The 48,728-nt window shown below is 45.2% G+C and carries 52 protein-coding genes; 26 read left to right on the top strand and 26 right to left on the bottom strand.

Features of this window, described 5'->3' with window-relative positions:
* Positions 1-460 precede the first annotated feature (460 nt).
* Positions 461-1,147, top strand: a complete 687-nt coding sequence (locus AC1YY3_RS07520) for a hypothetical protein (protein ID WP_481823211.1) — start codon at positions 461-463, stop codon at positions 1,145-1,147.
* Here the strand turns inward: AC1YY3_RS07520 and AC1YY3_RS07515 are convergent.
* Positions 1,136-1,822, bottom strand: coding sequence for a YggS family pyridoxal phosphate-dependent enzyme (locus AC1YY3_RS07515; RefSeq protein WP_481823212.1), 687 nt, complete (start codon positions 1,820-1,822; stop codon positions 1,136-1,138). The genes AC1YY3_RS07520 and AC1YY3_RS07515 overlap by 12 nt on opposite strands.
* A gap of 121 nt (positions 1,823-1,943) precedes the next feature.
* On the opposite strand from AC1YY3_RS07515, the gene AC1YY3_RS07510 reads away from it, so the two are divergent.
* Positions 1,944-2,981 (top strand): type IV pilus twitching motility protein PilT, encoded by a 1,038-nt coding sequence (locus AC1YY3_RS07510; protein WP_481823213.1) that lies wholly within the window; start codon positions 1,944-1,946, stop codon positions 2,979-2,981.
* Positions 2,982-2,996: 15 nt separating this feature from the next.
* Positions 2,997-4,112: a PilT/PilU family type 4a pilus ATPase gene (locus AC1YY3_RS07505; protein ID WP_481823214.1), complete on the top strand. Its 1,116-nt coding sequence runs from the start codon at positions 2,997-2,999 to the stop codon at positions 4,110-4,112.
* Between the two features lie 225 nt (positions 4,113-4,337).
* On the opposite strand, the gene AC1YY3_RS07500 is transcribed toward AC1YY3_RS07505, so the two are convergent.
* From AC1YY3_RS07500 to AC1YY3_RS07490, 3 genes are all read right to left on the bottom strand, one after another.
* Positions 4,338-4,832, bottom strand: a complete 495-nt coding sequence (locus AC1YY3_RS07500; RefSeq protein ID WP_481823215.1) for a phage tail protein — start codon at positions 4,830-4,832, stop codon at positions 4,338-4,340.
* Between the two features lie 184 nt (positions 4,833-5,016).
* Positions 5,017-5,490 (bottom strand): peroxiredoxin, encoded by a 474-nt coding sequence (locus AC1YY3_RS07495; RefSeq protein WP_481823216.1) that lies wholly within the window; start codon positions 5,488-5,490, stop codon positions 5,017-5,019.
* Positions 5,491-5,497: 7 nt separating this feature from the next.
* The gene (locus AC1YY3_RS07490) at positions 5,498-6,022 is read right to left on the bottom strand and encodes a glycine cleavage system transcriptional repressor (protein ID WP_481823217.1); all 525 of its coding nucleotides are present in this window, start codon (positions 6,020-6,022) and stop codon (positions 5,498-5,500) included.
* 126 nt (positions 6,023-6,148) lie between these two features.
* Here AC1YY3_RS07490 and AC1YY3_RS07485 point away from each other — a divergent pair, with 126 nt between their 5' ends.
* Entirely contained in the window at positions 6,149-7,045 is an 897-nt protein-coding gene (locus AC1YY3_RS07485; protein ID WP_481823218.1) for a 5'-nucleotidase, read from the top strand.
* A 112-nt stretch (positions 7,046-7,157) separates the two neighbouring features.
* On the opposite strand, the gene AC1YY3_RS07480 is transcribed toward AC1YY3_RS07485, so the two are convergent.
* Positions 7,158-10,607 carry a PPi-type phosphoenolpyruvate carboxykinase family protein gene (locus AC1YY3_RS07480; RefSeq protein ID WP_481823219.1) on the bottom strand — a complete coding sequence of 1,150 codons (3,450 nt, stop codon included), beginning with the start codon at positions 10,605-10,607 and terminating at the stop codon, positions 7,158-7,160.
* Between the two features lie 235 nt (positions 10,608-10,842).
* On the opposite strand from AC1YY3_RS07480, the gene AC1YY3_RS07475 reads away from it, so the two are divergent.
* The 5 genes from AC1YY3_RS07475 (at position 10,843) to AC1YY3_RS07455 (ending at position 14,326) form a co-directional block, all read left to right on the top strand.
* Positions 10,843-12,057, top strand: coding sequence for an argininosuccinate synthase (locus AC1YY3_RS07475; RefSeq protein ID WP_481823220.1), 1,215 nt, complete (start codon positions 10,843-10,845; stop codon positions 12,055-12,057).
* A 184-nt stretch (positions 12,058-12,241) separates the two neighbouring features.
* Positions 12,242-12,859 (top strand): hypothetical protein, encoded by a 618-nt coding sequence (locus AC1YY3_RS07470; RefSeq protein WP_481823221.1) that lies wholly within the window; start codon positions 12,242-12,244, stop codon positions 12,857-12,859.
* 314 nt (positions 12,860-13,173) lie between these two features.
* Entirely contained in the window at positions 13,174-13,617 is a 444-nt protein-coding gene (locus tag AC1YY3_RS07465) for a hypothetical protein (RefSeq protein ID WP_481823222.1), read from the top strand.
* A gap of 159 nt (positions 13,618-13,776) precedes the next feature.
* Complete coding sequence (locus AC1YY3_RS07460) at positions 13,777-14,046, top strand: BrnT family toxin (RefSeq protein ID WP_481823223.1); 270 nt, start codon at positions 13,777-13,779, stop codon at positions 14,044-14,046.
* A complete protein-coding gene (locus AC1YY3_RS07455; RefSeq protein WP_481823224.1) occupies positions 14,006-14,326 on the top strand; it encodes a BrnA antitoxin family protein in 321 nt (106 codons plus the stop codon). Before AC1YY3_RS07460 ends, AC1YY3_RS07455 begins: the two co-directional genes overlap by 41 nt.
* 123 nt (positions 14,327-14,449) lie before the next feature.
* Here AC1YY3_RS07455 and AC1YY3_RS07450 read toward each other — a convergent pair whose 3' ends face one another.
* Both AC1YY3_RS07450 and cysG read right to left on the bottom strand, forming a co-directional pair.
* Positions 14,450-14,788, bottom strand: coding sequence for a c-type cytochrome (locus tag AC1YY3_RS07450; RefSeq protein ID WP_481823225.1), 339 nt, complete (start codon positions 14,786-14,788; stop codon positions 14,450-14,452).
* 306 nt (positions 14,789-15,094) lie between these two features.
* Positions 15,095-16,483 carry a siroheme synthase CysG gene (gene cysG, locus AC1YY3_RS07445; protein WP_481823226.1) on the bottom strand — a complete coding sequence of 463 codons (1,389 nt, stop codon included), beginning with the start codon at positions 16,481-16,483 and terminating at the stop codon, positions 15,095-15,097.
* 73 nt (positions 16,484-16,556) lie between these two features.
* Between cysG and AC1YY3_RS07440 the strand changes: the two genes are divergently transcribed.
* On the top strand, positions 16,557-16,802 hold the full coding sequence (locus tag AC1YY3_RS07440) for a sulfurtransferase TusA family protein (protein WP_481823227.1): 246 nt from the start codon (positions 16,557-16,559) through the stop codon (positions 16,800-16,802).
* A 164-nt stretch (positions 16,803-16,966) separates the two neighbouring features.
* Here AC1YY3_RS07440 and AC1YY3_RS07435 read toward each other — a convergent pair whose 3' ends face one another.
* A complete protein-coding gene (locus AC1YY3_RS07435) occupies positions 16,967-17,653 on the bottom strand; it encodes a histidinol-phosphatase (RefSeq protein ID WP_481823228.1) in 687 nt (228 codons plus the stop codon).
* A gap of 158 nt (positions 17,654-17,811) precedes the next feature.
* Between AC1YY3_RS07435 and AC1YY3_RS07430 the strand changes: the two genes are divergently transcribed.
* Positions 17,812-18,360, top strand: coding sequence for an RNA pyrophosphohydrolase (locus AC1YY3_RS07430; RefSeq protein ID WP_481823229.1), 549 nt, complete (start codon positions 17,812-17,814; stop codon positions 18,358-18,360).
* On the opposite strand, the gene cpdA is transcribed toward AC1YY3_RS07430, so the two are convergent.
* From cpdA to AC1YY3_RS07400, 6 genes are all read right to left on the bottom strand, one after another.
* A complete protein-coding gene (gene cpdA, locus AC1YY3_RS07425; RefSeq protein WP_481823230.1) occupies positions 18,354-19,157 on the bottom strand; it encodes a 3',5'-cyclic-AMP phosphodiesterase in 804 nt (267 codons plus the stop codon). The two genes, AC1YY3_RS07430 and cpdA, sit on opposite strands and share 7 nt — an antisense overlap.
* Before the next feature lie 9 nt (positions 19,158-19,166).
* Positions 19,167-20,483, bottom strand: a complete 1,317-nt coding sequence (gene argA, locus AC1YY3_RS07420) for an amino-acid N-acetyltransferase (RefSeq protein ID WP_481823231.1) — start codon at positions 20,481-20,483, stop codon at positions 19,167-19,169.
* A gap of 322 nt (positions 20,484-20,805) precedes the next feature.
* Positions 20,806-22,497, bottom strand: coding sequence for a dihydroxy-acid dehydratase (ilvD, locus tag AC1YY3_RS07415; RefSeq protein WP_481823232.1), 1,692 nt, complete (start codon positions 22,495-22,497; stop codon positions 20,806-20,808).
* 59 nt (positions 22,498-22,556) lie between these two features.
* On the bottom strand, positions 22,557-23,234 hold the full coding sequence (locus AC1YY3_RS07410) for a TIGR04211 family SH3 domain-containing protein (protein ID WP_481823233.1): 678 nt from the start codon (positions 23,232-23,234) through the stop codon (positions 22,557-22,559).
* A 43-nt stretch (positions 23,235-23,277) separates the two neighbouring features.
* Positions 23,278-24,180, bottom strand: a complete 903-nt coding sequence (gene argF / locus AC1YY3_RS07405) for an ornithine carbamoyltransferase (protein WP_481823234.1) — start codon at positions 24,178-24,180, stop codon at positions 23,278-23,280.
* Positions 24,170-25,372, bottom strand: coding sequence for an acetylornithine/succinylornithine family transaminase (locus AC1YY3_RS07400; RefSeq protein WP_481823235.1), 1,203 nt, complete (start codon positions 25,370-25,372; stop codon positions 24,170-24,172). The genes argF and AC1YY3_RS07400 overlap by 11 nt, the downstream gene beginning before the upstream one ends.
* A gap of 183 nt (positions 25,373-25,555) precedes the next feature.
* On the opposite strand from AC1YY3_RS07400, the gene grxD reads away from it, so the two are divergent.
* Complete coding sequence (gene grxD / locus AC1YY3_RS07395; protein WP_481823236.1) at positions 25,556-25,879, top strand: Grx4 family monothiol glutaredoxin; 324 nt, start codon at positions 25,556-25,558, stop codon at positions 25,877-25,879.
* 28 nt (positions 25,880-25,907) lie between these two features.
* Here the strand turns inward: grxD and rnt are convergent, their stop codons facing one another.
* Positions 25,908-26,531, bottom strand: coding sequence for a ribonuclease T (gene rnt / locus AC1YY3_RS07390; protein WP_481823237.1), 624 nt, complete (start codon positions 26,529-26,531; stop codon positions 25,908-25,910).
* A 126-nt stretch (positions 26,532-26,657) separates the two neighbouring features.
* Between rnt and AC1YY3_RS07385 the strand changes: the two genes are divergently transcribed.
* Positions 26,658-27,452: an MlaA family lipoprotein gene (locus AC1YY3_RS07385; protein ID WP_481823238.1), complete on the top strand. Its 795-nt coding sequence runs from the start codon at positions 26,658-26,660 to the stop codon at positions 27,450-27,452.
* A gap of 103 nt (positions 27,453-27,555) precedes the next feature.
* Here the strand turns inward: AC1YY3_RS07385 and AC1YY3_RS07380 are convergent, their stop codons facing one another.
* Complete coding sequence (locus tag AC1YY3_RS07380) at positions 27,556-27,876, bottom strand: hypothetical protein (protein WP_481823239.1); 321 nt, start codon at positions 27,874-27,876, stop codon at positions 27,556-27,558.
* Positions 27,877-27,988: 112 nt separating this feature from the next.
* The gene (gene pyrC / locus AC1YY3_RS07375) at positions 27,989-29,020 is read right to left on the bottom strand and encodes a dihydroorotase (RefSeq protein WP_481823240.1); all 1,032 of its coding nucleotides are present in this window, start codon (positions 29,018-29,020) and stop codon (positions 27,989-27,991) included.
* 55 nt (positions 29,021-29,075) lie between these two features.
* Between pyrC and AC1YY3_RS07370 the strand changes: the two genes are divergently transcribed.
* The 3 genes from AC1YY3_RS07370 to aspS all read left to right on the top strand — a co-directional run bounded on the left by AC1YY3_RS07370 (position 29,076) and on the right by aspS (position 31,523).
* Positions 29,076-29,327: a hypothetical protein gene (locus AC1YY3_RS07370; RefSeq protein ID WP_481823241.1), complete on the top strand. Its 252-nt coding sequence runs from the start codon at positions 29,076-29,078 to the stop codon at positions 29,325-29,327.
* A gap of 89 nt (positions 29,328-29,416) precedes the next feature.
* Positions 29,417-29,671 (top strand): FmdB family zinc ribbon protein, encoded by a 255-nt coding sequence (locus AC1YY3_RS07365; protein WP_481823242.1) that lies wholly within the window; start codon positions 29,417-29,419, stop codon positions 29,669-29,671.
* Between the two features lie 73 nt (positions 29,672-29,744).
* Positions 29,745-31,523 carry an aspartate--tRNA ligase gene (aspS, locus tag AC1YY3_RS07360; RefSeq protein ID WP_481823243.1) on the top strand — a complete coding sequence of 593 codons (1,779 nt, stop codon included), beginning with the start codon at positions 29,745-29,747 and terminating at the stop codon, positions 31,521-31,523.
* An 84-nt stretch (positions 31,524-31,607) separates the two neighbouring features.
* Here the strand turns inward: aspS and AC1YY3_RS07355 are convergent, their stop codons facing one another.
* Complete coding sequence (locus AC1YY3_RS07355) at positions 31,608-32,132, bottom strand: SRPBCC family protein (protein ID WP_481823244.1); 525 nt, start codon at positions 32,130-32,132, stop codon at positions 31,608-31,610.
* A 255-nt stretch (positions 32,133-32,387) separates the two neighbouring features.
* Here AC1YY3_RS07355 and AC1YY3_RS07350 point away from each other — a divergent pair, with 255 nt between their 5' ends.
* Positions 32,388-32,579, top strand: a complete 192-nt coding sequence (locus AC1YY3_RS07350; RefSeq protein ID WP_481823245.1) for a hypothetical protein — start codon at positions 32,388-32,390, stop codon at positions 32,577-32,579.
* Positions 32,580-32,666: 87 nt separating this feature from the next.
* Positions 32,667-33,419 (top strand): SIMPL domain-containing protein, encoded by a 753-nt coding sequence (locus AC1YY3_RS07345; protein ID WP_481823246.1) that lies wholly within the window; start codon positions 32,667-32,669, stop codon positions 33,417-33,419.
* A gap of 181 nt (positions 33,420-33,600) precedes the next feature.
* Here the strand turns inward: AC1YY3_RS07345 and AC1YY3_RS07340 are convergent, their stop codons facing one another.
* The 4 genes from AC1YY3_RS07340 to AC1YY3_RS07325 form a co-directional block, all read right to left on the bottom strand.
* Complete coding sequence (locus AC1YY3_RS07340; protein ID WP_481823247.1) at positions 33,601-35,523, bottom strand: protein-disulfide reductase DsbD family protein; 1,923 nt, start codon at positions 35,521-35,523, stop codon at positions 33,601-33,603.
* 245 nt (positions 35,524-35,768) lie between these two features.
* On the bottom strand, positions 35,769-37,025 hold the full coding sequence (locus tag AC1YY3_RS07335) for a DUF3570 domain-containing protein (protein WP_481823248.1): 1,257 nt from the start codon (positions 37,023-37,025) through the stop codon (positions 35,769-35,771).
* A gap of 39 nt (positions 37,026-37,064) precedes the next feature.
* Positions 37,065-37,280, bottom strand: a complete 216-nt coding sequence (locus AC1YY3_RS07330; protein WP_481823249.1) for a DUF4266 domain-containing protein — start codon at positions 37,278-37,280, stop codon at positions 37,065-37,067.
* 9 nt (positions 37,281-37,289) lie between these two features.
* Positions 37,290-37,790, bottom strand: coding sequence for a TlpA family protein disulfide reductase (locus AC1YY3_RS07325; protein WP_482194393.1), 501 nt, complete (start codon positions 37,788-37,790; stop codon positions 37,290-37,292).
* A 367-nt stretch (positions 37,791-38,157) separates the two neighbouring features.
* Here AC1YY3_RS07325 and AC1YY3_RS07320 point away from each other — a divergent pair, with 367 nt between their 5' ends.
* Together AC1YY3_RS07320 and AC1YY3_RS07315 are read left to right on the top strand one after the other, a co-directional pair.
* Complete coding sequence (locus tag AC1YY3_RS07320) at positions 38,158-39,207, top strand: hypothetical protein (RefSeq protein WP_482194392.1); 1,050 nt, start codon at positions 38,158-38,160, stop codon at positions 39,205-39,207.
* Between the two features lie 186 nt (positions 39,208-39,393).
* Positions 39,394-40,278: a HEAT repeat domain-containing protein gene (locus AC1YY3_RS07315; protein WP_482194391.1), complete on the top strand. Its 885-nt coding sequence runs from the start codon at positions 39,394-39,396 to the stop codon at positions 40,276-40,278.
* Positions 40,279-40,352: 74 nt separating this feature from the next.
* On the opposite strand, the gene AC1YY3_RS07310 is transcribed toward AC1YY3_RS07315, so the two are convergent.
* Entirely contained in the window at positions 40,353-40,751 is a 399-nt protein-coding gene (locus tag AC1YY3_RS07310; RefSeq protein WP_481823291.1) for a beta/gamma crystallin domain-containing protein, read from the bottom strand.
* Between the two features lie 283 nt (positions 40,752-41,034).
* Between AC1YY3_RS07310 and pmbA the strand changes: the two genes are divergently transcribed.
* Complete coding sequence (pmbA, locus tag AC1YY3_RS07305; protein WP_481823253.1) at positions 41,035-42,363, top strand: metalloprotease PmbA; 1,329 nt, start codon at positions 41,035-41,037, stop codon at positions 42,361-42,363.
* A 139-nt stretch (positions 42,364-42,502) separates the two neighbouring features.
* On the opposite strand, the gene AC1YY3_RS07300 is transcribed toward pmbA, so the two are convergent.
* Positions 42,503-43,528 carry a quinone-dependent dihydroorotate dehydrogenase gene (locus tag AC1YY3_RS07300; protein WP_481823254.1) on the bottom strand — a complete coding sequence of 342 codons (1,026 nt, stop codon included), beginning with the start codon at positions 43,526-43,528 and terminating at the stop codon, positions 42,503-42,505.
* Positions 43,529-43,593: 65 nt separating this feature from the next.
* A complete protein-coding gene (locus tag AC1YY3_RS07295; RefSeq protein WP_481823255.1) occupies positions 43,594-44,691 on the bottom strand; it encodes an NAD(P)/FAD-dependent oxidoreductase in 1,098 nt (365 codons plus the stop codon).
* A gap of 308 nt (positions 44,692-44,999) precedes the next feature.
* On the opposite strand from AC1YY3_RS07295, the gene AC1YY3_RS07290 reads away from it, so the two are divergent.
* The 5 genes from AC1YY3_RS07290 (at position 45,000) to AC1YY3_RS07270 (ending at position 48,175) form a co-directional block, all read left to right on the top strand.
* Complete coding sequence (locus AC1YY3_RS07290) at positions 45,000-45,869, top strand: porin family protein (protein ID WP_482194390.1); 870 nt, start codon at positions 45,000-45,002, stop codon at positions 45,867-45,869.
* A gap of 150 nt (positions 45,870-46,019) precedes the next feature.
* Positions 46,020-46,265, top strand: coding sequence for a type II toxin-antitoxin system Phd/YefM family antitoxin (locus AC1YY3_RS07285; RefSeq protein ID WP_481823257.1), 246 nt, complete (start codon positions 46,020-46,022; stop codon positions 46,263-46,265).
* A complete protein-coding gene (locus AC1YY3_RS07280) occupies positions 46,262-46,648 on the top strand; it encodes a PIN domain-containing protein (RefSeq protein ID WP_481823258.1) in 387 nt (128 codons plus the stop codon). The genes AC1YY3_RS07285 and AC1YY3_RS07280 overlap by 4 nt, the downstream gene beginning before the upstream one ends.
* 1 nt (position 46,649) lies before the next feature.
* Positions 46,650-47,603, top strand: coding sequence for a prolyl aminopeptidase (pip, locus tag AC1YY3_RS07275; protein ID WP_481823259.1), 954 nt, complete (start codon positions 46,650-46,652; stop codon positions 47,601-47,603).
* Positions 47,600-48,175 (top strand): UbiX family flavin prenyltransferase, encoded by a 576-nt coding sequence (locus AC1YY3_RS07270; RefSeq protein ID WP_481823260.1) that lies wholly within the window; start codon positions 47,600-47,602, stop codon positions 48,173-48,175. The genes pip and AC1YY3_RS07270 overlap by 4 nt, the downstream gene beginning before the upstream one ends.
* An 8-nt stretch (positions 48,176-48,183) precedes the next feature.
* On the opposite strand, the gene AC1YY3_RS07265 is transcribed toward AC1YY3_RS07270, so the two are convergent.
* Positions 48,184-48,495, bottom strand: a complete 312-nt coding sequence (locus AC1YY3_RS07265; RefSeq protein ID WP_481823261.1) for a hypothetical protein — start codon at positions 48,493-48,495, stop codon at positions 48,184-48,186.
* Positions 48,496-48,728: the final 233 nt, after the last annotated feature.

Genomic DNA, 48,728 nt, shown 5'->3' with positions numbered 1-48,728 from the left:
TCCAATTCCTCCAAGGCTTCGTGGTGTTTGACAAGGGCATCGCTTAAACTGGTTTGGGCTAGGTTCTTCCAGGACATAGGCTATTGCTCGAACTTGAATAAAGGCTTATTTTACCCATTTTGGGGCTTGAGGTCGTGCAAAGGTCTCATGAAATATAATGTAATTATTTGGCCGTGTACTTTAGATGTGTGGAATAAATAATCTTTATTGTGAATTAGTTGCACCAAATAAAACATTTTTTGATGAGTTTTGCACACACTCGCATTAAGACATTCAGCTAGGACATTGATTTAAGCCGAATAACTACGCCGCTAGGGGTGTGACAATTTGTCGCACCCACATGACGTAGAGAGAATGTTAGACTAAGCCTAGAATTGCAGTCTTCATTGGTACATCAGTTAGCACCCTTCCCCTCTAATGCGGGCTATTGTTTAGTCCGCATCTTTTTAACGAGGTCATCATGAAAAACGGCTACACAGCTATGAATACCCCACCAGACACTCGTATCGAAATTGACAAGCGCATTGCTTATCATCAAGCAGGACATGCCGCAGCTATTTACCTGGGCAATAAGCAAAAACAATTGCCCGCCGTGCATTTTCAAATCATTATCAAGCCACTGGAATGGGAAGGGCAAGCAAGGGGTCGATTCGCGTGTCCGCACGGCAAATACACGGCAAAAGTTGAAGGCGGGCGTTTAATTCAAAGCTTGCCGATGTCGTTTGCGGAAGCCACGCAGTATTTTTCCTGGCCTGAGCAAGAGCAGTGTTTGTGCGCTTTTGAAGCGGATGTTATCAATTTTCTGGCAGGGTCGTTGGCTGAGGCAAAATTTGTCGCATCACGCGATAATGAGGTTTTCAATCCCAATTTAGTTTATCTGGGGGCGCTAAAGTTTTATGGTGATGGCTCAGATCTGGAAGTCATTACTGAATACTTGGAGTGCTTTATGCTGCATAAGACAGAGCGTGACCGAAAATTAGCAGAATTGTTTTTGGCGGCTTTCAGTTTCGTCAACAAACGCTCGAATTGGAATGCGATTACTGCACTGGCTGAATTTATTTTGGATACGCCCAGGGAGGATTCTAAAGACATCATCCAATGCGAGGACGTGATTTCTCTGTTGGAGGCATCCCGTTTAGCGGCTTAACTCTTCACGGCTACCAAATAGTGCCGTGCCTATTCTGACGATTGTAGCACCTTCAGTTATTGCAGCTTTTAGATCATCTGTCATACCATAAGAGAAGGTATCTAACTCTGGTCGATTGAGATTAACAACGGCTTGAGCAAGTATTTTATAAGGTAAACGTTGCTGTTCGTAATCGTCTTGTGGTGCAGGAATCGCCATAACACCTCGCAGCTTTAATCGGGGTAGTGCGGCTACTGCCGAACATAACGCCGGTAATTCTTCTAAGCTAATCCCTGATTTACTCTGTTCGCCACTGACATTAACTTGCAGACAGATATTCAAAGGTGGCAAGTTATCTGGTCTTTGCTCGCTTAAGCGTTTGGCAATCCGCAAGCTATCAACACTGTGTACCCAGCTAAAATACTGGGCGATCAACTTGGTTTTGTTGGATTGGATCGGTCCGATGAAATGCCAAGTGATATCGTAAGCACCGAGTTTTTGCTGTTTTAGCAAGGCTTCCTGGCAATAATTCTCCCCAAAATGGCGAAGTCCAGCTTGATACGCCGTTGCAATGTCGCTTGCAGGTTTGGTTTTGCTTACCGCCAGCAATAGAACATTTTTTGGGTTGCGCTTGCACTCATGGCAATATTCTTCTATCTGACTACGAATAGCCGTTATGCTTTGGGCGATGGTCATGATGATGGTTGTTTTAGTATCTTCTAGCGATTATATAAGCAATCTGGCTTTAAAAAAGCGCAGAGTTGAACTATTGTTAGTGGATGATTTGTCCCTTTCTTTTTTGTTCCAGGAGTAAACATTGGATATTGCCGAATTACTAGCTTTTTCAGTCAAAAATAACGCCTCGGATTTGCATCTATCGGCAGGGTTGCCGCCGATGATACGGGTTGATGGTGATATTAGGCGAATCAACATCCCCGCGCTAGAGCATAAGGAGGTCCACGCGCTGATTTATGACATTATGAACGACAAACAACGTCGGGATTACGAAGAATTTCTGGAAACCGACTTTTCCTTTGAATTGCCGGGGGTGGCGCGGTTTCGGGTGAATGCGTTTAATCAAGAGCGCGGCGCGGCGGGGGTGTTCAGAACAATTCCGTCCAAAGTTTTATCGTTGGAAGACTTAAAAGCGCCTAAGTTTTTTGCCGAACTGACCACGAAATCACGCGGTCTTATCTTGGTGACCGGCCCCACGGGTTCCGGTAAATCCACCACCTTGGCAGCGATGATTAATCACATCAATCAGAATGATTATGCCCATATCCTGACCGTTGAAGACCCTATCGAGTTTGTCCACGACAGCCAAAAGTGTCTGATTAACCAGCGCGAAGTGCATCGAGACACCCACGGCTTTAATGAGGCCTTACGTTCAGCTTTACGGGAAGATCCCGACATTATTATGGTGGGCGAAATGCGTGATTTGGAAACTATTCGTTTGGCATTGACGGCGGCGGAAACCGGTCACTTGGTGTTCGGTACTTTGCACACCACCTCGGCGGCAAAAACTATCGACCGTATAATCGACGTATTTCCTGCCGCAGAAAAAGATATGATAAGGTCTATGCTTTCTGAATCTTTACAGGCAGTTATCTCACAAACCTTGCTCAAGAAAACCGGCGGCGGTCGTATTGCCGCCCATGAAATCATGGTGGGAACCTCGGCCATTAAAAACTTAATTCGTGAAGCCAAGGTGGCGCAGATGTATTCCGCGATTCAAACCGGACGTAAGGAAGGGATGCAAACATTGGATCAAAACCTGAAAGACCTCGTCGATCAAGGTTTGATCCATTCCAAGATGGCGATGAGCAAAGCCGTCAATAAAGATATGTTCCGTTAGGATTAAGATAAGATTATGGATTTTAAAGCATTATTGGAATTAATGGTAAAACGGCGGGCATCCGATTTGTTCATTACAGCGGGTAGACCACCGACCATGAAAGTCGATGGTGCATTGGTTGAAGTCTCCAAGACTATGCTGACCGCCGAGCAATCCCTCATAGTTGTGTTAAGCCTTATGGATCAGCGGCAAAAAAACGAGTTTGAAAACACTAAAGAATGTCAATTTGCCATCGGTTATCCGGGTTTGGGTCGGTTCAGAATTAGCGCGTTTACCCAGCGCGATGCGGCTGGTATGGTATTGCGGCGGATTGAGAACCAAATCCCTGATTCCGACGACCTACATTTGCCGCTCATTCTTAAAGACTTGATTATGGAAAAGCGCGGCTTGATTATTTTTGTTGGGGCAACTGGCACGGGTAAATCAACCTCTTTGGCTTCGCTTATAAAGCATAGAAATCAAAACAGTAGCGGACATATTATTACTATCGAAGATCCGATAGAATTTCAACATCCACATTTGGGTTGTATTGTTACCCAACGCGAGGTGGGGATTGATACCGAATCCTATGAAATTGCCTTAAAAAATACGTTGCGGCAAGCACCTGACGTTATTCTGATCGGCGAAATCAGGACGCGAGAAACCATGCAAAATGCAATCACTTTCGCTGAAACGGGGCATTTGTGTTTATCGACCTTACATGCTAACAATGCGAACCAGGCACTGGACAGGATTCTGCATTTCTTTCCAGACGAGATGCACGACCAGTTATGTATGGACTTGTCGCTGAATCTGCGTGGTATCGTCGCACAACAATTGATTAAACGCGCCGATGGCAAAGGTCGTTATCCTGCTATTGAAGTATTAATCAACACCCCACTTGCCAAGGATTATATCCGCAAAGGCGAAGTCAATAAGCTTAAGGAGTTGATGAAAAGTTCCCGTGAACAAGGTATGCAAACCTTCGATCAAGCCCTATTCGATTTGTATACGGCAGGTAAGATCAGCTATGAAGATGCCTTGAATTCAGCCGATTCCAGAAACGAAGTCCGCTTGATGATTAAACTGGGCGCTACCCAGGCAGGCGGGTTTGATAATGACGATATGCTTTTAACTGAGACGGAAAACTGAACCTTTGCGGCTCAGTTTGTAAAATCCAATTCTCGTAGTATCTGATCAACAATTGCCCAGATATTCTGCTACTACATTCCTGCTAATTGCGGGCTGGAAAAACACCTTGAAGTGCAATGCAAGTCGTCATGCCAAGATAAGGTTGACGATTATCAAAGGCTTGGTTTGATCCTGCGGTGCCAATGACTGTTGTTGCGGTCGATGAGATTGAAGAATCCGCCAAGGTTACATTGGCAACACCAGGTTTATAGGATTTTTAGCACCAGATTTTGCAAGAATACTAGCTTGTGGTTTAGCCGATGTAGCTGCTGCATTAGTACCTCTTAAGGAAGACACAATTGTGGTAGCAGCCCCATGAGTATGTGTTGGTAAGTTGGCTGATGTTAGCGTAACAGATTGCTGGCCGCCTTTTTCTCCTAAAGCTACTGATGTAAGACCAGTGCCGACACCCGCCCCAACGACCGACCTACCGCGTAAATCAGGCAATGCAAAAGTTGTTTGACCGTTACCACCATAAGTGGTGCCTAATAAAGCAAATAGGGCTTGGTTTGTATTAATGGGCAATATTTGGCCTGATGTTTCGGCAAAACCTATCGGGCAAAAATTGAAAGCAAATGTGCAAATCTCCCCTAGAAATGGTTGACTACCACAGGCAGCAACTGGAAGGGAAGTGCTGGCTAAGACTAACGGTAAAATCGCTTTTTTTAATAAGTTGTGCATAAGGAAGTCTCTTACTCCAATGTTGATTAAAGGTTAAATACAAGCGTAATAGGTTCTGTAGAATGTTCAAGTTAAATTACCGCTGATGGATATGCGCTAAAATAAAAGCTTTTGTTATTCAATAAGTAAAACTATATATCCAACTGAGATTAAAAGCACAGCGCATTAAAAAATATCGTCAATTTTAAGCACTGATAACGTCACCTAACGCCAACAAAACCTGCTCGCAATGTCCCTTGACGCTTAGTTTGCGCCACTCCTTTACTAATACACCTTGAGGATCAATCAAAAATGTACTGCGTTCAATACCTCTAACCTGTTTGCCGTACATGTTTTTCATTTTGATGACATCAAATAACTGGCAGAGAGCTTCGTCCGCATCGGAAAGCAGGTCAAACGGGAACTCTTGTTTGCATTTGAAGTTTTCGTGAGATTTGAGTGAATCCCTGGATACGCCGATTACAACCGCATTTAAAGTCGTAAATTGTGCGATGTTATCTCGAAAATCCTGACCTTCCAGCGTACAGCCTGGGGTGCTGTCTTTGGGGTAAAAATACAATACAACTGTTTTACCGTGATAATCGCTTAATTTAATGGTCTTATCGCCAGTTGCTTTTGCTTCAAAATCCGGCACAACATTGCCGATGGTTACAGTCATGGTGTCCCTATCTCTTTATCGGTTCAAGAATGGCATCAATATTCAGATGATCGCAAAAATCCAGAAATTCTTCACGCAGCGATAAGAGATGCAATTGCGGGGGCACCAAAATCACTAATTTGGTTGAGAACACGGGCGTTTGAGCATAAGGAGCTAGATAAGAACTGCCCGTTATTTCTTCTATTTCAATGTCACGACCCAACAGAAATGATGTGATGGACTCTATAATACTTTCCTTATCTAGGGAAATAGTTTCCAGGGTATAAGGCACAGAGTCCTTGCCTTTCTCCCTAGCTTCAGTACGTAGCGTGTGAATTTTTATCTCCATGCGCTTTTGGATTAAATCCAAAGCACTTTCCACTTTGGCGATCTGATTCCAATTCCCTTGAATTAACAAGTAGCTGGCAGTAGACTGACCAAGACGTGACGATCTGATTTCCACCACACTGCATTTGCAATCGCGGACAACGGGCAAGATTTCCGCAATAAAATGGGTGTGGATTTTTCCTACAGCAGTAATGGTTAGTTGCATGATTTTTCGAATTGTTGTTTTGCGGATTTTATCATCAAACGGGAAAAACTTGATTAACAAAGATTATTTCGTAATGCCAGCACACTTCACCTTCCTAGTTTTCAGCAATAGATGTATCCTGAGAGTATGAAAAAGCAAAAGTTGGTCGTTGCCATATCTTCAAGAGCTTTATTTGATCTGGATGAATCCCATGCGGTTTTTGAAACCCAAGGCAAAGAGGCGTTTTGTAAATATCAAATAGACCATGAAGACGAGATTTTAGCGCCAGGTTACGGATTTTCCTTGGTAAAAAAATTCCTGGCTATCAATGACAGCAGCCCTAACGAGCCATTGCTGGAAATTATCCTGCTGTCCCAAAACAGCGCCGATACAGGGCTTAGGATATTCAATTCCATCGCCCATCATAAGCTGAATATCACCCGTGCCGCCTTTACCAGCGGCGTTTCGCCTTATGCGTACATGCCCGCGTTTGGCGCACACTTGTTTTTGTCGGCGAATGCCGATGATGTCGTCAAAACCCTGGATGCTGGGTTTGCGGCGGCGACGATAATGAGCGGGTCTTCCACATCCAATCAAAGCCAACAACTGCGTATCGCGTTTGATGGTGATGCGGTGTTGTTTTCGGATGCTTCCGAACGGATTTATCAGGAACAAGGTTTGGCAAAATTTGCCGAGAATGAACGGAATGAAGCGAAAAATCCTTTGCCAGGGGGGCCATTCAAGGATTTCTTAGCACGCTTGCATCATATCCAGATGCAGTTTGATCCCGATTGTTCGCCGATTAGAACGGCTTTGGTCACAGCGCGTGCAGCCCCTGCTCACGAGCGCGTGGTCAGGACGCTCAGGGCGTGGGGCATTCGTATTGATGAGGCGTTGTTTTTGGGTGGAATGTCCAAAGGCGCGTTTTTAAAGGCGTTTGGTGCGGATATATTCTTTGATGACCAAAAAGGCCACTGCGAGTCGGCGGCTGTGCATGTGGCTGCGGCGCATGTGCCGCATGGAATTACGAATATAAAAAAATGAAGCCAGGGTGTATTCCATGCACCAAAAAACGACATATACTGTTTGCTGAACGTATTAATTGGCTTCAAACATCGATGATTGGGTGAGTGAAACACATCCAATTGCCAGTTGCTTATTTATGCACCCAATCCGCGCCCAAAGTCCCTTGCAGGCTATCGAGATAATCTGGGCTGGAAACCTTAGCCAACATCCGTTCGGTTTTCGCCAGTTTTTGGGTCAATTCTGCATAACTGGCTGAATCATATCGGTCTTTGTCGGTTAGACAATGTTCGATGTGATCTTTATGACGCTGCCAAAGTTGGCTATCACGCTGTTGTTTGATTTTTAATCTTTCCTGATACCAGTCGCTTTGCAACAAATAATCACGGGTGAACAGGCTGCGGATTGCTGAATCGGCTATAGTTTTGCCTTCGTATTCGCCATGCGCCATGATGTGCAGCAAGGCTTTCAGGGGAGGGCAGGCATCGTCAATAGAGCCATCTTCAAAATACTGCTGTGCGACCCGTTGTTGCGCTTCGTAGACGTTGTTGATGCCATCGACATAGCTGTCCATATCCTGCGTTTCCGGTTTGAGCATGGCTTCGTCGAATACGGCCGTCGGGTAATTGAACACCTTGCCGAACACGGTATGGACAAAGCGTTCCGTAATTCGGTAGCCTAATCGACTGGCATAAATCGTCTTGCCTTGGTATTCAAAATCGTCGAGTTTTTCTAATTGTCCTTGTGCAATTAGATAGTTAGGGCAGCGTTGTTCAACGGGCAATCGCGACCAGATTTCCGGTATCAACAGGCTGATGTCATGATCGATGCGGCGGTTTGAGCCGATGAATCCGGCGGCAGTAGAAAAGCCGCCGTAGCCGCATAATATAAATGATACCAATGCCGTGTTGAGGTCGGCGGTTGCAGATACGGCATTGAATGGGCCTTTGGTGAGCGCACCTTCTGAGCCTGCGCCCGTCGTGGAAGGCGATTTGCCGGTCAAGCTGCAAATAAAATCCATGAACAACTCAGGCAATTCCTGATAATGAATGGGGTTGTAGATAGCCAGTGGGCGGATACCTGCGGCGAGGTCGATAGGATTGTTGCGGCGACCTGTCAACACCGAATTGACCGGAAAGTACACGGCTTGGTCGTAGCGCAAGCCACGGGCAAGACGGGTGGACAGTTCCGCGACATAACGCATCTTGGGATCTAGAATGTCGGGTCGAACCTGCAAATAACGGACATTCTGGCTGGGTTTGCCATCAACCAGGCGTGGATGGGCGGATGAAACAAAATATTGTCCATTCTTTGCCCGTGCCGCTTCCCGGATCACCTGTTGCATCGGCTCACTGAATTCCTCAAAGTGGACAACATCTTCCAGAAGTTCTTTGGCATCTTGGGTGTCAAGCGGTTGAAAATTAGAGATAAAATTGCCTTTGCCAGAAAAATCCAGTTCAGTTTGCAAATCCGACCCACGATGGATGGCATCGTCAGGACGCTGGAAAAAACTCTCTTCACAGTTATTGACCAGCTTAACGCTGAGATTTTTGTAATCGGGATTCAATCCGGTTAGATAGCGCACTGGCACAACGGTAGATGCACTAATGTCATCTTCCATTTGCAGCTTTTCCGAGGCGACAAAATCTTGCCGCAATTTGAATACCCGCCATGCGCCGTTTTCGTCAAAACCAACTCGTAGATAGCTTGCTCTCAGCTTTCTGCCATGAAATTTCAGTTCGTTGCCCGGTTTGCCATTGACCAGATCAACTGAAAAATGTTGCCGCCAATTTAAGCCCCAGTCTTTTTTATAAAAGCGTTTAACCATTAAGGTCAAGCCCAGAATATGCTGGGGAATTTCCTCCAGCCATTGGTTGTAAGCGTCAGAATAATCGGTGGCGGAAGGGGTCAGTAGTTTAATGACCGAGCCCAGTGTGCGTTTGCTGCTCAGTAAACTGCGCTGGTCGCTGCCGTGCAATTTGGGGTCACGAAAACGGTTGGAATAATCATGGTCGAAAATCTTGCCCACAAAATCCATATCCTTATTGAAATCTTCGACGAAGAAATCGCCGGAAATGACTGCGCCAGCAATGGATTTGGAGATTTCAGACTTGCCGCCGCCCGAAACCGTGCTGGGCTTATGGCAAAACGTACCCTCAGGATAAGTACCGATCAGCCGCCAGCTAGGTGCGTGTGGATGACGTTCCATGTGTACCCGAAAGCCATTCGGGTAGATATAGGTGTGATTAATCAGTAATTTAAGCGATTGCTGGTGGTTATCTTGTAACCAGCATATTTGTTGATCCTGGATGTTGATTTGGGCATCGGCAGGGACGAACACGATGTCGGGATGGCATCTATCCACGCCATAACCGGCATCTTTCCGCTCCATCAAGCCGTCCAGCAATTGGCTGGCCTGTTCAAACGTCGGTTTGGGTGCTAGATCAGATGCGCTAGGGATATGGATTTCACCCAACACAACGCGTGGGAAAGCCAACGCACCGCCTGAATGTTCTTCTTCGCAATCGCCAAAAAGATTGCTGGCGTAGCTGATTTGGGACTTGATTTCTTTTTTGCTGTAGCCGAAATAATTGTCGGCAATGATGGTTACGATAATGCCCTGCATGTCGCGGCAGACCAGCTTGAAAGGCTTGCCGTCGTTGTACAGTTCATTTTCATTCTGCCAGCACATGCCGTCTTTGCGTTGACGGGGCGTGGCATCATCAAAATGCGGCAATCCCAAGGCTTTTTTGTTGCACAACACTAGGTGTGGGGCAAGGATGATGCAGCCGGTATTCCCCGTCCAATGGTCAATATCCAGGGCGGAGTCGTTGTCTGGCAGAAATGGATCGCCAGCATTACCGAAAATGGATTCGACAAAATCTAGGTTGGCAACCAAACCGCCGGGTGCAAAAAACCGGATTTCCATCGTTTGTGCAGGGTTGTCAGGGGAAACTGCCGGACGTACGATAGGTCGTTGCAACAATGATACCCACAGCTTTGCGGGATTACTTTGCTTGCTCGTAAACGGTAAGCACAGCAATTCATCAGGCGGCGACAAAGCCATTGCCAAAATCGCGGCATAAGCGACTACAGGCACTTCAGATTTATCAGCAGGAACGGGCAGACCACCCGCCGCGATATGAAACACGCCTTTAGTCGTGCGCTTATCGTTCTGTGGATTATGCAGAACGCCTTGTTGGATGCGGTAAGAATCAATATACGCCGAGTGGAATTCATCGCCGTGATAAGGCAGGGAGAGTTCCCGTGCCAGCCCTTTTTGTTCTAGCACAAAGGTTTCACCAGGAATACGAATAGTTTCGTTAATGCCGTTACTCAGCAAATAACGGTTAAGAAAATCTTCAATACGTTGGTCGGCAGGGCAACGATATTGGGCGAGCAAGCGGCGTTGTTGGGAGTATTTTTTTAATAAACCATTAGCAATATCAAGATATTGTCTGTCATCATCCATTTCGCAGGTCGGTTGACCCAACGCCGCGAGTTGCAGGTTGATGTGATGGTATTTTTGTTGCCGCCGATCTTTTTTCTGGCTTATTTCTGGCGGCATCGTTCTTACGTTCATTTATTGCTGACTCCAAAGCTAGATTGGTTATTGTAATTATTGTTATGACTATAATTCAAAAATAGCCGTCAAAGCTAAGAAAATTTTATTGGTAGTTGCATTTTAGAGTACAAAATGAAGTAAAAATTAGTGATTAATTAACGATAAATCCAGCATCAACAATGCTTGGCTTACTGATGAAAGCAATCTTTTCCAGTATAATCCCCACTATTTTAACGTAGAACGGTTAGGCAGCATGTCGAAAATTAATAAAGTGGTCTTGGCTTATTCTGGAGGTTTGGATACCTCCGTTATCCTCAAATGGTTGCAGGATGTGTATCAGTGTGAGGTTGTGACGTTTACAGCCGACTTGGGACAAGGCGAAGAAGTCGAACCCGCCCGCGCAAAAGCTAAGGCAATGGGCATCAAGGAAATTTACATCGACGATTTGCGGGAAGAGTTTGCCCGTGATTTCGTTTTCCCCATGTTCCGTGCCAATACGGTTTACGAAGGCGAATACCTGCTCGGCACCTCGATTGCACGTCCCCTAATCGCCAAACGCTTGATTGAAATCGCCAATGAAACCGGTGCGGAAGCCATTTCGCACGGTGCAACGGGCAAAGGTAACGACCAAGTGCGTTTCGAGTTGGGTGCTTATGCCTTACGTCCCGACATCCACATCATCGCGCCCTGGCGGGAATGGGATTTGACTTCACGCGAAACCCTGATGGCGTACGCCGAAAAGCACGGCATTCCGGTGGAAATGAAAAAAGGCAAGTCGTCGCCTTATTCCATGGATGCGAATTTGCTGCACATCAGCTATGAAGGCAGGGTGTTGGAAGATCCTTGGACAGAACCCGAAGAAGATATGTGGCGTTGGACAGTTTCACCTGAAGCCGCACCGGATAAAGCGACTTACCTCGAATTAACTTACGTACAAGGCGATATTGTTGCCATCGACGATGTGGCTCATAGCCCAGCAGAACTCATTGAAAAGCTGAATAAAATCGCTGGAAGCAATGGTATAGGCCGACTGGATATTGTTGAAAATCGCTATGTCGGCATGAAATCACGCGGTTGTTATGAAACCCCGGCGGGAACGATCATGATGAAAGCGCATCGTGCCATCGAATCATTAACGTTAGATAGGGAGGTCGCGCATTTGAAGGATGAACTCATGCCGCGTTACGCTTCGCTGATCTACAACGGCTATTGGTGGAGTCCTGAACGGCTTATGTTGCAAACCATGATTGATGCCTCACAAGCCAACGTCAACGGCAAAGTGCGCGTTAAGTTGTATAAGGGCAATGTCGTTGTCGTAGGTCGTGCATCTGCAACAGATAGCTTGTTCGACACCAACATTGCCACCTTTGAAGACGATGGCGGCGCGTACAACCAAAAAGATGCTGAAGGTTTTATCAAGTTGAATGCCTTGCGGATGCGGATAGCGTCGGCAAAGCGTTCAAAATAAGTGGACGGGTGAAATCTCTAACTTGATTGATAGGGCGGAGTGGCAAACCTAGGTTTGCCACTCCAAAAACAGCTAAATAGTGGAAACAAGCTAGAATTATCCTTGTATAATCACAATCCCGATAGTAACGACACAAATGTTTTAAAGCGGTGATGTCCAAACAATAACAGTCCCTTCAGATTTTATGAAGCGGACAAAAATAACAGGCGACATGCAAGAGAAACGCACAGAGATTGTTAAATTACAAGGGGTTGTGCGAACTATCCCTTCCCATCAGCAGTTGGTTAAAGCCAACCGTTTGCTGGTGAGTGCTGTGTTTCTGTTGATGGTAATTGTTTTGGTGGTCGGTTTTGTGTTCATCCCCAGTTCGGATGTCATCAATAATTATGCAAAAATCAACACTGCCACGATTGCCGCCCAAGGCACAGATCCCGCCGTATCCGCCGAAGTCAACACCTTGAAAGGCCAGCTTATCGGCTTGCTCAGTGGTTCAATTGAAGGCAAGTTAAAGGCGCTAGAACAAAGCGTAAAGTTAGGCTCAGTCGATAATTCCTTGGGAACGATAGCCGATCTTAAAAATGACATCAAAGTGCTGCGTTCCTATTCAGATACCCCCAAAAAATCAGAAGCAGTGGTTTCCAACGTGCAACTGGCAGAAGAAGTCTCTCATCTTAAACACCTTATCTACGCCAGCCTTGCCTCTTGTGGGCTGATGTTTGTGGCGGCGGCAGGAGTTTGGGTTAAATACCGTAAGCGCTTGCCTTATAAGGAAATTAAGAAGGGGTATTTGGGTAAGCGTTGATTTATTTTGCAGCTATTTTGACGACTATGTTGCCTTGTCCTTAGATGTTTACGAATAGTTCAAAGACAGCGGCAGCATCAAAACATTTGAGGAGGGGTTGTAAACCCAGCCTTGCGCGAGTGGCTTTACTCAAAACTAGGCTATCTCAGCTCAGCTGCGTTTGAAGCTAATAATAGTCACTTAGTGGAGCGTCCATGAAATCGCGGCAAGATCAACTTATTCGATGCGTATGTTAAAGCACATGGCGTAAATTCGTAGGCGGATCTTGACCCGCCCGTACTTAACTTATAAAGATTTAAATGTGAAATTAAATGATGAATCGTAAATTAATATATTCAGCTATATTTTATTTATCGTTAACCTCATGTGCTTCTCAGATTACAACAGCAAACTCTCTTATAACGACCGTGTACGTTGCTAAACAATCAGAAGTGATGGAGTCGCTTAAAAAAGTCGTAGGTAGTATGGAAAATTATTACCTCATTCCTAAAAATAAAAACGAGATAATTGTCCAATATGATCCTTCCAATCCTGTCATGGGTAGTGCAAGCGTTTTAATAAGTTTTGTCTTGGCATCGGGGTTAAAAAGTGATGGTGAAAGTGTCACCGGAATAGAGCTTGTTTATACGGATGTCACTCCTCTTTTTAGCCAAGATACTACATTTAGTGGCGCTGATCTTATTGACCGCCTAAAATCACCTTTGGATGATTACTTGCACTTCAAAAGAATACAAAAATATCAAATTCAGCGTTATTAAAGTCGAGTAGGGTACGCGCCGCGTACCTTTTTTAGGCTTACTTCACACGGAACATTTTGTAGTGGTATTCGGAGCATACCCTACGAACTCTTGAAAGAAGTGCTAAATTCATTAGCAAATACCCTTGTATTTCTACACAAATTGTATATACAATGAGCCATGCAGTTTGAATGGGATGAACGTAAGCGGGTTACCAACCTTGAAAAACATGGCCTCGATTTTCTTGATGTCGCCGAAGTTTTTGAAGTTTCCCATGTTGTTGTCCCATCCACAATTAGCAGCGAGCTGCGTTTTCTTGCTATAAGTGTTATGCAAAACCGCTTTGTTACGGTTGTCTACACGATGAGAGGTGAGATAATCAGGATTATTTCTTTTAGGAGATCACGCCATGAGGAAAGACGAAAATATCATGAGTTATACGATGAATGAGTTGAAAGCGAAACGCGGCGAGAGTCTTACGGATTGGCGCAAGGTCGATGCAATGAGCGACAACCAGATTGATGGGATCATTGCCGCAGATGACGATGAGCGCGACTTTTCGCCCGACTGGACGAAAGCTGAACTGGTGTTACGGGAATCTAAGCAATCTATTAACTTGCGCCTTGACCGCGATATTGTGGAATTTTTTAAGGGGCAGGGGCGAGGACACATTTCAAGAATGCAAGCCGTCTTGAAAGCCTATGTTGACGCACATCAGCCTAAAACATAAGTGATAGAATTTACCGCACAATATTCTGATGCACCTGTCATGCTAGGTTTTCTCAAATAGCAGACATAAAAAAACCGCCTTCATGCAAGATTAAGGCGGTTTTTCGGGAGAAGAATTTTCTTCTTATTTAGTGCTGATGTACTTATACAAAGCATCAATCGCCATTTCTTCAGTGTAACCTGCTTTAGTTACAGCTGCATTTTTCATGATTTCACCCATTGCTTTTGGCATACCGCCTCGACCATTTGTAAGCACTTCTTCAAACTTTGCGCGATCCAAAGTGCCTGCTTTGATATTTGCAGTTAATTGTGGGTTGGAAGAAATATCATGACAAGTGCCGCAACCACGACCAAAAGCACGGTCATAGATTTTTTTGCCGATATCAGTCTGTTCATCAGCGAATACTGATCCGCTCAATGCGATTAACGCCACACCTGCTAATGTTCCTAATGTTTTTCTCATGTTGACCTCTCTTGGTGGATAAAAAAGAACCCAAGCATGTATCCCTTGTGGTTCGGTTGGTTATTATAAGGGGGAAAGGATAAGAAATATAAGCACATAATTCAATTGTTTTATTTCAAAATCCGCTTTTTATTTTCAGCGACCTTATTATCGCTAGGTAGTATGAACTCGAACTGAATGCCATTACAGCTGTAAAAACCCTGCTCCTGCTGAAAAAATCTGGGGTCAGGGGATTAAAAGCAAGCGCTTAACCCTGCACATCCCGATTTTGTACATCTAGTTTAGGAAAGGTGTAAACACTTGATTTTAAGGGTGCTGCCCAAACCATTTAAGCTTGTTATGTAAGCACACTACAGTGCCGATAATGATAAGTGTCGGTGCTTTAATATGTTGATTTTTAACCAAAGTTGGTAAAGTTTCTAATGTGCCGGTAAGCACTATTTGGTTGTCCGTCGTACCTTGTTGTATGAGGGCGATAGGTAAGTCCTTGGGGCTTCCGTGTGCAATCAGAGAATGACAGATTTGCTCCAGCCCGATCAAGCCCATGTAAATAACCACGGTTTGATTGGGCAATGCCAGTTGCGTCCAATTGAGGTTAACACAATCGTCCTTGAGATGGCCGGTCACGAACACGCATGATTGGGCATGATCGCGGTGGGTTAGTGGAATGCCCGCATAGCTGGCGCAACCTGATGCAGCGGTAATGCCAGGAACGACTTGAAAATGAATACCTTGTGCCATCAAAGTTTCGATTTCTTCGCCACCACGACCAAAAATGAATGGATCGCCGCCTTTTAAACGAGCCACCCGTTTCCCCGCTTTCGCCAAGTCAGTGAGCAATTGGTTGATGGAAACTTGCGGTAAGGTATGGTTTTGCCGTTGTTTGCCGACATAGATTTTTTCTGAATCCCGCCGCGCCAGGTCGATAATTTCCGGTGACACCAAGCGGTCATAAACCACGACATCGGCTTGCTGTAACAGGCGCAAGGCGCGAAAAGTCAATAAATCCGCCGCGCCTGGACCTGCACCTATCAAATAGACTTCGCCATTGTTAACAGTACCATCGTAATCGTTAAGTGCTTGTTTTAGAAGTTGTTCGGCTTTCTGTTCATTGCCAGAAAAGACTTGTTCGGCAATGATGCCCTGGAAGGTATTCTCCCAAAATATTCGTCGTTGTGGGGCTATGTTGATGCGCTGTTTGACCTTATCCCTGAATTTCTCAGCAAGGTTTGCTAACCGACCATAAGCAGGCGGAATGACGGATTCTATTTTAGCCCTGAGCAATCGTGCCAAAACTGGGGCAGAACCGCCGGAAGACACTGCTATGACAATAGGGGAACGGTCAACGATGGCAGGAAAGATAAAGCTGCTAAGTCCAGGATTATCGACTACATTGACAGGAATTCCCTGTTCTGTGGCTGTGTTGGCAACCAGTTTGTTAGTTTCTATATCGTCAGTTGCTGATACGATCAGCTTGAATTGCCGTAAATCAGCTTGTGCAAAAGCTGTTTGTTGTAAGGTCAATGAATGGGAATCCTGCATAGCCGCTACTGTTGGGCTAATGTCCTTGGCAATCACGGTAATGTTTGCCCCGGCGCGAGATAACAATTCGATTTTACGGGCGGCAATGTCGCCAGCGCCTACGACAAGGCAATTTTGCCCTTTCAGCTTGAAAAAAACGGGGAAATAATCCATTACAGGTGCAACGTTGATTGAGATGAAGGTGTTATTATAGGCAATCTCTTATGCAGTACGTTAGAAATTGGCAATGACAGATATAACCTTAATTGAATGCGACCTGGAAGTGGATGCCAGCGGCTTAAACTGTCCGTTACCGTTATTGCGCTTGAAAAAAGCTTTGATGGAAGTGCAAAGTGGCGACGTGATCAAAATTATCGCCACCGATCCTGCCGCACACTTAGATATTGGTGTTTATGTTGAGCAAACCGGACATCAGACACTTGAATTCACTCGGCAATCCAATGTGCAGGTGTTTTTTATCAAGAAAAAATGAGTGAAAATTTTTGGTTAGTGGGTTAAACCTGTCTATTTGATGACCTTTTAGGCTTATGCCTGTAAATCGCGTGTATTTTGGATTGCAAACCCAGGTTTGCTACTCCGCTTATCAATCAAGTTAGAAATTTCACCCACTACCGATTTTTGTAATCCACATATTCTCTATTTTTGGAACTGTTGATTCGGGCAATTCTCCGTTCTTAAACTAATAATCGACCAGTTAGCTTGTTCAGCATAGAACCTTAGCTTTTCGTCAGGATCAACTGCGACGGGATTGTCCACCCGCTTCAGCAAGGGCAAATCATTATGCGAATCACTGTAAAACCAGCTATTTGCGAGGCTTTCCGAAGACTGCTCCAGCCAGGCTTCCAGTAGCTTGACTTTACCTTCCTGGAAGCAGGGGATTCCGGTAAAAGTGCCGGTATATCTGCTGTCCACAAAATCTGGCGTGGTCGCCAATAAAAGGTCAATGCCGTAGAGCTTGACGATAGGTTCGGTCACGAAGCGATTGGTGGCAGTAATCACCATCAGTGTGTCACCACGTAAACGATGTTTGTCGATAAGCTGTTGGGCTGGTTTTAAGAGCAGTGGTCGGATGATGGTTTCGATAAATTCACTGCGCCACCGACAAAGGTCATCAGTTTTATTATCCGCCAACGGCTTCAATGAAAAATGCAGGAATTCAGTAATATCCAGCGTTCCTTGCTTGTAATCGCTGTAAAATTTAGCGTTGGCTTCTTCGTAATAAGCCTTATCAACTATGCCTTGGTCAACCAAAAACTGCCCCCAAAGATAGTCGCTGTCATCGGCAATTAGGGTATTGTCTAAATCAAAAATCGCTAAACTCACAGGCTACCTGTCTTTTAAAATTAAAGGGATATGCTATCTAGCATCTGGGCATTTTTTGTGGAACAATGGCATCATTAATTGAAATCCATTCTATTTCTCGATTTTAGCATACGCAGGCTGTAGAGATGGGAGTGGTAAAAGACAAAGGTTTTTTTAACATGATCGACTCAAAAGGATACCGGCCCAATGTCGGCATCATCCTTTGCAATGACGAGGGTCGCGTGTTTTGGGCAAAACGGGTGGGTGTGGACTTGTGGCAATTTCCGCAAGGTGGCATCAATCCAAATGAAGACCCTGAGACAGCGATGTATCGTGAATTGTGGGAGGAAACGGGGCTGCAAACACAGCACGTCCAGGTGCTTGGGCGAACGCGCTATTGGCTGAGATACCAGTTGCCTGACCGCTACATTCGCAAAAACTCCATTCCGTTGTGCATTGGACAAAAGCAGATATGGTATATGTTGCGCTTGGTTAGCCATGAATCCAATGTGCGTTTTGATCTTTGCCCTAAGCCCGAATTTGATGGCTGGCGCTGGGTGGACTATTGGGAGCCGCTTAAGGATGTGGTGTACTTCAAACGCAAGGTTTACCAACGGGCGATGACTGAATTAGGAGCTATTCTCACTATTGATTCAGTTCCAGTGGATGCGTCAGGCTATCTGACTCTGACGAATGAAATCAGCAAAAATAAACCTAGGTTTCAATAACCTTTCGGGTTCGCTTGCAAGCCCTTTAAGGGTTCTGGCAAGCGGACGATATCGGAGTTCATACTGCCGTCAGCGTATAGACTAATCCAACGATAACCCGGAGATGTGTCGTCTAAGCTAAAACGTTCGCTTTGGGGCTTGAACTGAAAACAGGTAGAGGGAGTGGTCAATATCCGCACAGAATCGACCTGAACATCCATAGCCTGATGAATATGACCATTGATGATGGTTTTCACCATTGGGTAAGGCTTGATAAGGTCGAATAACTCCTGGGCATTTTCAATTAGCATCGTATCCATCCAACGGCTTTTGGTGGGTAGGCAATGATGATGGACGGCGATAAGGGTAAAGAGATCGGGGTTATTTCTTAAACACTCGTCCAGAAACGCTAATTCTTCAATCGACAAGTAGCCGCCTTCAGAGCCTGGAATTTGGCTATTCAGGCTAATGATTTGCCAATTTCTCAACACGATATGCTTCCGGCAATTAACCTGTTCCGTGCAAAATACTTCTTGCATAATGTCGAAATCATCATGATTGCCGGGTAAGCAAATACAAAGAATATCATGCGCTTGAAGCTTGCTTAGAATGTGCTTATAACTCGCTGGGCAAGGATCTTGAGCCAGATCACCCGTGACCAGGCACAGGTCAAATTTCCACTTTGAGCTAAAAGCGTGTTCGAGTACGGCATTGAAATAATGCGCCGTATTAACACCTAACAGCGTTGCTTCCGGCGTAGCTAGGATATGCGGGTCGGTAATCTGCAATATCGAAAAGTGAGAGGAAGATTTACCCATATCTTTCTGTCATTCAATAATTTTACAAAGCACTTTGGAGTTTCTTTCTGGGCTGTAAAGCGTTTTTAGCGATTCAGGAAGATTGTCTATCGTCGAAGGTTGGAAACCCCGCTCAATAAACCAGTGCGCCGTTTGCGTTGATAACAAAAATAGCTTCTTAAGCTTTAATTGCTTGGCTTTTTGGCAGACGTGATCGAACAATCGCTGACCCCGCGCTGAGCCTTGATAATCAGGATGTACTGCAAGGCAAGCAATAGCGCCAAATTGACCTTGTTCATCGGAATGCAACGCCATACAGCCGATAATAAGGCCGTCTATGTCCAGGACAATATAATCCGCGATTTCCATTTCGATTTTTTCCCGTGAGCGTTTTGCCAGTTTGCCTTGTTGTTCCAAAGGTTTGATAAGCTCCAGGATGCCGCCGATGTCGTCGAGCGTGGCGGTACGCAGTGCTTCAAACGGCGTTGAGCTTATCAGAGTCCCTACGCCATCATGGCTGAACAGTTCCAGCAGCAAAGCACCATCGACGTTCCTATCAATCAAATGAACGCGCTTTACCCCCGACTGGCAACTTTGGATGGCGGCTTTAAGGGGTAGAGCAATTGTGTTTGGCATATCTTTGTGCTTTTTTAAAAACAAATTCGCTTCGTCGCTAGTCATTTGACGAATGGGCTGATTATTATCAGGATTTTTGATGTTTTGTTCTGTGAGTAAGATCAATTTTTCCGCTTTTAGAGAAATCACCACCGCCGTTGCGACCTGTTCAGCAGACAAGTTAAATACTTCACCCGTAGGTGAGTAGCCGATGGGCGAAATTAAAACCACATTTCTCTGCTCCAGTTGTTGCTGGATGGCGTTGCTGTCGATACGGCGCACCTCGCCAGTGTGGCAATAATCAACACCATCAATCACGCCTAAAGGTTTGGCGGTCACAAAATTACCGGATGCTACTTTAAGGCCGCTACCTGCCATCGGCGAATTCGCCAAGCCCATCGACAATAAGGCTTCGATTTCCACACGCACCGTACCCGCCGCTTCTTTTACGCACTGTAAGGCGACATCATCGGTAATGCGAAGGTTGCTATGGAAACGGGCAGGGAGGTTCAGCCTTTGTAAGCGTTGGTCAATTTGAGGACGAATGCCATGCACCAACACCAAACGTATGCCTAAGCTGCTCAGTAAGGCGAAATCATGGACGTGGTGATCGAAATCCTCAGCCAGCACCGCCTCGCCGCCAAAAGAAATGACAAAGGTCTTGTTACGATGGGCATGGATGTAAGGCGATGAATTCCGAAACCAGCTTACAAAGTCGTTATGGGATTCCATATTCGTTTATTGATGCTCGCTTGTTGTGGTGTGACTGGTTTTATAATCGTCAATTAAGGCTAGGCAATAATTATAACGGTCTTTTTAAAGACTACTTGCCAAATATATGCGGTTAAGAAGGGTAATTTTTCACTCGAGTTTTAGCAGGGTAGGGTGGGCAGGTTTTTTTGCCCACCGATTTGCATCGCCGATTTATTCCATGTGGGCAGAAAAGCGTTGTCCACCCTACCTGACTTCAAATGTCACATAACCGTCATGTCAATACCCTCAAGGGCATAAATGTGGCACTACATCTTTCGCCTTTTGCCTTTGGTCTTGCACCTTAATTATCCGTCACCGCCCCTAACGATGCCGAACTCACCAACTTGGCGTATTTTGCCAATACACCACGGGTATAACGTGGTGCAGGTTGTTGCCATTGTTCTGAACGGCGGGCAATTTCGTTTTCATTGACGTGCAAGGTCAATTGATTGGTTTCGGCATCTATGGTGATCTGGTCGCCGTTTTGGACGATTGCCAACGCGCCGCCGACGTAGGCTTCTGGCGTGATATGCCCAACGACAAAGCCGTGTGTACCACCGGAAAAACGTCCATCGGTTATTAAAGCAACTTCCTTGCCCAAGCCTTTGCCCATGATGGCGGATGTGGGGGAAAGCATCTCGCGCATACCGGGGCCACCTTTCGGGCCTTCGTAGCGGATGACGATGACATCGCCTTTGACGATTTCGCCGTTTAATATGGCTTGTAAGGCTTGTTCTTCGGCATCGTAAACTTTGGCTGTGCCAGAGAACACTAAGCCTTCTTTGCCGGTAATCTTGGCAACTGCGCCTTCGGGCGCAAGATTGCCGTATAAGATGACTAGATGGCTGTCTTTTTTGATTGGATTATCCAAAGAGCGAATCATATCTTGCTGATCGGGATAAGGTTTTACGTCCGCAAGGTTTTCCGCCAGGGTTTTACCCGTAACAGTCAGGCAATCGCCATGCAACAGGCCGCAATCCAGCAATATTTTCATGAGCGGTTGAATGCCGCCAATTTCAATCAACTCTGCCATTTGGTATTTCCCGCTGGGTTTTAAGTCGGCGAGCATGGGAACGTTTTTACCGATGCGGGTAAAGTCATCCAAGTTAATATCAACGCTGCTGGCATTCGCCATTGCCAAGATATGCAGCACGGCATTGGTTGAGCCACCGAGCGCGATGACCACCGTGATAGCATTTTCAAATGCCGCCTTGGTCATGATGTCGCTGGGTTTGATATTGTTTTTTATCAATTCCATCACTGCCGCGCCTGCGTGTTCGCAATCCAGGCGTTTGTCTTCTGAAATAGCCGCTTGCGCGGAACTGTTAGGCAAGCTCATACCTAAGGCTTCTATGGCGGAAGCCATCGTGTTCGCGGTGTACATGCCGCCGCACGAACCCGCGCCAGGGATGGCTTTGGCTTCGATTTCTGCTAATTCGGCATCATCAATTTGGTTGTTGGCTCGTGCGCCAACGGCTTCAAATACGGACACGACATCCAGTTTTTTGTCTTTGTGGCAACCGGGCATAATGGTTCCACCGTAAACAAAGATAGCCGGACGATTCAGCCGCGATATAGCCATCATGCACCCCGGCATGTTCTTGTCGCAGCCGCCGATAGCAACAATGCCGTCAAAACCTTGGCAACCGACGACAGTTTCAATCGAATCGGCAATGACTTCGCGGGAGACCAGCGAATACTTCATGCCTTCCGTACCCATCGAAATGCCGTCCGAAATAGTGATGGTGTTGAAGATGACGGCCTTGCCATTGGCCTTATTGACACCTACTGCCGCATCGTCTGCCAGTCTATTGATGTGTATATTGCAGGGCGTGACCATACTCCAGGTCGAGGCAATGCCGATTTGCGGTTTGCTAAAGTCTGCTGTGGTAAAGCCGACCGCATGTAGCATGGCGCGGCTAGGTGCGCGTTCCATGCCGTCTACGACTTGGGACGAAAAGGGGCGGGTTTTGGTGTCGTTCGAGTTAGACATTAATGTCGATTTCCTGGGAATAGTGAGGAGCAGAAGGTTTTATTTAGGGTTAACTGTTATCAGAAACGATCCCAATTATTTTTACGTCGCCAAGCTAACTTTGGCAGAATAAAGCCCAAGAACACGCCAGCTAAGGATAAAAAGCCGCCATATAAGAACCAGTCCTGGGCTGCTCCATCTTTTAAGGCATTGTTTTCAAGTTTAAGTTGTTCCAGTTCGCGTTTAACATTCACCACTTCTTCTTGTAGTTTGTCGCGCTCATCTTTTATTTGGATTTGGTTTGATGCAGACTTTTTTATCTCAGTAAGCTCCCGATCCAGCCTGTCACGCTCTGTTGCCAAGGATTGTTCTAAGGGAGTGTCTGGCGTGACGGCTATTTTAAGTTTAGCCATTTCAGCTTTAAGCGTACTGTTTTCGGATTGTAAAGATCCTAAATTTTTGGATATGATGCCAGGTTGCGTCTGGCTGGGCGGTGTCAACAGGGTGTTTTTGCTTGCGATGAAGCCTTGCATACCATCTATTAATTGAATGTGTGAAAAGCCAGTTTTGACGTTTTCGTTTAATACTTCTACGGGGGTGCCTATAGGCAATAGGCTTATAACTCTGGCTTTGTTGCTTTCTTTGCTTCTGAGTGGGATATCATTAGTATTAGTGACATAGACTGTCTTGGCGTATGCGGGGGTGAAACTAATAAGTTGAGTGATAAGTAAAAAGAAAAAAAAGCGAAGTTTTTTCACATGAGCCTCTGGCGTTGATTACGTGATACCGTTAAATATAGCTCTATTTCGCACACAATAGAAATTCAAGGAGTGCTTTTTGTGCATGTAAGCGGTTTTCCGCCTCAGCAAAGACGATGCTTTGTGGACCATCCATGACCTCGGCACTGACTTCTTCGCCGCGATGAGCGGGTAAACAGTGCATGAATAGCGCATCGTTATGTGCCACAGCCATTATTCCAGAATTGACTTGGTAATCTTTAAATGCCGCGCAACGCTGTTTTTGCTCCTCTTCTTGACCCATACTTGCCCAGACATCGGTAACAATTAGGTCAGCATTTTTTGCGGCGGCTATTGCGGTATCAAAAAACTGAACGTGCTCACCCGCATTATTTGCAATGGTCTTATCAGGCTGATAACCCGCCGGAGATGCAATATTGAGCTTGAAATCCAGCACCATTGCAGCATGTATATAGGAATGGCACATATTATTGCCATCACCAATCCAGGCGACAGTTTTGCCTTGAATGTCGCCGCGATGCTCGAAATAGGTCTGCATATCAGCAAGCAGTTGGCAGGGATGCTGCTTATCGGTTAGTCCGTTTATCACAGGGACAGATGAATGCTGGGCAAAAGTGGTCACTGTTTCATGCTTGAAAGTACGGAGCATAATGCAATCGACCATGCTGGAAATAACTTTTGCGCTATCTTCCAGTGGCTCGCCACGACCGAGTTGGGTATCTCTGGACGATAAAAACAGGGCGTTGCCGCCAAAATGCGTCATACCTGCTTCAAAAGAAATGCGGGTGCGGGTCGAAGATTTCTCGAAAATCATCGCAAGAACCTGTCCTTTTAAAGGCTGATAATCAGGGTTGCGATGATTTTTAAGCTCGATAGCACGGTTGATTAAGCCGCGAAATTCGCTGGTGCTAATATCAAGTAGGCTTATAAAATGTCTAGGCTGCATGGTCACTAACCGGTGAAAGTTGTTCTGTAAATTGTCCAATCAGCAGTGCAAGCATATCTATAAGCTGCTGTATTTGCATGTCATCAATGATTAATGGTGGTAATAGGCGGATAACTTTGTCTTGCGTCACATTAATCAACAAGCCGTTTGCCAGTGCTTTTTGCACCAGTTCGGCACAAGGTGTGTCGAGTTCGATGCCGATCATCAAGCCTTTATGACGAATTTCGATGATATGAGGATTATTTTGCAATAGCCCTGCAAGCCCTGAACAAATGGCTAAACCTTTGGTTTCAGCCGTAGCGATGAGATTATCTTTATCCAAGGTTTCCAGCACGGCTAAAGCTGCGCTACACGCCAGCGGATTGCCACCAAAAGTCGAGCCGTGATTACCCGCCGTGAATAATGTTGCTGCTTTGCCCGATGCCAAACACGCGCCGATGGGTACGCCATTCCCCAAGGCTTTAGCCAAGGTACAGACATCGGGAAGAATGTCGTTATGCTGGTAAGCCAAGAATTTGCCTGTACGTCCCATCCCGGTCTGGATTTCATCTAGCATCATTAGCAGATTGTGCTGGTTGCAAAGTTGGCGGATGTTGTTCAGGTAATCGCTGGCAGGGATGTTAATCCCGCCTTCACCTTGGATAGGCTCAACTAAAATCGCAACAATGTTTGGATTCAGTTCGATAGCAGATTTGATTGCGGCAATGTCGTTATATGGCACACGAATAAAACCTTCGACCAGCGGCTCAAAGCCTTTTTGTATCTTGGCATTGCCAGTAGCACTGAGTGTTGCTAAGGTGCGACCATGAAAACTGCCATCAGTAACGATGATGGCAGGATTGCTTACGCCGAGTTCGTGAGCAAATTTACGGGCAAGCTTAATCGCCGCTTCATTTACTTCCGCGCCGGAATTGCCGAAAAACACATTGTCCATGCCGCTTAAGTCAATCAGCTTATCAGCTAACTGTTCTTGCACCGCGATTCGATAAATATTGGACGTATGTAGCAACTTTTCACTTTGTTTGCAGATGGCTTGGTGGATGGCAGGATGAGCGTGACCCAAACCGCAAACCGCAATACCAGACAAGGCATCAAGATAGCGTTTGCCATTTTCATCCCACAGCCATGCGCCTTCACCGCGCTCAAAAGTGACGGCTAAACGATTGTATGTGGGCATAACGTGACTGCTCATAAATATCCACCTGAACACAAAAGGGCAGTGAATGACTGCCCTTGAAATAAAGTGCCTGTTAGCACTCGGAAAAACCCTTGATTATAATTTTCAATACACGGGGAAGCAAGCCTATTTTTGTAAAACTTCCTGTTCGCTTATGATAAAATTAGCGTAATTATTTTTTTGGAGAGTGGTACGCACATGAATGTTAATGAAAGAATTAAAGACCAGTTAGAAAACAATCCAGTCGTTTTGTATATGAAAGGGACACCGGATTTTCCGCAATGCGGTTTTTCGGGTCAGACCGTGCAAGTGTTGAATGCTTGTGGTGCAAAATTTATGCACGTCAATATTTTTGAAGATCTAGAATTACGCGATGCGCTGAAAGTGTATTCCAGTTGGCCGACTTATCCTCAACTTTATGTCGGTGGAGAGTTAGTAGGTGGCTGCGATATTGTGACTGATCTGTACCAAAAAGGTGAGTTGAAGGCAATGTTGGCTGCGGTAGGCGGGGTAGAAGCCTAAATCCGAAGTCGTTAAGTCTGATTTGTTGCTACTTCAGTATTAGCTCCATTTGCTTCCAGCGGTTGACGATTAGACAAAACAACTCGGCGGTTTTTTCAGCATCATAAAGTGCTGAATGGGCTTTTTCATCTTCCCATTCAATGCCTGCGGATTGGACTATTTTAGATAATACAGTCTGTTGATAAACCAGTCCACCCAGCGTGGCTGTGTCGAAAGTGCTGAACGGATGAAATGGACTGCGTTTTGTTTTAGTACGATGAATGGCAGCATTCAGAAAAGCAATATCAAAAGCCGGATTATGGCCGACCAAGATGGCGCGGTTGCAGTTATTACGCTTGATGGCTTTTTGGATTGGAGTAAATAGCAGATCTAGGGCTTCTTGCTCTTCAACTGCCATACGGAAAGGGTGGTGTGGATCTATGCCGTTAAACTTAAGGGCAGCATCATCCAGTTCGGCATTTTTAAAGGGTATGACGTGTGTTGAATAGCGTTCCGTCATAACAAGGTTGCAATTGGAGTCATACTCGACAATCACCGCAGCAATTTCCAACAACGCATGTTTTTTAGCGTTAAAGCCGCCTGTTTCTGTGTCAATGACAACTGGGAGGTATCCTCTAAAGCGTTTGTCGAGGGGGATTGCGGGTGTTGTCATCAGCGTGAATGGATGGCTAAATTAATTGATTGTACGATGAGTTAGGATGTCGCAGGATATTCCGACTTGTGGTATGTTAACCGTAGTTACAACAAAACAAAAATAATAGCGACTTAGGGGCATAAAATGCGAAAGAAAAAACAAGTGGTGCAGGCAATCGGTCTTGCGTTTTTTTCCTTTTTGGCAGGTTGCGCGACAACCCATAATGCCAGCGATCCGCTGGAAGGCTGGAATAGGGGGGTGCAATCATTTAATGATGATTTCGACCAGTACGCGATGAAGCCGGTAGCAAAAGGCTACAACTGGATAATGCCCCAGTTTGCCGATCAAGGGGTGTCCAATTTCTTCAGCAATCTTAACGATATTGGCGTAACTGTTAACGATTTGTTGCAGTTTAAGCTTGAGCAGACGGGTTTGGATGGCGCACGTTTTTTGCTTAATTCAACGGCAGGTTTAGGTGGCTTGATTGATGTCGCCTCTATGATTGATCTACCTAAACATCATGAAGATTTCGACCAAACCTTAGGTGTTTGGGGTGTTCCAGCCGGACCTTATTTCGTATTACCGTTGCTAGGTCCAAGTTCGCCCAGGGGTGTGACAGGTTTAGTGGGCGATGCCGCCTTAAATCCTGCGACTTATGTCGGGTTCGGTGCATTCCCCGGCATGAGTAATGGTGTAGAAGCAGCTATCTCAAGCGGAATGTACGTTGTTAACGCTATAGACAAACGCGCCGATAACTTAGCGACTGAAAAAGTCGTGTCAGAAGCGGCATCGGTGGATCGCTATGAGTTCATCAAGAATGCCTACTTTCAAAGACGAAACTTCCTGGTTAACGATGGCAACCTGCCAGAAGGCGATGGTGATCCACTTGACAACTCAGAAGACGGTAGTCTAGCACCGCTTGATCCGCATCCGCGCTAACTTGCTAATACACGGAACGCTGCATTATTGATTCCCCGTATTTTCCCAAGCAATAAAAAAGGGGCATAAGCCCCTTTTTTGCAGTTAACATTCTGCTAACTGCTTAATTAAATTTGCTGAAATACAACAAAATCCCCGCCAAACCGATCACGATTAATGGCACGGCAAAATAGCCATGTTGAGGACCTTCGGTTGGTCCGCCAGCACTGGATTTTATGGCTGGATCATTCGATGAATCATAGGGTTGCCCTTTTTTTACCGATGGCGTGGCGGATGAAAACAGCATTGTAAGCTCACTAAAACTTTGGCTGACGACGTTATTTCGAGATTCCAAAGGCAAAAAACTGTTTGCTGTAACAGGGAAGCTGGATAAAGCAGACAGGATTAACGTAAAGCTTAAGAGCATTTTCATATTTTTTATCATTCTTATCTCCTCTTTTATCGAGATTAATAGGTTCTGTCCTTATTCAAATTGAAATAGTAGTCCTACATTCAGCGTAACAGGATTTATTGAAAAAGCGATTATTAACTTATGGCTACTGAACTTGCCAGCAAATCGTCTCATTCGCTTTAAGTGGCGTAATCGAAATACCGTTATCACCATAGCTTGCAGCCACGTCCCAACTGGTTTTTTCCAAGGTAATCGTATCGGTATTTCTAGGTAAGCGGTAGAAGTCGGCACCGTAAAAGCTGGCGAAGCCTTCTAATTTATCCAGTGCATTCGCCGCTTCAAAGGCTTCGGCATAGAGTTCCAAGGCGATAGGTGCGCTGAAACAACCGGCACAACCACATGAAGATTCTTTGAGATTAGTCAGATGTGGTGCGCTGTCGGTACCCAGAAAGAATTTAGGATTGCCGCTGGTGGCGGCTTTTACTAATGCTAAACGGTGTTGTTCGCGCTTCAACACGGGCAAACAATAATGGTGTGGACGAATGCCACCGACGAACAAGGCATTGCGGTTATACAACAAATGCTGCGGGGTAATGGTTGCGGCTACATTCGTACTGGTCGATTCAACAAACTGCACGGCTTCGGCTGTCGTAACATGCTCCAAGACGACGCGTAAATCAGGGAAATGTTTGATGATATTCGTCAGATACCTGTCTATAAACATCCGTTCCCTATCGAAAATATCACAATCCGCATCTGTCACTTCGCCATGTATTAGCAGCGGGATTTGGTGCTTTTCCATTGCCGCAAACAGCGGATAAGCCGCAACAATATCGGCAACGCCCAAATCAGAATGTGTGGTCGCGCCTGCTGGATAAAGCTTGAAGGCATGGATATATTCAGATTCCGCCGCTTTTTTAATATCCGCTTCCGTGGTTGCAGCAGTCAGGTACAATGTCATAAGCGGCGTAAAATCCACGCCCATCGGCACTGCCGCCAGTATTTCATCCCGGTACGTCAATGCCTGATCGACCGTCGTGACCGGCGGCTTCAAATTGGGCATGATAATGGCACGGGCGAATTGCCTTGCGGTATGCGGTAACACGGTTTTCAAAATCGCGCTGTTTCGGACGTGTACATGCCAGTCGTCTGGGCGGGTAATGGTTAATGTTTTCATTATTTGCGGGGATGTCTGTAAAATGCCCTGTTTGAAGGCGAATGCTATTGTATATATGAAAATTAATAAAATTTTTTTTAAAATATCGCTGGCGATCATTGTTGCTGCTTTGTATGGATGTGCTTATTATCCGTTTTGTTTGTTTGGGTGTACCAATAAATATTGGTATGAGCGGATAAAGCGAGAGGAGGAAAACAAATGTAGTAGCCAGCCGCCTCCTGCAATTGATAGCTGCCTTGAGCGATTAAATAAAGGATCATACGAAGATTACGAGATAATACGCAAACGCACTGTCGGCAAGCAATAGTGAGTGATACTTTTCATAGTCAACCTCACTTGAAAAAACAAATTTACACCCCATCATTATCAGGTTAACAGTTCTTCTTTGGAGCGATTATGCCAATATACGAATATCAATGCCAATCTTGTGGGCATGGGTACGAAGCCTTACAAAAATTCAGTGAAGCAGCCCTGACTGAATGTCCTGCATGCAAAAAGCCGGAGTTAAAGAAAAAAATTTCCGCATCAGGATTCCGGTTAAAAGGTGCTGGTTGGTATGAAACCGATTTCAAAAGTGGCAGCAAAAAGAATGTTGCTGGTGAATCAGCAAGTTCGACCAGCACAGCGAGTTCAACCAGTTCTAGCGACTGAAAATCCTCATGAAGATGGGTGTAACCACACCCTTTTGTCCATTCCACATTAAACTAACAATCCAGAGATTACTATGCGTACCCACAAGTGCGGAGAACTTAATAAACAACAACTAGGAGCAACCGTCACCATCTGTGGATGGGTGCATAGACGGCGGGATCACGGCGGCGTGATATTTATCGACCTTCGGGATCGTGCTGGCCTGGTGCAAGTGGTCGTTGATCCTGATGTGGCTGATGCTTTCGCTATTGCAGAACACGTCCGTAGCGAATACGTACTCGCTATCACGGGAATCGTGCGAGACCGTCCTCAAGGTACGAGTAATACTAATATGATTTCTGGCGAAATCGAGATACTAGCAAAGCACATTGAAGTGCTGAACGAATCAGAAACACCGCCTTTCCCTATAGAAAGTGAGATCGAAGTCAACGAAGAGCTGCGTTTAAAGTACCGTTATATCGACTTACGCCGTGTTGCCATGCAGGAAAAAATGAAAGTGCGCCGCGATGTCACTCGGATGCTGAGGAATTTCCTGGACGACCACGAGTTTTTTGAAATTGAAACACCTTATCTGACTAAGGCAACACCTGAAGGCGCACGGGATTACATTGTGCCTAGCCGCACCCACGAAAATTCATTTTTCGCCCTGCCACAATCACCGCAACTTTATAAGCAAATCCTGATGGTGGCGGGGATGGACCGCTATTACCAAGTCGTGCGTTGCTTCCGCGACGAAGACCTCCGTGCCGACCGTCAGCCCGAATTCACCCAGCTTGATATTGAAACCTCGTTCATGAACGAAGACGAGATCATGACGATCATGGAAGAGATGATCCGCCAGTTGTTTGCGAAAGTGATTAACGTAGAACTGGACGCAAAATTCCCGCGCATGAGTTATCAGGAGGCGGTCTCCAAATACGGCATTGACCGCCCGGATTTACGGATTCCGCTTGAGTTGGTCGATATTGCCGACGACATGAAAGCGGTTGATTTCAAGGTATTCTCCGCACCAGCCAACGACCCTAAAGGTCGTGTGGTCGCCATGCGTGTACCTAACGGCGGCGAAAAACTCAGCCGTAAGGACATTGAAGACTTGACCAAATACGTTAGCATTTACGGTGCCAAAGGCTTGGCTTATATCAAAGTCAATGACCTTGCTGCTGGTATCGAAGGTTTGCAGTCGCCTATCGTCAAATTTGCCCCTGCCGAAGTCTGGGCGAGTGTGCTGGCAAAAACTGGCGCACAGGATGGCGATTTGATCTTCTTCGGCGCAGACAAAGCTAGTATCGTCAATGAAGCGATGGGCGCGTTGCGGGTAAAGCTCGGCCACGACTTAAACCTGATAGAAGGCGAGTGGAAACCCGTTTGGGTCGTTGATTTCCCCATGTTCGACTGGGACGAAAAAACCGGACGCTACAACGCCATCCACCACCCGTTCACCGCGCCCAGTTGCTCGGTTGAAGAACTGGTCGCCAATCCAGGCACAGCCTTATCGCGTGCTTATGACCTGGTGTTAAACGGCACAGAAGTTGGTGGCGGCTCCATCCGTATCAACCGCCCCGCCATGCAATCGACCGTATTTGAAATTTTAGGCATTGGCGAGGAGGAAGCGCGGGAAAAATTCGGCTTCCTCCTGGATGCGCTGAAATACGGTGCGCCACCACATGGTGGTTTGGCGTTTGGCCTTGATCGACTGGTCATGCTGATGACCGGTTCGACCTCCATCCGTGATGTCATCGCCTTCCCCAAAACCCAATCGGCGGCCTGCCCTTTGGTCAATGCGCCAGCCGTGGTGACGGACGAGCAGTTGAAGGAATTGGGGATAAGGTTGATTAAGCCAGCGGGGAAATAAAATTGTAGGTTGGGGTGAACTTGTGAACCCCAACAAAAAATTAGCTGTAATGTTGGGGTTCACAAGTTCACCCCAACCTACGCGCTATTTCGCCCTACGATCTTTAATCATCGCCACAAGCTGGTCAAGTGCCGCACCCCAGCCATCGTGAAAGCCCATTTGTTCATGTTTGATACGGCTTGCGCTGTCGGCGTGCATGACCAGGGCAGTATATTTTGTGCCGTTGGCGTGTGGTTCTAAGGATATGACTGCCGTAAATACAAATTCTTCACAAGGATGGTCAGGGTAAGGTTCAGCTTGCTTGGCGGGACGATAACCCGGACTAAGTGCGTTTGTCCAAACCAGCTTTTCGTTTTTGATAATCTCCAAATAACAACTAACACCTGGGAAATCTTGCCCTTCTGGGGATTGCATAGTAAAGCTAAACATTCCCCCTGGACGCAGGTCAATTTCACAGGCGATGGTTTTCCAAGGTGCGGGTGTGAACCATTGCGTAATTTGATCTGGGGTTGTCCAGGCTTGCCAGACCAGATCTTGCGGCACGTCAACAACACGTTCAAACCAAAGATCCAGTTCAGGGTTGAATTGATGGGTGGTGGGTAATGTCATGGTTAATTCTCCTCTAAGTTAAGCGTTTTAAGATAGTTGTCCAGTTGGTCAAAGCGTTGCTCCCAAAATTGGCGATAGAGTTCGAGCGGCGGGATATACGCATAGGGTTCAAGCACTATCGCAATTATGCTATACGAATTTTAATCATAGCCAATTTAATCTATTGGCACTTTCTAAATTGCAAGGTAAAGTATTGGTAAGCATCAACAAATTTGCGGATTAAACACAAAACCGCAATAAATTATGAGAATTAATATGACGACAAATCCAAACACAAGTACGAAAAAATCCGAAGATCAGGAGTCAAAAGCCTTGATTCCGTCACAACAACCAGAACAGGACATATATCCAGAAGTGAGTGGTCGTTTTAGGGGAATGATTATATGGTTAGGGCTTGCTTTTGTTGTGATGGTTTTTTTGGTGCAACATTATTCGGGTTATAATTAAGCTCATCAGTTGTTCCACATTATTAGGCTCACTATCTATCTGATTGCTAATAATAAAATCATATTGTTTAGCCGTAAGGAGTGGTAAATGGAAAAGCAATCAACATTAGCCATGACAATCCTTGGGGTTTTGTTGGCAATCGGTATGTCCAGTGCTGCGTTTATCCTGGGTGTGCAGGCGAAAAAAGCGGCTTCTGGGCAGCAGTCGATTACGGTGAAGGGTTTGGCAACCAAAGATGTGCTTGCGGATAATGCCGAATGGACGGTGACGATTTCGGTGAATGAGCCGACTTTTGCCGAAGCATTAGCCAAGCTACGAGCTGAACGTCCCGCTTTGAATGCGTTTCTCACTAAAGAAGAGCTGGATAAATCCGGTTGGCAAGAAGGCGATGAATCGGTAACGGCACACATGGAAACGATTTATTTGCCGCAGGGTGGTACTAAAACCGAGCAAAAAGGTTACGATGCCAGCCAGAATGTCGTGGTTAGTAGCAAAGATTTGGCTAAAATTGAAGCCGCCAACAAGAAATTTCTGGCATTACAAGCCGAAGGCCATCCGGTAACTGCCAGTGCGCCGTTGTATCTGGTGAGCAATTTGGAAGACATCAAGATGTCACTGATTGCAGCAGCTACCGAAAATGCTCATAAACGTGCCGAAGAATTCGTCAAGCAAGATAAGGTGAATGTTGGTTTGATGCGATCGGCATCACAAGGAGCGTTCTATATATATGCGGCAGGTGGTAGCACAGATACTGATGACTACGGTGGCGTTTACGATAAGACCACGATCAAGAAGCTGGCGAAAGTGGTGGTGACTATTGTCTATAATATTGAGCAATAGTTAAGCTTGGGATATGTAACGTAAGGCATTTCTGATGAAGTCCTTCGGCAAGTTCAGGACGAACGGGTATTGATTCCGTCTGTCCTGACCTAGTCAGTCCGTTAGTGCAATCCGTTCGTGGTAAGCTTATCGAACCATGAATGGACTTAGAAACGTCCTTAACGTTAAAAGAAAATACCAATCAAGACAACCTATTCAACTCAGCTATCATTTTTTGAGACGCTTTATAATCGGTACCCGACCAAGCTACTTTCCCATCTGGCGTGATGATGGCGAAGTAAGGCAGACCAATTTTTAGCTGACGATGTTCCTGGCTGGCGCGAAATTGCTCAAACTCTGGTTCTTTGTCTACCAACTTCACGGCGATAGCCTTTTCTCGTAAGGCTAGATTCAACTGCTCATTGCTTGCGGATTCTTTTTTAAACTCTGTGCAGTTAGAACACCAGCTCGCATAAAAATCAATAAAGATAGGTTTTCCGGTCTTTTGGGCTACTTTTTTTGCAGCATCAAAACTTCTGTACCAAGATATTCCTGCTTCTTTTTGTATCGATAAAGCGGCTGGAATATTGCTGGATGCAGCATTCTGCACACTTCTGTTTTGTGCAAAGGATTCCGCCTGGGCGATATTCATAAAAGGCAATTGTCCCAAACCAGCAACCACCAGCCAACCGCCAACTATGATGGATAACACCCCAACATAATGTTGCATTTTTTGGTTAGGTTGGGCATCTCGTGGCATCAAAGTCAATACATGGCAATGTACGACAGCAATCCAGATTGCCACCAAACCAATAGCAAGTGTTGTCGTCGTTGACGGTTCGACTCCCAATACACCCATACCTTTTTGCAGATAGGTATAGGCAAAGTACAGGATCATAAAACCAAAAGCGTATTTGACTTTATTCATCCAGTAACCGGCTTTAGGCATTTTTTTGAATTTGACTACGCTGATAATAAAAAACGGCAAGCCCACACCCAAACCAAAACCCGACATCATCACACTGCCTTGCGAGGAGATGGCCAGTTTATCCCAAAAACCCATACTTTGATTGATCAACGCCAGAGCGGCAGCCTTTTCAGCAATGTTATCAGCGACTTGTAATAGCAATGCGAACACAATAGGCCCAACACAAGGTGAGATTACCAAGCCAGCAACACTGCCCATCAATAAAGTGCCAGCCACGCCTTTTACCTTAGATGAATGTTGGTCTAACGAATGAACTTCATTTTGCATAAAACTCAGTTCATAGAAGCCCAGTAAAGCCAAGGCAAAAAAGGCGAAAAATACGGCAAAACCCAGGTTAACAAAGGCCGATTGCATGAAGGTATTGAATGCGCCGCCCGTCATCCCTGCCATTAAGCCTAACGCCATGTAAGTGATGACAATGCCGACAAAATAGGCGAGGGCATGTTGCTTTTCCTTGCTGGCTTCGCCATTAGCCCTGCCAACTATAAACATCGAGGTAATTGGCAACATGGGGTAAACGCAAGGCGTGGCAACGGATAACAAACCCGCAATAAACATCAAACCGAACATAACGAGCATGTTGTCCTTATTGTTGTTGAATAACGCCAACAGCTTATCCATAAAACTCAGCGATTCATCTGCCTGAGTACCGGCTTGGGCGGATGCTGTGCTTGCTGTAGTAGGTAGCTTCAAGTCCGCTTGCGTCGTTTGTGGGCGGAAACACACGTTAGTCAATTCATTGCACAACTGATAAGTGAGTTCCAAGCTTGCAGAATTGACAATTGCTGGCTTAGAGCCAGTTTGCGCCAGTTCTAGGGTGAAATCGCCCTTATCACGCAACACGTTCGCCTTTACCAGGCTGTCATGTACGCCAGCAGGTTTTTGTAACTTGCTGATAGTTAGGCCAGAAGCGGCCAATTTTGAGTTAGGATCAACCGTAACGGGGATATAAATGTTCTCATCACCAGTATCCAGATAAGCATGATGATCTTTAGGTACAGTCAATGACAAGCGGTATTGCGCCGGCCATTGGTCGGTATTGAGCGGTGTAATGCTCAAGCTTGCTTTGGGAACTTCTGCATAGCTTAAGCTTATGCTTAATATCCACAGCATTAGAATTGGTAGTAGTTTTTTCATGGTTATTCACCCAATTAGTGTTTGTTAATAGTTATCCAGTATTTCTGCTTCGCTAAAAAGCACTTGTTTTTTGTAAGTAAAACATTGGGTTAACTATTAACCATTCAATGGTTAACAGTGGCAGACACCTTAATGAGCGATTCAATAAGGTGCAAGGTACGTAGATATATCCCTAACAAGTAAGATCCATGGTTTTCATCAGCCTGAAAAAAGCATCTGTTATTCAGTGTTAGATTAAAAGATGACTAAAATTTCAGATTAAACGAGGCGGTCACTAGGTAATAGCCAAAGTCGGCAAACGTGCCTAGGTTATTGCCGCCTAATTGGTATTCCGCCTTATGGGCATAATATTCAAAGCCGGTTTGGAATTTTAATTGGGTTAATGGTTTTAACTCGGTAAATTCTTTGCTCAGTTTTATGCCGCCAGATAGAGTCCCGAATCCCGCTAGGCGGTAGTCACTGGAATAGGACGCAAGATTTTTAGCACCGAACAGTCCTGTGCTAGGATCAATACCAGAATCGCCATCAAAAACAGGTTGATAGAAATCGGCTTTATCTTGTGAATAATACCTAAAGCGTGGAATTACCTGCCAGCCATCGGCAATAGGTTGGTGCCAGCTCAATTCAAGGGTATGGGCATTAACACCCCAATCATTGGTACTAAAGCGATAATCTGTGTGTAACGCGGCATGATTAAATTGTTCAAAGTGCCGGACATATTGAGTTAACCAAGCCCATTCAAATCTTTCCCTAGGACGCTTTTCCTGAATAGGGATACCAACGCCGGGTGAAATATAGAGATTTACCCACTTATAAGGGTCACTCAAAAAGCCGTTATGGTAGCCAAAGGTCATATTGCTTTGGATGAGGGAATCCTTATCGATGACCTGCGAAATCCCTAGCAAATATTGTTGACTGGTCTTATGGGCTTTGAAATCGTTAGCTCTGCTGTTCCAAGCGGAGGGCGAGGGTTCTATCTCATCAAACGCGACCGAAGCACCGAAATTCAGCGTGGTCAGCTTTTTGTTTAAATCAAGGCTGCCTGTAGTATTAAAATATTTCGACGTATAATCGTGTTCTCTTGAAAAACCGCCGCCTAGATTAAGTGATGCCTTATCAAAAAAATACGTCAATCCTGAGCTAATGGCATCGCGTTGTTCGCATATTGATTCGCCACAAGAACTTGTCGGTGACGCACCACTTTTGACCTGTACGATATTGCCCTTTGCATCGCGTTGGTTATAGACTGGGGAAGCACCGGTAATACTGTCTCGAACCAAGTTAACGGATGCTGTCATGGATTTGCCAATGGGAGCGGATAACGCGCCTTCAAAAATATCGACTTTCATGCGCTGATTACTTTCAGAATAATGTCCGTACTGGAAGTCAGTGTTATAGGTCTCATCAACCCGTCCGGCAGTAGCTGTCTGCATTAAACCTGGCAAAGCCAGGGCTGCACAGGTCAGCTGTGCTGCAATATTAGATTTTTTATTATGTTTCATATCGACATCTGTGGTTAAGTTTCAGCATCATGGATGAGGTTAATTACAACCGCAGCCCCCACCGCCGCCGCCATAACCACCGGCTGCTGATTCCTTGCTGAAAGCAGTATGTTGACGTAAACCAAACTCCAGTGCGTCAGTCGTAAAGGCCATCTGTGAAAGTGCTAAATTACCCCGCTGTCTGGGCATAACTTCCGTACAAGCAGCACCTGAAAGTAGCAGGGCAATCAGCAAACAACGATTGATGAGTTTCATAAAACGAACCTACTTGGCTAACAATTGAGTAATTTTTTCTTCCAGCTCTTTAATGTCATCGCTGGCAAAACCGTGATGAATATTTTGCACCACACCTTGTTTGTCGATAATGAAAGAGGTCGGCATAGATTCCACCACAAACTTATCAGCCCACTCGCCTTTGGCATCGCGCAACACGGTAAAGCTCACTGGAAATTCTTTCAGGAATTTTTCAGCATTGGCTTTATCTTCATCCAGATTGATACCGACGACTTCAAAGCCTTTTGCTTTAAGCTTTTCATGTAGTTTGTTTAGCAAAGGGAAAGAGGTGCGGCATGGCGCACACCAAGAAGCCCAAAAATCCAGGTAGACCACTTTGCCAGCATATTGCTTTAGTGCAGTCGGTTGATCCGCTTGTAATGTTGGCAAGGTAAACTGCGGAGCAGGCTGACCTACGTCAGTGGCATTCGCGGTGAGGCAAGCGGCACTCGTTAACATTGCAAATGTGATAGAACTCAATTTTTTATTCATCTTCATAGATCACCATTTTAAATAGCTGTAAAAACAAGCTGTTATTGTCGTTATTAAGAGATGCCTAGCTGCTCAATTAGTCTGAAAAAACTAAAAACAGGACAGGCTAAAAATTCATTGGTGTGAAGATGCTAACCAAAGAATATTAAGTCTAGCTTAAATAAACAATGTTATATAACAATGATAAATTAATTTTGATATTTAAGTTTCAGTTAATTTTTAAGCTATAGGCTGGAATTAACCAGCCCTAAAATTTGGATTGTAGCTTTGTATGTAGCATCCTAATTTTAAGGTTGGCTATTCCTGTAAATTAATAAGTTATGAGGATTTATCTGATGAATAAAGAAATAAATGTGTGGAGGTTAAGATGATTAATAAACCGAAAATGTTAAAGAGTTTTATGGCTGTCGTAATCTTGATAATGGCTTCCTTGGTTATGGTGACCGATGCTTCGGCGACTGCTGGGATTTTTTCAGGAGCTATTGGTAAAGGTGTAACCTTAGCTAATAGTTGCCAGACCTGCCACACTGGCGCGTCTGGGAGTGAAAGTAAAGGCAACCTGAAGGCTGGTTACGCAGCTGCATGGGCAGCAGATAAGACCAACTATAGAAAGCTTCAGGATCTGATTACGCCATGTCCATCTGCCGGTACGCACAATGCAGCAGGTGTTTGTGTTACAACGGCACCACCACCGCCAACTCCAACACCTTGTGTGTTGCCTAAGAAGGTGATTAACGGTGTTTGTACAACACCACCGCCAACTCCAGCACCAACACCTTGTGCGTTACCTAAGAAGGTGATTAACGGTGTTTGTACAACACCACCGCCAACTCCAGCACCATGTGCATTGCCTAAGAAGGTGATTAACGGCGTTTGCACGACACCATCGCCGACCCCAACACCTTGTGCATTACCTAAAAAGGTGATTAACGGTGTTTGTACAACACCACCGCCAACGGCATGTAAAGACGATGACGATGACGATGATGATGATAAAAACGAGCATAAATCTAAGTCACAGTCCGGCAAATGTGAGAAGAAGACTACGCGTGCTGGGTCTGTAGGTGAAGTCAGTACAGGTAATCCGAAAACCGATGTTTACGCGATCACTTGTGGCAAAGGAACTGCCTATCTGTCTATGTCTGTGAAAGATTTGTCGCCTGTAATAGCACCAGCCGTTAGTATCCAAGCCATAAAAAGTCGGAAATCGTCAGCTTTAGTTTCCGATCCGGTCGATGGCGATGATAACTACAGTCCTTCGACAAAACTTGCAAAAGGTGCTGGTGTTTACATGATGAAAGTCAATAAAACCGAATCGCTTGAGGCAGGAGCTGAAGCATACGTTGCTAAGGTCAACTGTAGAAGTAAGAAAGGAGCAAAGATTCGCACCAAAATGCGAGTAACGCAAAACCAGTAAAACTCTGATTTTTGCCTATCACAGTGCCGGACAATATTGTGTCCGGCACTGTTTTTTTTGAGTAGCTTATTAACCTCTGTAAGGTGGGTTCTTTACAGAGGTTAATAAGTTAGATGTAAAAATGAAAAGTTAACTACTTGGGTCTGTATGGGTTTAAATGTATTGAAATTATTGAGTAAGTCTGTTTTGCAGAGTGTTATCGTTATGCTTATGGGTTTCGCCCATGTAACGCTTGCCAAGACACCCGATAAGGCAACAGACAAAGTGTTAACTGATCTACTTATAAGCGACAATGTGGGCAGTGAGCTGCAACTGGAAGTCAGGGAGATGCCGTTGGCGCAGGTGTTGGATGATATTGCCCATAAAACCAAGGTAGCTATCCATTATTCCGTACTTCCAGAAGGCTTGGTAACCGCTACCTGCGTAGGAACGACATTAAAACAGGTGTTGGAATGCCTGCTTGATAGAAGGGCCGATTTAATTGTCCGTTATCCACATAACCCGACCAAAGCTGATAGCAAAGAGCAAGTGGCTGAAGCCTGGATATTGGGTTCTCGATTAAATGGCAGCACCGACAATAGGGCAAATTGTGCGGCAACAACAGCGACATCAACAGCTAAACAAGGCAACAACGCGTCGCTCATACTGTCGCAAAATGAGCAAAACGCCGAAGACGAGCCGGATCAAACAGACGATCTCCTGGCATTAGCACAATCAAAAGACTCCACAGAACGTGAGGAAGCTATCGGTGCATTATTGGCGGATGGACGTGTAGGTGATCCCAACGTAAAAGCGACCTTGGAACAAGCATTGACCGATAAGGATGACAGCGTCAGGGCGCAGGCAATATCGAGCCTGTCACACCGAGAAGGTAGCAACGCCGCCGGAGCCATTCAGGACGCGCTACGCGACAATTCGGTTGATGTCAGATTGATGGCGGTAGACAGCATTACCGACGACGTTGCACTATTGCAACAAGCCATTAATGACAGCGATGAAACGGTACGAAGCCTTGCTACGACAAAGTTACAACAGCTTACCCAAGGAAATGGGGAGGTTACTACTGAATAGACCGAGTTAGTCGCTGCAAATACGGCATTATTCTGGCAAATCCCCATCTCCCCACTGGGTTCTTATTCAGGCAGCTAAATACATTCAACCTTTAACGATCTGATTTTCTTATGAAAACCAAAGTCGCCAAGATCGTGAATAGTTGCATTTTCATTGAAAATAAGCTCAGAATCTTCTTTTATGTCTTGCTCTGTGATGCCCCAAGCTCGCATCAAGTCCGGTTTTTCAAGCATTTTGGGTATGGGCAATTCAAAGCGGGGATTCTGAAAAACAATCACCTTGGCTTTGGGGCCGACTTTAATGCTATGAATGCGTTGATTCCAGTTCTCGCCATCTACTCTGTTTAAGTTCTCTAACTTGGTCGCTCCTTCAATAAATAACCGCTTGCCTGCATACTGAGTTCCTTCAAAAAAGCTAGCCCAACATTCCGTGTCAACTGCATAAGCATTTGAAATTAAAGCTGAAAACAGCATTGCCACGAATACTGTTTTGAAACTACGAAATACTAATCGAATTCGGTTCATCTGTATTCTCCTGTTGTGAATTTTGTTGATAACAAAACTAAGCCCTCTAATAGCTAGGTTTGGAACAAAGCTTTATAATCCTAGGACAATACAATCAGTTAACTGTTCCAATGGTAGTGGGTATTACAAAGTCGATAGCACTGAATTTACCACGGCTTACTATACATTTGCTGGAATCCGGTTACGATAAGCTCATCGTACCTTTATATTTAGTCATCTAAGAGAGAACACATTGCAAAATCAGGACATTGAGCGTTTAAAAAACATCGTACAAAGTTTGCTGGATGAAGCAAAACAACAAGGTGCAACGTCAGCAGAAGCGGGGCTAAGCCAGGAAAACGGCTTGTCGGTGACGGCGCGGTTGGGCGAAGTTGAAACGATAGAACACCATTGCGACCAAGGTTTAGGCATCACCGTTTATTTCGGCCAACGTAAAGGCTCTGCCAGTACATCGGATTTATCGCCGGATGCGATTAAGGAAACCGTGGGTGCAGCTTGCAGTATCGCACGCTATACCAGCGAAGATGAGTTTGCAGGTTTGCCGGACAAGGCCTTGCTGGCAACCGAGTTTCCGGATCTGGATCTTTATCATCCTTGGGCGTTAACAGCCGACGAAGCGATTGCTTTGACCATTGAATGCGAAGCGGCGGCGATGTCTTATCATCCCGATATTACCAATTCGGAAGGTGCTACAGTCAATACGCATCAAGGGATTCGTGTGATGGGCAATAGCCTTGGTTTTCTTCAAGGCAGGCTATCAACCCGTCATTCCCTGAGTTGCTCGGTGGTGGCGCAGCGCGGCGACAGTATGCAGCGCGATTATTGGTACAGCGTTGCCAGGAAAGCGAATGATTTGGAAGCGGCTGCGGCAATCGGTATAAAAGCAGGTGAACGTACCATCAGGCGTTTGGAAGCCCGTAGATTACCAACCCAACAATGCCCAGTCTTGTATTGTGCCGAAGTTGCTTCGGGATTAATCGGTTCCTTAATTGGAGCGATTAGCGGTGGCGCGTTATATCGAAAATCCACATTTTTGCTGGATGCGCTGGATACACAAATTTTCCCAGATTTTATCCGTATCCATGAGCAGCCGTTAATAAAAGGTGCATTAGGTAGTGCGGCTTATGATGGTGATGGCATTGCAACCCAAACCAGGGATATTGTTAGCGAAGGATACTTGCGTGGCTATGTGTTAAGCACTTATTCAGCCCGTAAGTTAGGCATGCAAAGCACCGGAAATGCTGGCGGTGTGCATAATTTGACCGTTACAACCAGTAACAATGATTTTCAGGCCATGCTTAAACTGCTGGGTACTGGCTTGTTGGTGACTGAGTTAATGGGGCAGGGCGTTAATATGATTAACGGTAATTATTCGCGTGGCGCGGCAGGTTTTTGGGTGGAAAATGGCGAAATCCAATATCCGGTTGAAGAAATCACCATTGCCGGAAATTTGAAGGACATGTTCAAAAATATCGTTGCAATAGGCAATGACGTGGATTATCGCGGCAATACCCGTACGGGTTCTATCTTGATTGAACGGATGTCGATTGCGGGGGAATGATTCCTTTAGCCTTCGTTTATTCGGTAGTGGGTTAAACCTGTGTTTTTTTGATGGACTTGACGGCTTCATGCCTGTGAGTCGCGTGTATTTTGTGTATTTTTGGAGTTACAAACCTAGGTTTGTAACTCTGCCTTATCAATTAAGTTGCAGATTTCACACTACCGTTTATTTCTTTTATTAATTCCGGCCCTTTGTATATAAGGCCGGAATAAATCTGCACCAAACTCGCACCAGCAGCAAATTTTTCCTGGGCATCATCTGCATTTAGAATACCGCCCACCGCAATAATCGGAATTTTGCCCTGCAATTTTGCCGATAAGCCTTTAACGACTGCGGTGGATTTGTCTTTAACAGGTCTGCCGCTTAAACCACCTGCTTCTTTAGCAAGCAGATGATTTGCGATCATAGCTCGGTCAATCGTAGTATTGGTGGCAATAACACCATCTATCTCAAATTCCAATAGCAATTTGGCAATTCGGCTGATGTCCTCATTGGTCAAGTCTGGTGCTATTTTCAATGCCAGAGGTACGTATTTTCCGTGTTCTTGTTGAAGTTTAAGCTGTTCTTCTTTAAGTGCAGAAATCAGCTTCCTGCTTTCGTCGCCCTGCTGCAATTGCCGCAAGTTCTGGGTGTTGGGCGAAGAGATGTTAATCGTAATATAACTGGCGGCAGGATACGCTTTGCGTAAGCCGATTAAATAATCATCTACAGCCTTGTCAATAGGCGTATCAAAGTTTTTGCCGATGTTGATCCCTAAAATCCCTTGGTAAGCACTTTTCTTAACCTGAGTAAGCAAGTGGTCTATGCCTAAGTTATTGAAACCCATACGGTTTATGATCGCCTGATGTTCGGGTAGCCTAAACAAGCGTGGTTTAGGATTGCCTGGCTGTGGCCTGGGCGTTACTGTGCCGATCTCGATAAAACCGAAATCCAAAGCTGCCAGTGCATCAATATAATCGCCATTTTTATCCAAACCTGCGGCAAGACCAACGGGGTTTTTAAACCGCAGTCCCATCACATTGATCGGATTGTCTTTTATGGCAGGATAAAGCAATTCGCTTAAGCCGGAAATGTAGGCTGCTTTTAATAGCTTGAGCGTTACCTCATGGGCGGTTTCTGCATCCAGTGTAAAGAGTAAGGGGCGTACAAGAGGGTAGAGGTTCATAGTTGGAATGTTATGATGCTTAAGTATTGGAACATTGAGGGCTGTTCAACTATAGAATGAAGGTACTAAACCAACCTATCCAACCGATAAGGCTCAGGATCGACCGAACTAGGACGACCTAGTATCAAATCCACCATCAATTGCGCCGAAGCCGGAGCCATCGCCAACCCATTTCTAAAATGCCCAGCGTTAATGCTTAGATTACTGATTTCAGGATGCCTATCTATATAAGGTACGCCATAAGGTGTTCCTGGTCTTGTGCCAGCCCAATGCTTAACTAAAGGGTAATCTTTCAATGCAGGCAGTAAGTTCAGTGCGAAGTTGCTGATCTGGTTTTTGGCTTCTGGCGTTGTGCTTTTGTCAAAGGTATCCGTTTCTACCGTGCTACCTGCCAAGATATGCCCATCCAGCCGGGGAATCAGGTAATGACCACCGTCCAGCACCATTGTCCGTAAGGTATCTGGTTTGGCGGCGAACAGCAGCATTTGCCCTTTTACGGGTGAAATTTGAGGGTGATCATCCCGAATGGTCGGGAAAAACTGCGCCATCAGCTCAGATGTCCAAGCACCAGCCGAAATGATTAGCTGGTTAATCAGCAGGTTGCCCATGCTGGTATTTATTGAAGTCACGCTGTTGTTTTCGAGATTGATGGAGCTTAACTGGCAGTTTTCCAATAATCGTACGCCTTTTTGCAGCAAATCTTGCTTAAGCGACTTTATTAACCGGGGATTGCGGATTTGGGCGATATGCGGCAAAAACAGTGGATGCAACGGGGTTGTTTCCAATCCAGCCAACTGCTGTTCGGCTTCCTCAAACGCAATCTTGTTGTGATTACACCAATCCAAAGCCGCAGTAATATCGGGGTTTTTGGTGATTAACAAGCCAGATGGATTCCATTCGGGATCAATCCCCGTCTCCTCCAGAAGTTCGGCTGCCAGAGCAGGATACAAGCCCATACTTTGCTTGACCAAGTGCGTAATCGCGGGTTGTTGCCGCCAAGGATACAGCGGGAACAAAATGCCGCCACCTGCCCAGGACGACTCTTGCCCAAGAAAACCTTTGTCAATAACTGTAACCGTTGCGCCAGCAATATTAAGTTCGCGGGCAGAAAGCAACCCCATAATGCCGCCACCGATCAGGGTTATGTCTGTGCTTGTTGTCATCAATAGTAGGATTAGCGCGGAATTATCTTGTCGATCTGACCATTTTCAATTAATCTTAAGGGTAACACAAAAATAACGGAGAATTGTTTGTGGATTTTTCGTAATTTTTGTTGTTATTTGCCAACAATGCAACAAAATATTTAAGATTATTATATAAGTAATTGATTTATAAAAAAAACATAATATAAAAAAAAATGTACAAAAACTTGTAGTGTTTCTATTTTGCTGCTAGTATTAGCTCCGTAGGAAAGTTTTGTTGTATTAAAGCAAATTTTTGTAAAATAACAACCTCATGAGGGGGAACGATGATGAATAAAACTAAACTGGTACTTGGCATTGCCACAGCTACTTTAACAGTGGCGGGTGCTATTGTATCTCAACAAGCGGTAGCGGGCACAAAAGCCCAACACCACGCCACCGAATCGGCTTTGGTCAGCAAAGTTGATGTGCTGGAAGCACAGCTTCGCGCCATGCAAGATGAAATGGCTAGCATAAGAGCAGCAGGTTCAGGTGCTGATTCTGCAAAAGTCCAAGAATTGGACGCTTGGATGCAAGAACACAAAAACCAACCAGATCGTCCTAAAGACAATATGGTGTTTTTCCGTGGCGCTTATGCCAGAAATGATCAACGTCCTATAGCGACAACTTCTAATCTATCTTGCGATGACACCGGCGTTGCTGGTGCTGTCGGCTGTACAAGTACAGATAGAGATGGCTGGGCATTTGGTGCAGGTTTTGATTTCAGCTTGGATGATAATTTATTCGGTCTGATGAACAACACTGAAGTTTTGGCTGAGTTGATGTTTGACTACAATGAATTCGGAACATTTACTGGAAATGTTGGTGGCGCTCTTGGTTTAGATGACCAAGCTTCAAAAGCGACTCAAAGCCAATTGCGTTTGACTGCTGCGCCAAAGATTAAGTTCCTCAAAGGCAGCAAGCTGAGACCTTGGATTATTCCAGCCGGTTTCACTTTGAACGTTATGTCTCCACCTAGCCAGTTGAACACTATCAGCCACTTGATGCCAGCCATCCATTTCGGCGGCGGTGTTGATTACAACCTCTGGAAAAACATCTATGTCGGTGCTGACGTACGTTACAACTGGGCTCTTAACAAGCTTGATGGTACCAATGTCAACGGTTTCACCGCTGGTGGTTCTTTAGGTATAGGTTTCTAAGGAAACAGAATACGATACGGATATCGTTAGATAAGGACATCAACACAAAGGGGGGCGTAAGCCCTCCTTTTTTTTGCCTGAAAAATAGTGTTGACGAGTCATATTTCAAAGTTTACACTCTGAAGTTATTACTTTGAGAGGTGCAATAACATGAAAGCAACAGCAAAAGAACTCAGGTTTCATTCTAAAGATCTCTTGGATGCGGTAAGCAGGGGAGATAGTGTCGTTATTACTTTCAGAGGAAAACCCTGTGCCAAATTAGTGCCTTATGAAGATAATAATCTAGCAGAACATCTGCAAAGCGAGGATGGATTGTTTGGAATTTGGCGTGATCGTGATGATGTCGAAAGTGTTGACGATTACGTCCGTGATTTGCGTAAAAGCCGGTTTTCATGATGTTGGTTGATACCGATGTGTTGATTTGGTATCTGAAAGGCAATCTCAATGCCCGAAGCGAAATAGAAGCCTTGGCTGAATTTTATATTTCGGTAGTGAGCTATATTGAATTGGTTCAAGGCATGCGAAATAAAAACGAATTGACTTGTTTTCGTCGGGCTTTACGGACGTGGAATGCAAAAATAGTCTATATCACGGAAGATATTTCAGCTAAAGCCATATTCTATGTCGAACAATACTATTTAAGTCATTCCTTGCAGTTAGCCGACGCATTGATTAGCGCGACGGCGGTTGCGAACGGTTTTGATGTCATGACGGCAAATACGAAACACTATCGGTTTTTGAAAGATATTTCCTTAAAAGAATTTAAGCCGGTCAGCTAAGATGAAAACCCTTTATCCAGCAATTAATCCTTATCACACGTTTTTCCTGGAAACTGGCAGTAAACACTCCGTTTACGTTGAATTAAGCGGCAATCCTGATGGCATCCCAGTTATTTTTTTACATGGTGGTCCTTGTTCTGGCACCAAGCCGGATCATCGGCGGTTTTTTAATCCTGAGCAATATCAAGTTATCCTGTTTGATCAACGCGGTTGTGGTCAGTCTTTACCGTTTGGCGAATTAGAACTCAATACCACGCAAGATTTACTTGATGACATGGAGCGTATTCGAATCCAGCTAGGCCTCAAAAAATGGCTGGTGTTTGGCGGTTCTTGGGGTGGCACTTTGGGTTTGCTGTATACGCAGCAGCATCATGATAAGGTGTTTGGCATGATTATTCGCGGTGTATTCCTGGCGCGGCAACAGGATATGGACTGGTTTGTAAGCTTGGGTGCAAACCGGATTTATCCTGAGCAATGGCAACGATTGGTTGAATGTGTTCCGAAAGATGCTCGAAGTAATCTGGTTGAAGGCTTATGGAATGCAATCAATAGCGAAGACCATAAGATTAACGCTAATGTCGCAAAGGAATGGTCAGCCTGGAATGGGCAGCTTGCTATGGGGAAAGCGTTTCAGCCTTCAAGCCAGGATGAGCCGGTTTCAGAGAAAATGACAAAACAGGTGCGAATGGAAATTCATTACGCTGTTCAGCATTATTTTATTGAAGATAATCAGATTCTTGAGCAGTGTGACTTGTTGAAAAACATCCCAACTACGATTATTCATGGTCAATATGATCTGGTTTGCCCTATGGAAGCTGGCTTGAGTTTGTATAAAGCATTGCCCAACGCAGATTATATCGTCTTACCAAATGCCGGACATATCGCCCAACACGAAGAAATGATTGATGCTTTGGTTGGTGCAACAGATCGTTTTGCTACCTTATTGAACACGTGATGCAGAAAAAACGTTTGATTATTGGCATGACCGGCGCAACCGGTGCAATTTATGGCGTGCGAATGCTACAGGTTTTACAGGCGCAGGAAGAATGGGAGACACATTTGATCATTTCTGATGCGGGGGTCGTCAATTTGACGCATGAGCTTGACATGAAACGTTCAGAATTGGCTGAACTGGCCGACGTAACGCATGGTATCAAAGACATCGCGGCCAGTATTTCAAGTGGTGGCTTTAAGACGGAAGGCATGATAATCGCACCGTGTTCGATGAAAACATTAGCGGCGGTAGCGCACGGTTTTGGCGATAATCTGATTTCCCGCGCTGCTGATGTGGTGCTTAAGGAGCGGCGCAGATTGGTGTTGATGCCCAGGGAAACGCCGCTTAATCTCATTCACATAAGAAATATGGCGGCGGTGGCGGAAGCGGGGGGCATTATTTTTCCGCCAATGCCAGCTTTTTACAGTAAATCCGATTCCCTGTTAGCGATGGTCAATGAAACAGTAGGTCGGGCGTTGGATATGTTCGGTGTTAATGTAGAGGGTTTGTATAAGCCTTGGGAAGGTATGTGATCTGCGGGTTAGTGTTTGCCGAACAGCACATAACCCAAGTAGCCGAGTACACTGAGCATTAAGAGTGTGGTGAAAAACAGCACTATGGTGTATTTCTTATCCACATTAGCGTATTTTTTCTCCATATCTGCAAGCCGATGATCGAATTCAGGATAATATTCATCGTCCTTGTCGTCCTTTGGATTTTTATTCGACACAGCTGAAGGCACAAAATCAAAATCTTCTTCCAATTCTTTGAGGAACTGATTAAACCGTTGTTCCAGCTCCAATATTTGAGCATCCAACTGTTTGCTCATGTTGTCTTTATGGTTGTTTTCCATCGTGTATCAAAACCCTGAATAATGTGGACGCACCACGTAATGGCTAAAAATAGCCACATGTAACCGCTTGTCCAAATTATAGTACCACTTAGATTCAACTCATAAGTGCAATTCATTTTAACGTGATTGAAAGAGGTTAGCTGATATAGTTCAAGGCTTTTTCAATCCGACCAAAGATGAGGAAGCTTATGAAAGGTTATAAACAGCTAACCCAGATACAAAGATACCAGATT

It is taken from the genome of Methyloglobulus sp., from assembly GCF_964779595.1.
This window is presented reverse-complemented; position numbering and strand designations above follow the sequence as displayed.

Bases quoted from the DNA above. Each gene is read 5' to 3' on its own strand.
- AC1YY3_RS07520 (WP_481823211.1), top strand. From the start codon at position 461: ATGAAAAACGGCTACACAGCTATGAATACCCCACCAGACACTCGTATC.
- AC1YY3_RS07515 (WP_481823212.1), bottom strand. From the start codon at position 1,822: ATGACCATCGCCCAAAGCATAACGGCTATTCGTAGTCAGATAGAAGAA.
- AC1YY3_RS07505 (WP_481823214.1), top strand. From the start codon at position 2,997: ATGGATTTTAAAGCATTATTGGAATTAATGGTAAAACGGCGGGCATCC.
- AC1YY3_RS07500 (WP_481823215.1), bottom strand. From the start codon at position 4,832: ATGCACAACTTATTAAAAAAAGCGATTTTACCGTTAGTCTTAGCCAGC.
- AC1YY3_RS07495 (WP_481823216.1), bottom strand. From the start codon at position 5,490: ATGACTGTAACCATCGGCAATGTTGTGCCGGATTTTGAAGCAAAAGCA.
- AC1YY3_RS07490 (WP_481823217.1), bottom strand. From the start codon at position 6,022: ATGCAACTAACCATTACTGCTGTAGGAAAAATCCACACCCATTTTATT.
- AC1YY3_RS07485 (WP_481823218.1), top strand. From the start codon at position 6,149: ATGAAAAAGCAAAAGTTGGTCGTTGCCATATCTTCAAGAGCTTTATTT.
- AC1YY3_RS07480 (WP_481823219.1), bottom strand. From the start codon at position 10,607: ATGAACGTAAGAACGATGCCGCCAGAAATAAGCCAGAAAAAAGATCGG.
- AC1YY3_RS07475 (WP_481823220.1), top strand. From the start codon at position 10,843: ATGTCGAAAATTAATAAAGTGGTCTTGGCTTATTCTGGAGGTTTGGAT.
- AC1YY3_RS07470 (WP_481823221.1), top strand. From the start codon at position 12,242: ATGAAGCGGACAAAAATAACAGGCGACATGCAAGAGAAACGCACAGAG.
- AC1YY3_RS07465 (WP_481823222.1), top strand. From the start codon at position 13,174: ATGAATCGTAAATTAATATATTCAGCTATATTTTATTTATCGTTAACC.
- AC1YY3_RS07460 (WP_481823223.1), top strand. From the start codon at position 13,777: ATGCAGTTTGAATGGGATGAACGTAAGCGGGTTACCAACCTTGAAAAA.
- AC1YY3_RS07455 (WP_481823224.1), top strand. From the start codon at position 14,006: ATGAGGAAAGACGAAAATATCATGAGTTATACGATGAATGAGTTGAAA.
- AC1YY3_RS07450 (WP_481823225.1), bottom strand. From the start codon at position 14,788: ATGAGAAAAACATTAGGAACATTAGCAGGTGTGGCGTTAATCGCATTG.
- cysG (WP_481823226.1), bottom strand. From the start codon at position 16,483: ATGGATTATTTCCCCGTTTTTTTCAAGCTGAAAGGGCAAAATTGCCTT.
- AC1YY3_RS07440 (WP_481823227.1), top strand. From the start codon at position 16,557: ATGACAGATATAACCTTAATTGAATGCGACCTGGAAGTGGATGCCAGC.
- AC1YY3_RS07430 (WP_481823229.1), top strand. From the start codon at position 17,812: ATGATCGACTCAAAAGGATACCGGCCCAATGTCGGCATCATCCTTTGC.
- cpdA (WP_481823230.1), bottom strand. From the start codon at position 19,157: ATGGGTAAATCTTCCTCTCACTTTTCGATATTGCAGATTACCGACCCG.
- argA (WP_481823231.1), bottom strand. From the start codon at position 20,483: ATGGAATCCCATAACGACTTTGTAAGCTGGTTTCGGAATTCATCGCCT.
- ilvD (WP_481823232.1), bottom strand. From the start codon at position 22,497: ATGTCTAACTCGAACGACACCAAAACCCGCCCCTTTTCGTCCCAAGTC.
- argF (WP_481823234.1), bottom strand. From the start codon at position 24,180: ATGCAGCCTAGACATTTTATAAGCCTACTTGATATTAGCACCAGCGAA.
- AC1YY3_RS07400 (WP_481823235.1), bottom strand. From the start codon at position 25,372: ATGAGCAGTCACGTTATGCCCACATACAATCGTTTAGCCGTCACTTTT.
- grxD (WP_481823236.1), top strand. From the start codon at position 25,556: ATGAATGTTAATGAAAGAATTAAAGACCAGTTAGAAAACAATCCAGTC.
- rnt (WP_481823237.1), bottom strand. From the start codon at position 26,531: ATGACAACACCCGCAATCCCCCTCGACAAACGCTTTAGAGGATACCTC.
- AC1YY3_RS07385 (WP_481823238.1), top strand. From the start codon at position 26,658: ATGCGAAAGAAAAAACAAGTGGTGCAGGCAATCGGTCTTGCGTTTTTT.
- AC1YY3_RS07380 (WP_481823239.1), bottom strand. From the start codon at position 27,876: ATGATAAAAAATATGAAAATGCTCTTAAGCTTTACGTTAATCCTGTCT.
- pyrC (WP_481823240.1), bottom strand. From the start codon at position 29,020: ATGAAAACATTAACCATTACCCGCCCAGACGACTGGCATGTACACGTC.
- AC1YY3_RS07370 (WP_481823241.1), top strand. From the start codon at position 29,076: ATGAAAATTAATAAAATTTTTTTTAAAATATCGCTGGCGATCATTGTT.
- AC1YY3_RS07365 (WP_481823242.1), top strand. From the start codon at position 29,417: ATGCCAATATACGAATATCAATGCCAATCTTGTGGGCATGGGTACGAA.
- aspS (WP_481823243.1), top strand. From the start codon at position 29,745: ATGCGTACCCACAAGTGCGGAGAACTTAATAAACAACAACTAGGAGCA.
- AC1YY3_RS07355 (WP_481823244.1), bottom strand. From the start codon at position 32,132: ATGACATTACCCACCACCCATCAATTCAACCCTGAACTGGATCTTTGG.
- AC1YY3_RS07350 (WP_481823245.1), top strand. From the start codon at position 32,388: ATGACGACAAATCCAAACACAAGTACGAAAAAATCCGAAGATCAGGAG.
- AC1YY3_RS07345 (WP_481823246.1), top strand. From the start codon at position 32,667: ATGGAAAAGCAATCAACATTAGCCATGACAATCCTTGGGGTTTTGTTG.
- AC1YY3_RS07340 (WP_481823247.1), bottom strand. From the start codon at position 35,523: ATGAAAAAACTACTACCAATTCTAATGCTGTGGATATTAAGCATAAGC.
- AC1YY3_RS07335 (WP_481823248.1), bottom strand. From the start codon at position 37,025: ATGAAACATAATAAAAAATCTAATATTGCAGCACAGCTGACCTGTGCA.
- AC1YY3_RS07330 (WP_481823249.1), bottom strand. From the start codon at position 37,280: ATGAAACTCATCAATCGTTGTTTGCTGATTGCCCTGCTACTTTCAGGT.
- AC1YY3_RS07325 (WP_482194393.1), bottom strand. From the start codon at position 37,790: ATGAATAAAAAATTGAGTTCTATCACATTTGCAATGTTAACGAGTGCC.
- AC1YY3_RS07320 (WP_482194392.1), top strand. From the start codon at position 38,158: ATGATTAATAAACCGAAAATGTTAAAGAGTTTTATGGCTGTCGTAATC.
- AC1YY3_RS07310 (WP_481823291.1), bottom strand. From the start codon at position 40,751: ATGCTGTTTTCAGCTTTAATTTCAAATGCTTATGCAGTTGACACGGAA.
- AC1YY3_RS07300 (WP_481823254.1), bottom strand. From the start codon at position 43,528: ATGAACCTCTACCCTCTTGTACGCCCCTTACTCTTTACACTGGATGCA.
- AC1YY3_RS07295 (WP_481823255.1), bottom strand. From the start codon at position 44,691: ATGACAACAAGCACAGACATAACCCTGATCGGTGGCGGCATTATGGGG.
- AC1YY3_RS07290 (WP_482194390.1), top strand. From the start codon at position 45,000: ATGAATAAAACTAAACTGGTACTTGGCATTGCCACAGCTACTTTAACA.
- AC1YY3_RS07285 (WP_481823257.1), top strand. From the start codon at position 46,020: ATGAAAGCAACAGCAAAAGAACTCAGGTTTCATTCTAAAGATCTCTTG.
- AC1YY3_RS07280 (WP_481823258.1), top strand. From the start codon at position 46,262: ATGATGTTGGTTGATACCGATGTGTTGATTTGGTATCTGAAAGGCAAT.
- pip (WP_481823259.1), top strand. From the start codon at position 46,650: ATGAAAACCCTTTATCCAGCAATTAATCCTTATCACACGTTTTTCCTG.
- AC1YY3_RS07265 (WP_481823261.1), bottom strand. From the start codon at position 48,495: ATGGAAAACAACCATAAAGACAACATGAGCAAACAGTTGGATGCTCAA.